The following is a 41,179-nucleotide window of genomic DNA, read 5'->3' on the forward strand; positions in this document are numbered from 1 at the left end:
TACGACTGCAGTTCCACGGTCTCTGACACCGACTCGATGTCGCGATTCTCCCGCAACGCCTCCCGGACATCGGGAATTTTCTGATGCTCAAGCAGCCGCAGCCCACGCGAGTTGGAAATCAGCGTAAAGCCCGAAATTCCGGTTTTCTTGTGATAGGCCTTGCAAAAACCACCATCGATGATAATCGCTTTGCCCCCGGCCTTCACAGGCGTTTCGCCTTTTCGCACCTTGACGGGTACATGGCCGTTGATGATATGGCCGCGCTTCGGTTCCAAGTGAAATTCGACGAGGATTTTCTCGCAGACCGATGCCTCATCAATGAAGTGGAAATAGGGGTCGGAGGGTTCTGCCCAGGTACTTTCGTCAGCAATCATCGCGCGCTCAAACGTCTTGAACTCGCGCCCGGACACCGGCGACAGGCGGCCGCACCACAGAAAATACATAAAATCCTTCGCCGTCTCCTCACCATGGAGCCAGGCCTTGCGCGCCATGTTCTCGCAAAAATCAAACCACTGGCGCCCTTTGTACTCCTGCCCGCCATAGCGGATGGTCCGCAAACTGCCATCTTCATTCATCGGCACGCAGCCATGAAACAGCAGATTGCCGTTGAACCGGGTGTAGAGACTCCCCTTCTGGTACAGGTAATCGACATGGCGTTTGAGCATCAGGCTTTCGACAAAATACGATTTAAGGTCCGCCACAACTTCCTGTTCTTTTTCCGTCAGCAGGTACGGGTCTTTGGCATTTTCATCAATCGTCGGGAAGTAGGCATTTTCGAGTTCATACCGCTTGCCATCACCCAGCGTAACCGCCGATACCCGGAAATCAATCTTATCGAGCAGCAGCCGGCTGTCCATCTGAAAATCCGGATTGCGGCGGATAAGCTGGCCTTCCAGTTTAAACATGATGATGGTCATGGCCCGCTCCGCTGCCTTGATGGGATTTTCATCCGGATAGAGGCGCGAGGCAAATGTCGACAGCGAGCGCAAGCTGATGCCATACCCCCGCTCAAGCACATCGGTATTGTTGTAGCGAAGTGAATTGCGTACTACGCCAGCAATACAAACTTCACTGCCCAGCGCCGCCCCCATCCACAGAACATCATGATTGCCCCATTGGATATCAACCGACGGATATTCCATCAACAGGTTCAAAATCGCATCCGGCCGATTGCCACGGTCATAAAAATCCCCGACAATGTGCAGCCGATCCACCGCCAAACGCTTGATAAGCACCGTAAAGGCCTCGATAAAATCCGCGCCGCTGTCAATCTGGACGATGGTGCTAAGCAGCCGGTTGTAATAGACGCGCTGGGCACTATCCACCGTCGGATGCGTATTCATGAGTTCAAAGATAACCGAAGCATAGCGGTCCGGAATAAAGCCATTGACCCGGGACGCAGGGTACTTATAACTCATAACCTGCGACAGTTCCAGCAATTGCGCCAGATTGCGCCGGTACCATTCCGGGGTATTTTGGTGTGACGCCGTCACCTGCTCGATTTTCTCCTTCGGATAATAAATCAGGGTGCAGAACTCTGCCTTCTCCTCCGCTGTCAGCCGATCCCCAAAGACATAATCCACTTTCTCGTGAATAATTCCCGAGCAATTGTTTAAAATGTGGAAGAAGGATTCGTATTCTCCATGCAAGTCACTCATAAAATGTTCACTGCCCTTGGGAAGCGAAAGCCGCGATTGGAGATAGACGAGTTTTTCATAGACGGCCTGCTTGTCGGGATACTTTTCCGCCAGCAGCCGCAGCAGTTTATTGGCCTTTCCCTTGTTGTACGTTTTGTCCGCTAGTTCCAGCATCTTAAAACTCCCCTCATACATTTTGGCGAAATTACCTATCGCCTAATTCGCCTAGGCCCTCCCAAATTCCTGCTTTTGTCTTTCACGCGCATACTTTTTCGCCTCAGCGAACCAAAATCTAACCGCCCCTGTCCCTTTTCAATTGACACCTTTTTCATTGTAGTATATACTCCTAAGAAAAACACCACATTTGTAAAGTATTTTCTTTATATTGCGGACAAATATTTAGGAGACGGTTTTATGAAAAAAATGAATTTGGCAACCCAAGTGCTGATTGCCTTTATTGCCGGCACAATTCTCGGCATTGTCTTTCAAAAGGATATCCTGTTCCTGCAGCCGGTCGGCGATATCTTCCTGCGGCTGATTCAGATGATTGTCGTGCCGCTGATTTTCCTGTCCATCATCGGCGGCATCGCCAATATTGGCGACGTCCGCAAGCTGCGCCGCATCGGCTCAAAAATTCTCGGCTTTTACGTCATTACGACAATTCTCTCCACGATTATCGGCCTCGTCGTTGCCAATCTGATGCAACCAGGCAAGGGCTTTGATACCAATATGATTGTCGCCACGGGCGAGCCCATCAAAGAAGCTGCTCCGATGACAGTTGGCGGTACGATTCTCAGCATGATTCCAGCCAATCCCCTGCATGCCCTGAGCGAAGGCAACCTGATTCAAGTCATCATCTTCGCCGCCTTCCTCGGCGTTGTCATGACGATGCTGGGCGATAAAGTCAGCACCGTAAAAAAATTCGTCGACGAAGGCACGCAAATCATGTTCACGCTTACGGATTTGGTCATGAAGACTACGCCAATCGGCGTCTTTGCCCTCGCAGCCTGCAGCATTGGCGAATACGGCACGGCCATCTTCAGCGTGCTGGCCATGTTTATTCTTACCCATTACGTCGGCGCTATTTCCGTCATCGTTCTGCTCTATCTGTTCATCATTAAAGTCATCGCCAAATACCCGCTGACCGATTTTTTCCGCAAAATCATCAGCATCTGGCTCGTTGCCTTCAGCACTACGAGCAGTTCGGGCACGCTGCCAGTCAGCCTGAAAGTCACCGAAGACGAATTCCATGTCAAGAACGAACTGGCCTCCTTCTCCCTGCCCCTCGGCGCTACTATCAACATGAACGGCATTGCCGTCTACTATGCCGTGACCATCATCTTCGTCGCGCAAATCTACGGCATCGATCTGACGCTGGGCCAGCAGGCCATGTTCATCTTCATCACTACGCTGATTTCCATCGGCACCCCGGGCATCCCGGCCAGCGGCATTGTCCTGGCGGTCATGCTCCTAAACACCATGGGCCTGCCCGCCACCATCATGGGTATGATTGTCGGCATCTTCCGTCCCATCGACATGATTCATACCGCCCTCAACGTAACGGGTGACGTCGTCAGCACCCTGGCCGTCGCCCGCTTAGAAAACATGTATGACACCCCGGCGGAAACAGCGGATATGGAAATACTTGCCCCGCATGTGGAATCCTGAACTAAAAAACGCTCTGCACATTATCTGTGCAGAGCGTTTTTTAGTTCAGCAGCACGCGGCTGATAGCTGCCACCGCCGCTTCGAGTTTTTCATCGCGGACACCGGAATAGTTCAAGACAAACGTATGCCGGCAGGAAAGTGGTGCCCCTTCATAATAATCAGCCAACGGCTTCATATTTATTTTTTCGGCCATAAATTTTTGCTGCAAGGCATCATCGGGAATTGACTTGTCAAACTGCAAGAGAAAATGGAGCCCCGAACCATGCTCAATGACCTTCATCCTCGCAGCGGCCGGTGAGGCTTTAAGAAGCGCTAACAGCCGTTCCCGCTTCCGGCGGTAATAGGCGCGCATGCGGTTGATATGCTTTTCAAAATACCCTTCGCCGATAAACTTGGCCAGGGTATATTGTTCAAAGTTCGATACCGTACAGCTGTAAAACCCCAGCTTTTCCTTGAATGGTTCCACGATTTCCTTGGGCAGGACCATATAACTGATGCGAATCGTCGGCGTAAGGCTTTTCGAAAAGGTATTCATGTAGATGACCCGGTCGCTGACATCAATCCCCATCACCGTAGGAATCGGCCGCCCGGTCAGCCGGAACTCGCTATCGTAATCGTCCTCGATGATATAGCGCTCCGGCCGCGCGGCCGCCCACCCCAACAACTCATAGCGCCGGCTCACGGGCATAATGATGCCCGTCGGGAAATGATGCGACGGACTGATATGAAGGACCTGGGCCTGCAATCGCTCCAGCTCCTCCAGCCGGACGCCCTTGGCATCCATAGCTGCCGAAACGAAATCAGCCCCGCAGGCACCGTATATTTTCCGGACGCGTTCATAGCCGGGATTTTCTACGCAGAAACGCTTGTCCCGTCCCAAAAACTGCACGAGCAAATTATAGAGGTACTCCGTGCCAGCACCGACGACAATCTGCTCTGCCGATACGCTCAGGCCGCGGAAACTTCGCAAATGCTCGGCGATAGCCTGCCGCAAAGGCAGCACGCCAAAACCTGGCGACCGCGCCAAAAGCGACTCGGCATCCTCTGCCACCACGCGCCGCAGCAGGCGGGTCCAGGTCGCAAACGGGAACAATTCAGGAGAAATACTGTTCGAGACAAAATCAGCCAGCCACTCCGGTTTTGCTTTTGGGGCCGGTTCCTTCGCCTTTGGCAAATATTGTTCCCGTTCCAATCCGGAATGCTGGACTTTTGAAACAAAAAAGCCACGCCGTGGAGCAGACTGGCAATATCCTTCGGCCATCAACTGGCCATAAGCTCCTTCGACCGTTATCGTGCTGATGCCCAAATGAGCAGCCAGCCCGCGCTTTGACGGGAGCTTTTCCCCTGCCTGCAAGCGGCCGGACAAGATATCCTTGCGGATGCAATCGTACAGATATTCATAGAGGGGCGTATCCCCTGCCTGCGCCAATGGATAGGTCAGCATGGGCCATCTTCCTTTCTTTCTGACCTTAAAAACTATCTGAATTTGAATATTTCGTTATGGTCAGTAAAAGTATACAATAAAGTTGTCATTTTTACAAGAAAGAAGGAATTATTGTGAACACAAATATCATCCATGCACCAAAAGACCTTTCCCACCAGACAAAATGGACGACACAGTCCATCTGCCTCACCGCGGTTATGACCGCACTGGTTTTCCTGACCACCTTCGTCCCACGCATTCCAATCCCCCTCGGCTATGCGCATCTCGGTGATGCTGCCATCTTTTTGCTGGTGCTGCTTTTGCCAAAGCGTCCGGCTTTTCTCGCCGTCTGCCTCGGCTCAGCCCTTTCCGATTTACTCGGCGGCTTTCCGCTTTGGATTCTCCCTACTATCCTGATCAAATTCGTCATGGCCTGGATTGCCTGGAAGCTAAACGGCGGCGCCGTAAATCTCTTGCGCACCGCCGCAGCCTTCCTGCTGGCCTCCCTTTGGATGACCGTTGGCTACACGGCCTTTGGTGCCCTGCTCTATAACAGTCTCAGCGCTGGTCTTGCCTCCGCCCCCGGGCTTTTCCTCGAGGGAATCGTCAATACCGCCGCCGCCCTGCTCCTGCTGCCAGTGATAAAGCGTGCCCGCCAAAATTGACTGCGTCAGCCATCGACTCCGAGATGCTGTGCTTTTATGTAATCCATGACGACGCCATACTGCAAGAAGCAGTCAATCGCCTGAATGATGATATTCATAATCGTATGCGCCGATAAGGCCAGATTGCTGATTTCGCAGATTTTTACGAGTTCATGGCGGGATACATGTTCGAACTCGACGCGGATTTCATATTTAGTGATATTCAGCAAATAACGATTGCCCGTGCTGGCTTCTGTGAGCACCATGTATTCCTGGGTATTGGAGTTGACCGGCACAAAACCAAATTCCTGAAACCGCTCGATAAGCAAAGGCTTTGTCTCGCGATGAAAGCGGCTGTTGATTTCATTTCGTTTAACCTCAAGTTCAGCAAAAGTCGGGAAACTGCGCATAATAAAACCTCCTAAATATAAAAAAACAGACACGCAATGGGCTTTAACGCTCCATTGCGTGTCTTTGCGTTACATTATAATATGCCGGCGAGGTGTTGTCAATTCCATGGTCACCGTGTGGTTGATTTTTCAATCGTGTATAAGCTCATGAAGATTATTTTTCATTAAAATTCGTTAATCCGAAAATTTTCCTGTGAGGGCAAAGGCATGATTCATCGGCCCTGAACCAGCGCCTAAGTCCAGCATAGCTGAAAGCGCCCCGGATAGATATTCTTTGGCGCGGCCAACGGAATCTTCGAGAGAATAGCCTTTCGCCAGGTTGGCAGCTATCGCACTGGACAGCGTGCACCCGGTCCCATGGGTATTGGGATTTTCAATCCGCTCGCCTTTGAACCAGCGGCCTTTGCCCTGCTCATACAGGAAATCGTTGGCATCGCTTACGCTATGGCCGCCCTTTAGCAGCACATGGCAGCCGTAGTGGGCGGCTATCGTTTCCGCCGCCCGCTCCATATCCTCTTTGCTTTTTATGCTTCCACCCGAAAGCACCTCAGCTTCGGGGATGTTCGGCGTCACGAGCTCCGCCAGCGGCAGTAGCACCTTGACCAGCACCGTCACCGCCTCCTCGGCCAAAAGCCGTGCTCCGCTGGTCGCAACCATCACAGGGTCAAGCACGATGTGCTTGGCGCCATACTGCTGCAATTTCTCCCCGCTGACGCGAATGAGTCCAGCGTCTGAGAGCATGCCGATTTTCACCGCATCAGGGCGAATATCGGAAAAGACCGCATCGAGTTCCTGCGCCAGAAATTCCGGCGTCACATTATAGATTCCCGTAACCCCCACCGTATTCTGTGCGGTCAATGAGGTAATCGCGCTCATGGCATAAACGCCGTTCATCGTCATCGTCTTGATATCGGCCTGTATCCCCGCGCCGCCGCTGGAATCACTGCCGGCAATTGTCAGTGCTGTATTCATAGCTATAGCCCCCTGTTTTGACTTGTCAAATCTTTTGCGACAATGCTTGCTTTATCGTCTGGAACATTTTATGGATATCGATAGGCTTGGCAATATGTCCATCCATACCGGCGTTGATGGCGTCCTGTTGGTCTTCTTTAAAGGCGTTGGCCGTCATGGCCAGGATCATGATTTTGGCCTTATCGGGGTCATCGAGCCGGCGAATCTTTTGCGTCGCCTTGTACCCGTTCATATTGGGCATCTGAATGTCCATGAGAATCAAATCATAGTAGCCTGCCCTGGCCTTGGTTACCATGTTCACACACTCCACGCCATCACAGGCGCGTTCCACCTTAACGCCGCAAGCCGCCAGCAGCTCCTCGGCGATTTCCGCATTGAGGTCATTATCCTCGACCAGCAGAATGCGCTTGCCCGCAAAATTAAATTCCGTTTCCGGATTTTCCGGAACCTCCTGCCCCTCTGGCTCTTCGCCAATATGGTGCGGCAGGCAGATGATGATTTCCGTTCCTTCGCCGAGTTTGCTCTTAATGGAAATCGTGCCGTTCATCATCTCGACAATCCGCTTGACAATCGCCATGCCAAGCCCCGTGCCCTGTATGCCGCTCTGGGACGAATTCCGTTCCCGTGAAAACTGCTCAAAAATCTGCGCCTGGAATTTCTCGGACATGCCGATTCCGTTATCCCGCACCGTAGTCTCGACGATACATTCTCCTGGTTTTGCCCCGGGCAGTTCACGGACACCGGCAAATATCTCCCCGTCATTGGCCGTGTATTTCACCGAGTTGCTGAGTATATTCATCAAGAGCTCCATCACATGGGTACGGTCAAAATACAAATACGGATGCTCAACTTCATAGCTGGTCTTGAAGGAAAGGTTCTTCTTCCTCATTTCGCCTTCAAACACCGAAACCCAGGAATCAAAGAACTCCCTGGCATTCGTAAGTTCTTCTTCAATGACAATCTGCTTGCTCTCTATCCTTGCCATTTCCAGAACATTATTCAGGATATCGAGCAGCTGATGACTGGCCAGTTTTACCTTCTTGCGATATTCGCGATTGACGTCCACCGCCTCGGGATGACGTTCCTCAAGCTCGGTGAAACCGATAATCGCATTGAGCGGCGTGCGGATATCATGACTCATATTGAATAGGAACGTCGTCTTGGCCTGATTGGCAGCCTCTGCTTTTTCCTTGGCCTTCTCTAGATGCTCCTGCTGTTCCTTTAGCAGTTTGTTGAGTTCCCGTATCTTTTGCAGCTGCAATTTTTGCCGAGTCAGCGATTCCTCGAGTTTGCGGTTCTCTTCTTCCAGCCCCGTAGTTACCGAAACAAAATGTGCCAGGCCGCTTACCAGCGTAATGCGGTCATCCTTGAAGATATGTTCACTTTGGTCCAGCCATTTATTGCCGGCCCCGACCGATTCCCGGCCGCCTTCCCGGAAAGCCACAATGAGCATGGCTCCGTTTAACAGCTGTGGTTCCTCACAATCGTCGAAACGCTGGATTTCTCCATACGAGGCAAAACCAACCGTCGGCGCAATATCGCCAAAAGGTGTCAACTCGAGCTGAAAATCGTCTTTTAAATACATCTGGCGCACACAGCAGGGAATCAGCAAAATCCCCTCGGGACCAAACTGCTGCACTTTCAGCTGCGCCTGATGCGATTGGTTCAGGATTTCCATTGGGTCGCCATAGGCCAGCCGCACCGCTTCGCCCGCATTGATGCTGCTCGTGAACAGCACCGACCCCGTTTCCCCATAGCCAATCGGTATCCGCGCGATATCATGCCCGCCGCGATTCAGCATAAGCGGAAACGGCATGATGGAGGTGAAAAAATTAGGTCCTGGGGCTACGCCGATGTATTTCTTATAAAAATCCGCCACCGTTACGTCATTGACTTTTAACACGCTGATATCCGACTCGAGTTCCGTCACTGTGACTTCATTTCCCAGCGCGCGCCAGCCAAGATAGGAATCAATATGAAGGTGCAAATCCTCGCCATAAAACAGCATCACAAAGAAACCGTAGTCGGTACAGCCTTGGTCAGTGAATACATGCGTCGGCGTCGTCTTCACATTGTCAATCTTATCCGCATAAGCATCTGCCGCCCCGCCAAACATCGGTACATCCGGCGGCAAATGGCGCAGGTTGCGGAAGATGTCCGCCGCACCATTGAGCGATTTCATCGTGATAATCATGCCCATCGCCGCCGGTTCAACGGCTTTGACCTTCGCCACGACCGCTGATGCCGCTGCCGCCAAATCTTCCTTATGACCGTCGTAGAAACAAAGCTCAACCGCCGAGGACTCAAACACATAAAAGCAAATCTCATGACTGTGGTGATGAACTCGTGCATTGTCAATTTCACAGGAAGTCGTGTTGCCACAGACCTGCACGTCCGGCAGCACTTCCTTGATGCGCGCCGTCATGGCCGCAATTTCCCTTGGCTCATTCAGGCTCGTAATCACCATGCAGAGAATCGCCGATACCTGTTCCGGGCACTCGAAACGAAACTGTTCCAAACAACTATCCAATTTTTTGAGGTCGTCGATATTATACGCTAAAAGTTTCATTGTCTCCGTTCCCCATCCACTAAAATCCGAACCTTGTATTATATAAATGTATTCGCTCTTGTTCCCCAAAAACCTGCCGATAAAAAAAGCCGTTGCCTCTTTTACGGGCAACGGCTTTTATCATTTCTGCCAAAGGCTGCGAAGCAGCGCAATCTCAGCGGCATATCCATCGTGGTCATTCGGTGTTTCAAGGATAAAGGGAAGCTCCCGCAATGCCGGATGATTGATAACGCGAGCCAATGCCTCAAGACCAATCTGACCTTCCCCGATGCGGGCATGACGGTCTTTATGCGAACCGCAGGCATTGAGGCTGTCATTTAGATGAACGGCCTTTAACTTCTCAAGGCCGATAATCCGGTCAAATTCGGCCAGTACGCCATCAAAATCATGGACAATGTCATAACCAGCATCCCAAACATGACAGGTATCGAGACAAACGCCCAGCTTCTCCCGAAGCGTTACCTTATCAAGAATTGCCCGGAGCTCGTCAAAGTTCCGGCCCACCTCGGTGCCCTTGCCCGCCATGGTCTCCAGCAAAACCGTAGTCGTCTGCCCGGGAACCAGCACCGCATTGAGCTGTGCTGCGATGAGGTCAATGCCCGTTTCAACGCCCTGCTTGACATGACTGCCCGGATGAAAATTGTAGTAATTGCCCGGCGTGAACTCCATGCGCTTCAAATCGTCAGCCATCGTCTCGCGGGCAAAAACCCGCAGTTCTTCTTTGGCCGCGCAGGGATTCATCGTATACGGTGCATGAGCCACGAGCTTTGCAAAACCATGCGCCGACGCTAGTTCCAAGAACGCCTCCACATCCGAAGCATCGATGGCCTTCGCCCTGCCGCCACGGGGATTGCGTGTAAAAAACGCAAAGGTATCCGCCTTTAACGCCAAGGCTTCCTTTCCCATCGCATAATAGCCTTTTGCAAACGACAAATGACTGCCAATATGAAGCATCCCACGCCCTCCTGTCAAAGCTGGTTTTCCAGGGCGACGACCGCATGACGTACGCAGTCGTCACAGGAGCACAGCATCTTTTTCGTCTTGATTCCCTTGAGGTCGCCGCAAATGGTAGCGCCAGCCTTCTCCTTGAATTCCTCAAGCATTGCCTTCGTCATCATTTTCGTCGGCGCAGCCGAGGCATTCAAAAAGCCAGCCGCCATCGCCGCACCGCAAAGAGCTCCGCAGGTAGCTTCCATGCCACCCATGCCGGAACCGAACCCGGAACCCAAGGCCAGCAGTTCTTCCTCAGATTTTCCCATCTCGTCTTTAAAAGCCAGCAATACCGCCTGGGCGCAATTGCATGTTTTCTTATACTCCACTGCTTTTTCTGCTCGAACGTTTGCCATCGTATAATCCTCCTAAAAAATAGAAACAACTATCCTTAGTTTACACTAGACGCCCCAAAAGTGCAAAAGCCGTCAAAAAAAACAGCCCCTGTCCCAAAAGACAAGGGCTGTTCCGCTTAGGCCTGGATATCCACCAACGCGCCAAGATTCGGATCAAGACTCTGCTCCATACCTTCGAGCAGTTCCATCGGTCCCGACTCAGCCGTCTCCATTGCCATCTTGAGTACGGCAATTCCCATATCCTGTCCGGCCTGTGCCTGATGCATGCTTACCGACATAGCGGCAATACTCATATCCATAGAAGCACCTCCTAATACACATCCTTGTGCTATCTATTCTATCGTCAAAAACGCCGTAAAACTTAAGTGCTCTCATGGAAAAGCCGCCTTCGAAATGAAGGCGGTCCTGTCTATTTATCGCCGTTATGCTTCCTTGAGTTTCCGGCGAATTTTATCCTGATTCAGTTTTGATAAGCTGCCGGCTGTCCCCAGCACGTACATGCCATCCTTGAGTCGCAGCAAAAGTCCCGTGCGGCCATTATCGGTCTCAATCACTCCCTTCATCTCGGAATTCTCAGGTAAAGGTCTGTCGCCCCAGAACAACGACTTTGACATGTTTCTAAGCTTGCTGATCCTCATACTGTAACCTCCCGTGATGTTATTGTCTGTCTATCTCATTACATAGTAACCCTTCGACAGCAGGATTTTTTCTCCTGCTGTAACTTGTAATAATTTTATGACAATCATCTGAATACTCGCTGAAATATCCGCCCCCGGAAAAATAAAAAAGTCCGGTCTTCGCGCATCACAGATACGCAAAGACCGGAGCCTGTTATTTTTTTTCGGGGACAGAATGGCACCCGCAACAGCTGCCACTGCACTCCGATGCACCACAGCAATCGGATTTTCCTTCATGGAAATTGCGATAGATATGCCTAAGGGCAAAGAACAGTGCCACAGCCAACACCGCAGCGACGATAAAGGTTGCCATAAAAATCCCTCCTATCAACGATTATTGGTAACCAAGTTTCATTCACCAATCAGAACCCCAGGAGACGTCCGATCTGATAAACCAGCAGCGAAACGACCCAGGCGATAACGAACATGTAAACCGCGGAAAAAGCCATCCACTTCCAGCCGCCAGCTTCTTTCTTGATAGTACCCAGCGCCGTTACACAAGGCGTGTAAAGCTGCGAGAACACCATGAAAGCCAGCGCCGACAGGGCCGTAAAGCTTGTAGCCATGCCCGTCTGCATCATCTGGCCGGCAGACTCGACAGCATCGGCAGCTTCCGTGGAGACGTCAGCGGCACCGTAAAGAACACCAATCGTCGCAACGACCGTCTCTTTTGCCATGATGCCCGAAAGCAGTGCAGCACCGGATTCCCAGGTAGCAAAGCCATGGAACACAAACAGATTGGACATCCAGCCACCAAGGACAGCCAGAATCGACTCATCAATTTCACAAGGACCATCGAAGTTATAATTAGACAGTACCCACAGCAGAACCGAAGCGGCAAAAATAATCGTACCAGCTTTAACCAGATAGCCTTTGCCTTTATCCCAGGTCTCTAAGAGTACCGACTTCATATCCGGCATGCGGTACGGCGGAAGTTCGAGCAGGAACGTCGAGCCCTTATCCTTAAAGATGGACGAGCCAAGACCTTTGGCCGCAATAATTGCCATGATAACACCGGAAATATACATGGCAAAGACAACATTGGCTGCATTATCCGGGAAGAACATGGCGGCAAACAAGGCCATGATCGGTAGCTTTGCCCCGCAGGTGAGGAACGGCGTTACGAGAATAGAAACCATGCGATCCTTCTCCGAATCCAGCGCACGAGCGCCCATGATTGCCGGAACACCGCAGCCAAAGCCCATCATCAGCGGCATGATGCCTTTACCCGTAAGGCCACAACGGCGCATAATCGGGTCCATGATGAAGGCGATACGGGCCATATAACCCGTACCATCCAGGAAGGACAGGCAGAAGAACAGTACGAAAATCAGCGGAACGAACGTCAGCACAGCGCCAACACCGCCAATGATACCATCGCAGACGAGGGAAACCAGCCACTCAGCAACACCGGCATCGGTGAGCGCATCGGTGGCAAAATCGAGGAAGTCCTCATTAATCAGCGAATCCAGTGCGTCGGCAATCGGCTGGCCAATCCACTCAAACGTAATCATGAAAACGCCGTACATAATAGCCAGGAAAATCGGCAGTGCCAAAACGCCATTGGCGAGGAATCTATCGATTTTTTCCGATTTCGTCTGTCCAACATTGGACATCGTAACTGCCTGCGCGATAACCGTATCAATCAGCGCATAACGGGCCTCGATGATTTCTTCCTGTTTCTCCGACTCCGTCTTGCCGCTGGCTTCAATCTCCTGGACCTTGATGATATGATCCTTCACCAACTGGCTCGGCTCGTAATTCGACATAACCGTAGACGTGAAGATGTCCAGCAGTTTTCTGGCACTCTTGCTGCTGCGGCCCACCGTCTGAACAACCGGCATGCCCAGCGCATCCTCAAGCTTGCGGCAATCAATCTTAATACCACGGCGCTCGGCATCATCGGCCATGTTGAGGTCAATCAAAAGGGGAATGCCCTTTTCAAGCAGCTGCACCGTCAGGAACAAGTTGCGCTCGATATTCGAGCTGTCCACTACGTCCATGACGAGGTCCAGTTTGTTATTCATGAGGTAATCGATGACGATTTTTTCTTCTGGAGAACGGGCGTTAATGCTATACGTACCTGGGAGGTCAACGATGGAAATTGCACGGTCCTGATGACGTGCATAACCGACTTTTTTATCAACGGTTACGCCCGGCCAGTTGCCGATTTTCTGGCGGGCGCCAGTGAGTTCATTAAATATCGTGGATTTACCGGTATTCGGATTACCGGTTAATGCTACTGCAATTGTTGCCATTTTACTAAATCGTCTCCTTTTAACCAACCTGCTCTACGGTAACATTCTCTGCATCCGCGCGGCGAAGAGCCAGATTATACGAACGGACGCTGATAGCGATTGGGTCGCCCAGCGGAGCTGCCCGCAGGACTTTTACCTTCGTCCCCGGCGTAAGGCCCATAGTCATGAGACGTTCTTTCAAGCTGCTATCGTCAATCTGCTTGATTTTCAACGTCATGCCTGTTTTACCCTCTTTAAGAGTCATAGAAAAACCTCCCAAATGAATTGAATAAGTGCACGCATCAAAGATGCGGGATAAATGATATTGTTTATCTTCAAACATGATAACGTATATCAATAGCAATTGTCAAGGATTATCAATTACATTTAAGAAATTTTCTCAAAAAAAAAAGCAAGCCACCGTTCTTCCCGGTGACTTGTCAAATTTGACCGGTCAAATTGACCGGTCAACCAATATGCACTTAGTAAAGGCTTAGAAGAAACATTCCACGCGGGCGAAATACTGCTTAATCCCCTGATGCGAATCGATTCGTTCCCCATCGCCATACTTGAGGATTACGCCGACGTTTTTAAGCGGCGCATATTTTGCACCGACTTCCCAGCCCTTCTGCCCATAGTGAAGCGCATCGTCAGTACCGGCAGCCGCTGCGCTTTCTCCGAGCTGGCGATAGGCGCTGTAAAGCTGCCACGACCCTTGCATTTCGGGCCGGTACGTTCCGTAATCGAGTTCCGTTTGCCAGGCAGTATCCTGACTCTTAGCCTTCGTATTTTCTGCATAGGCGCCGCTTAGGCGCAGGCGGTTAGTAAACCGGTAGGCGCCATGCAGCGACCAAATAGCGGCCGTATTTCCCGCCGAAAAGTAAGCCGAATCCCAGCTGTCATTTTTCAGCCGATAGGCACCTGCCCCCGCCAAGATTTTATTCTTCGTACCGTCAAAATTGATTCCATATAAATCGGCAGCTTCAGCGCTAACAATGCCAAAGTCTGGCGAAAGTTCCTCCGGACTCAGGCGGCCCCCCAGCAAAGTGAGCACGGCACCATCCTGCCGTTTCAAGCCGCCGCCAAACGAAGCCACCGCTCCCGAACACTGCCCATCCCAGAGCATGCCCTCCTCGTTGGTATAAAGCGGCAGTTTGCCAAACGTCAGCTGCAGCGCATCGTAATCCCCCTGCGCATAGATGCGCTCCAAGCGCACCGTCCCCGTCTCATCCTGCGAAAGTTCCTGCGCAGCTTCCAGGCGTGCCTTTACCTGCCAATGAGGCTCAATGGCCGCCGATGGTTCCAGACGCAGCAGCAGCGTATTGCTGCTGCGCCTGCCCGCAGCCGATGTCCTTGCCTGCTTATTCGTATACTCCACCTTGCCATTCCATTGGACAACATCTGCCTGCTGTTCCAAACAGGCCACACGAACGCCCAATGCATTTAAATCGTCGCTGAATTCCGCGGCGAGCTGAGCAATCATCTGTTTATCCCGAGTGCTCACTTCCACATCTTTTTCTGCCGCCATCGCCCGCGCTATCATCATAGCCATCTCATAGCGGGTAATTTCCCGCTGGCCCTTGAGCGTCATATCATCATACCCCGTGAGCACGCCATCGGACACCAGCTCCGTTACGGCTTCATACGCCCAATGATCCGCCGGAACATCCGCAAACGGATTGCCCGCCGCCAGGACGGAAGTTGTAAAAAACACGGTAAGTGCCACCGCTATCATACCGATTTTCTTAAACATCATCGAAAATTTCTCCTTTGTCTTTCCGAGCGATTCGATATTTTTCGTCGCCGTTCCTATTATAACGCGATTGTTCACATTTTGCCAAAGAGAAAATTTCGCTATTTCTTCAAAATAAAAAGCCTTCCCATATCGGTATCCACCAATACGGGAAGGTTCCCATTACAATAATATTCCAAACGCCTGCAGACAGAGAATCAACATAATCACCGGCGCAACATAGCGGATGATAAAACGGTAGAGCCATTTCCGCGGCATCACGCTGCCATCGCGTTCCATCTCCTCGATGATCCAATCCGGTTTGACAATCCAACCGATAAGGACAGCCGAGCAAAGGGAAATCACCGGCATCATACAGGAGTTGCTGATGTAGTCCATGATATCGAGCAACTGTCCCGTCGTCCCATTCGGCAGCCCGACTTCAAGGTAGAACACACTGTAACCCAAGGCAATCACAACGCTGATAACCGTATAGACGATGCCGAGCACACGGGTCACCGTCTCGCGGCGCGCACGGAAAATCTCCATGCAGTTGGCCGTTATCGCCTCCAAGACCGATATGCAGCTCGTAAGGGCAGCAAACCCTGCCATGATAAAAAAGGCCATGCCAATAAATGGACCAACAGCCCCCATGGAGGCAAAGACCTTCGGCAGTGAGACAAACATAAGCTTCGGACCAGCTGCCATCCCCTCCATGCCGGAGAAAACAAAAATCGACGGAATAATCATCATGCCAGCCAGCAGTCCCACAAAGGTATCAAACAGGCATATCTGTGAAACCGACTGATTGAGATTCACATCTTTGCGCACATAACAACCGTAGGTAATCATAATCCCCATCGAAACGCTGAGCGAGAAGAAAATCTGGCTCATGGCATCGAGCAGAATCTGCAAAAACTTGCCAAGCGTAAGCTGGGCAAAATCCGGCATCATATAAACGCCAAGCCCCTGAAGGCCCGTGCGGGTCACACCATCGGCATCGGTGTAGCTGAGACTCAGCGAATAACCGGCAATCAGGATGATGGCCACAAGCAGAACCGGCATCATCAGCCGCGAACATTTTTCAATGCCTTTCTCGACGCCACGATAGACAATCACCGCCGTCAAGAGCATAAAGAGCACCGCATAAAGCCCGGCCTCCCAAGGATTCGTAATGAAGGACACAAAGTAGGCATCCGCCGCAGCTGCCCCGGCTTGACCGGTCACAAAGGCCACGGCGTACTTTAATATCCAGCCGCCGATAACGGCATAATAGGTCATAATCAGCACGGGCACCAGAAAGGTCAGAACCCCCAAAAACCATGCACGCGGATCCATCGACTGATACGCCCGGATGGAGTTCTTCTGCGTCCGGCGGCCAATGGCCAAATCCGACGATAACAACACATAACCAAAGGTCATGACCAAAATCAAATAAATCAGCAAAAACAGTCCGCCGCCATCTTTCGCGGTCAAATACGGAAAGCGCCAGAGATTCCCGACACCAACGGCAGAACCTGCAGCAGCCAAAACAAATCCCATCTGTCCGGAAAAGCTGCTCGAATTCTCATGCATAGAAGTCACCTCAAATTTTTCTTTGTTGCTCCATCATAACAGTTTACACCAATAATGTAAAGAAAAATCTCGTGCAAATAGATAAATATGTACTTTAATCCGCTACCAATGCACTTTTAAGGTTTTTCCTGCACTTTATTCACCGTAGTAAACCATTTCGATTTTAATGTATACCGAGGATGCCACTTTCCCATAAGCCGGATAATTTACCCTTATCTATTAGAGAGACTCGTTTTGAGCCAATTCGCCGGCAGCAAGGGACACAGTACCAACGCTCCGCCGGTGACAACCCGCTACAAGAAATTTTTGCCTTTTAATTAAAAGTTGGAAAAAATTAAACGCGCTTCGCTTGAACGAAATTCTTTTCCAACGGGAACGCAGGCAAAAATTTCTTGCTTAACGCGGAACGTCAAGGCTGCGCTTATGGTACTGTGTCCCTTACTGCCTGGGGATGAGTCGCAAAAGTTCATTCCTGTTATAATCCTCAGCCGCCGCTAGGGGCAGTGCCATAAACGAAGCGTTTGATGGTTTCCGTTAAGAACGAAATTTTTATCCTCCCCTTCGTCGGAAAATTGCTACCGTCCAAGCGAAGCGCGTTTTGCAACTTTTCCGATGCTTAATTAAGGATAAAAATTTCGTTTAGGAAAACATCTCCCGCGTAGTGTTGGCACAGCCCCTAGCGGCGGCGAAGAGCAGACTCGCCCCCTATGAACCTGAAAAATCCGTTGACTCATTCCTAAGCCAACGGATTATCCTATCTTACCAACTCCACCGGCGAGAGCACTGCCGCCCCCTGGCTGTTGGTGAATATATCTGCTTTTACATGAAATACTTTTGCCAGCATATCGACCGTCAAAATATCCCGCGGCGCGCCCTGCGCAATCACCTTATGATCAGTCAAAACGGCAATCTCATCGGCGTATTGCAACGCATGATTGATATCGTGGAGCACCATGACAACCGTCATGCCGTATTGCTCCTTGATATGGGTCACAATCTCCATGACCTCTAACTGATGAGCAATATCAAGATACGTAGTCGGCTCATCGAGCAGCAAAAATTCCGGCTGTTGGGCTAACGCCATGGCCAAAAATGCCCGCTGCCGTTCTCCTCCCGAAAGCGTCTGCACCTGCCGGTTGGCAAACTGCTCCACCTTAGTTACGCCCATCGCCCACTCCACCGCCTCGCGATCCTTTTGGGCATTTCCCGGACGAAACCAGCTGCGATACGGAAACCGCCCATAATCGACAAGCTGCCGCACCGTAGTATCAGCCGGTACCGTCGCCCCTTGCGGAAGAATCGCCAATTTCTTTGCCATCGCCCGGCGAGAAATCGTCCGGATATCCGTTCCCCCTAGGCGGACCGTGCCACAGTAATTGCTATTGAGCCCCGCCGCTGTCCGGAGCAGGGTCGACTTGCCAGCACCATTCGGGCCAATAACCGCCGTTCGCTTGCCGCTGGGAAATTTCACCGACAGGTCATGCAATATCACCTTATGGGCAATGGATACCCCTAGCTTCTCAACTGTCAGCGCCATAATCACAGCTCCTTTCTGAGCAGGAACAAGAAAAACGGCGCGCCGAGCACCGCCATGATAATTCCGACAGGCAGCTCCACCGGGGCAAAGGCCGTCCGGGCAAACGTGTCGCTAAACGTCACCACGGCTGCTCCCAATAACGCCGACGCTGGCAGCAGATAGCGATAGTCGGAACCAATCAAAAGGCGGGCCGCATGCGGCACAATGAGACCGACAAAGCCCAAAAGCCCCACCACCGATACGGCGCTGGCAGCCAATAGTGCCGCAACAGCGGTCAGCAAAAGCCGTGTTTTTTCTACGGATAGACCCAACCCGCGGGCCAGTTCATCTCCCAACTGGAGAATGTTAAGATGCCTGGCCGCCAGAATTGCCAAAAAACCGCCAGCCAGCGTATAAGGCCAAAGCAATTCGACATGAGGCCAGCTCCGGGCCGACAGCCCGCCGACCATCCACATCAAAGCACTGTGCACGCGGTCACTGTAAAAAATCATCATGGCAGAAATCCCCGCACCGAAAAAGGCGGAGACGGCTACGCCGGCCAGAATGATGCGAATGGGCCGGATGCCATTCTTCCAGGCCAGAATATAAATCAACATGGCAGCCCCCATCGCCCCCACAAACGCCACGGGCGTAATGAGCCAGGAATATTCCGGCAGCAGCAGCATGACGACAATTCCCGCGAGTCCTGCCCCCGACGAAATGCCAATAATATGCGGGTCAGCCAGCGGATTCTTCATAATGGCCTGCAGGATTGCACCCGAAAGCGCCAGATTGATTCCCACCAACGCCGCTACCAGCGTCCTAGGCAGCCGGATATTCATCAAAATCTGCTGATGGGTACCGATGCTCTCCCCACGAAAAACCGCCAGGATTTCCTCCAGCGGAATCGCCACCGACCCTTTCATAACACTTATTATCCCTCCCAGACACGCCAAAACGGCAAATATCACCAAAAGGGATATCCGCCGCTTGGATGAGCAGTCCGTTTCCGGCCTGCGGCCCGGAAGTTTTTGTTCCGTTGTTTTCTTCATTATTGGAATACCTCAGGGTAAACACACTTGGCCATAACCTCTACTGCCTCAGGATAATGGATTCCTGGGCTCAAAAGGAAAAGGTCCTGTGGCAGATAGTAGACCTTGCCCTCGCGCACAGCCTGCACCGACTGCCAGGCAGGATTGCCCTTCATCTCCTCATCCATCTCACTCTTGATGGCATCCATTTTGCCCATGCTGGTGACAAAAATCAGTTCCGGATTCTGCGCCACTAAGGTTTCGAGGCTGTACGGCGCCGCATCAGGATTCTTCTCCAGTGGCGTTGTGCCGGCTGCCACATTCTCCCAGCCCAGCATTTTTGCCACCGAACCGGCAATACTGCCCTCGAGCTGAACCGTCAGGCCCTGATTCGTGCTATGGATGACCGATACGCGGCGCTTATCCTGCGGAATTTTGTCGCGAACGGCCTGGATTTTCGCATCCATATCGGCCACAAGCTGCTCGCCTTTCTCCTTGGCACCCGTTACCTGTGCCAGGATGCCGACTTCGCGCTTGACATCTTCATAGCTTTTCATGTCGAGCACGAGCGTCTTGACGCCGTTGCTCTCCAAGGCATCGACCAGCTTTTCATTCATGCCCTTGTTGATGATGACGAGATCCGGATTGCAGGCCAAAACCTTTTCGGCATCAATCTGGTAAACTTTGCCAACACTCGGCAGTTCCTTGGCAAAAGCGGGCATTTTCGTCTTTGAATCCGGACGGCCTACGACCAGCTTTGCTCCATCCACAGCTTCGAGCGGCTCCAAAAAAGAGGCCGACGTTACCACAATGCGCTCGGGTTTCTTCGCCAGCACTACCTCACGGCCCAAATCATCCGTAATCACCGCATAAGACGACGAAGAAACCGGGCCACCTGCACTAGGGGAAGAACCGCAGCCGGAAATAACGGCTGCCATCATAACCATCAGCATTAAGAACAGTATCTTTTTCATGCCCAGACCTACCCTTCCTCAGTTTTTCCGCGTCAAAATCGTCGACAGATAGTTGAGTTTTTCGCCTTTGTGTTCCTCGATATCCCGGATGATTTTTTCATTGGGGAGGCCTGCCCGGCTGACGAGAACCGCCTGCTTAGCCATGTCATTCCGCGCCAGCATATCCGTTACTTCATCGAAGTTCTTGTAGACCTTCATCAGGACAACATTATCGGCCGCCTGTACGGCTTTTTCCACCTTTTCCGGCGGTGCCGTTGCCGGCACAATGCTGAGCACATCGTCGCCCTCGACAATCGGATAGCCCATGAGGCTGCCGATTGCTGCAAACGCCGGAATGCCCGGAATCGTCTGGATTTCAATATCCTCATGTTCGAGCAGCCGGTAGACATAAATATAAGTGCTATAAAACATCGGGTCGCCGAGCGTCAGGAACGCTACATTCTTGCCGGCTTCCAAGAGTTCAAGAATTTCTTTCTTATTCTGCTCCCAGGCCTCCGTGCTGTTTTCCGCAAATCCCTTAACCATCGGAAATACCTGATAAACAATCTCCACATCATCTTTCAGATATGGTTTCGCAATGGAAAGCGCTACACTGCCATCTTTTTTCTCCGTCTTCGGCGCAATCAGGACATCTACCTTTTCAATGGCCCGAATCGCCTTTACCGTCAACAGTTCCGGGTCGCCAGGGCCCACGCCAATTCCATAAAAAATACCACGCATATCGATTGGTACCTCCATATTTTCGTAAAATAATGCTATGTCTATTACCTTTCAAAATTTTACACCTGTCGATAATCTATGTCAAACCTCAGCCACGGCAATCCCTGCATAACAAAAAAAGCTGACCGTCAATTGACCAGTCAGCTTTTCAGCATAACTTACTTGAGCATTGCGAGCATCGTACCAGCAGCAACTGCCGTACCGATAACGCCAGCGACGTTCGGTCCCATGGCATGCATGAGCAGGTAGTTGCCCGGTTTGGATTTCATACCGACCACCTGGCTGACACGAGCAGCCATCGGAACAGCCGAAACACCAGCCGAACCAATCAGCGGATTGATTTTCCAGCCGGAAACACGGCACATGATTTTGCCGAAGATAACACCACCGGCAGTACCGGCAATGAAAGCTACCAGACCGAGGCCAATAATCAACAGCGTCTGCGGAACCAGGAAATCATGGGCATTCATCGTCATACCAGTACCCGTTGCCAGGAATATCGTGACGATATTGCACAAGGAGTTCTGGGCGGTATCCGACAAGCGGTCCATAACACCGGACTCACGGAACAGGTTGCCAAGCATCAGGCAGCCGAGCAGCGATGCAATCGGCGGCAGCAACAGGCTGATGATGATTGCCGCTACAATCGGGAAGCAGACGCGCTCGAACTTCGTTACCGGACGCAGCTGCTCCATCGTGACCTCGCGTTCCTTCTGCGTAGTCAGCAGTTTCATAACCGGCGGCTGAATCAGCGGAACCAGCGACATGTAGGAATATGCGGCAACGGCAATTGCACCTAAGAGATGCGGTGCCATCTGAATCGAAAGGTAAATAGCCGTCGGGCCATCTGCACCACCGATGATGCCGATTGCACCGGCTTCCTGGACATTAAAGCCCAAAAGCATTGCTCCGACGAGGGCAACAAAGACACCAATCTGGGCAGCAGCTCCAAGGAGCAGCGTAACCGGACGGGCAAGCAGCGGACCGAAATCCGTCATTGCACCGATGCCCAAAAAGATAAGCGGCGGGAAAATCTCATTGGCAATGCCGTAATGGATTGCCTGCATGAGGCCCGGCTCCTCGAGAAAGCCCGTACGCGGGAAATTGGCCAGGATACAGCCAAAAGCAATCGGGCCTAAAAGCAGCGGCTCAAATTCCTTGACGATTGCCATATAAAGAAGTACCAGACCGACCAGAATCATAATTCCGTTGCCGGCCTCAAAAGCCGAAAAACCACTATCAGCCCAAACGGCCTGCAGGGATACAACGAATGCATTAAACAGTTCCATGGTGTTTCCTCCTTCCCTGCTTTACGAACGGCGATGCGACAAGCGCATACGGCCCGAATTCTTCCAACCATCGCGCTCGATGGGACGAATGGCGCGAATCTGCTCGACACCATAACCATAGCTGGCAATTGCCGCAGCGATAACGGCCACAATCTCCGGAGAAATCCCCTTCTCGTCAGCTGCCGGTTCCACTGCTGGTGCTGGTTCTGCTGCTGCCACAGCTGCTGGCGCAGCTTCTTCCTGCTTCTTTTCCTTTGGTCTCGTCGGGTCAATCATATGAATCAGATTAATCACAAGTCCCAATGCAATCAAAACTAGGAATACGACTGTCATGTTAATCAACATGATGATTAATGGATTAGTAGTTACTGGTTGTGACATAAACTCACCTCATTTAGATTTGGGCTATAATGCCGAATATTAGGTAACCATAGTTTTATTATAAAGGAATTTTCGCAAAATAAAAATATTTTTATTGAATTTATATAATAGCCTAAAGTTATCCGAAAATTCCTCTTATTTTAACCATCCACTATTTTCCAAGGCCTTCTTTGCCTTAGCTGCATAAAGCTCCCGAAACGGAAGATATTCGCCAAGTCCCTGCAGCTTCATGCGAACCGTAAAACCGGCCGCTGTCAGCTGGCTTTTCCAGGAAGACTCGTCATCACCAGCCATATCCCGGGTCACATGGCTGCCGCCCGCCAGCAACAGCGGTGCAAGCAAAACTTGCTGTGCACCGCTCTGCTTAAGGCGGCTTATAACCATCGGAAGATTCGGTGTATCCGATGGTTCCAGTACGCCAACATGAACCGGCAGGTGGCGTTCATCCACCACTTGCTGGAGACGTTCATAAACAGGATTGTGATGATGCGGCGACCCATGGCCAAATAGCACCAGCTGTTCGCCCGCCGCCAGAGAAAGTTCCGGCAGGATTGCCGCCAGCACCGCCTGGTAATCATCGGCGGAATCAAAGACCGGCCGCCCAACCAGGATTCCCTCGGGAAAGAGCGTCCTGGCCTCCTCTACGGCTTTTAGCACTTTGCCGTCAAATTCTTCGCCCGGCGTCAAATGCGACGGCTGAACCAGTACGCGGGAATACCCCTGCTCCGCCAGGCTGGCAAGCAAATCCGGCAGCGAGGGAATATTTATTCCCTGCCCGGCCAGCCGCTTGCGGATAAAATTTGACGTATAACACGAAAAGACAGCAAACGCAGGAAAGCGTTCTGCCAACAGTGCTTCGGCTGCGTCAAGGCTGGCCTCCCGAGCCCTTCTATCACTGACACCGAAACTGGCAAAGACCAGCGCCTGTTTTTGAACGCTCAACTTCAGCCCTGCTCTTTCTTGACGACATCGGCAATGCGATGGCAGATAACATCGAGCTGCGACTGGTCCGGACCTTCTGCCATAACGCGAATCAGCGGCTCCGTACCGGACGGACGAACCAGGATGCGGCCGTCACTGCCAAGCTCTTTGTTGCCTTCATCAATAGCAGCCTTGATGGCCTCGTTTTCTTCCCAGCCTTCCTTCGTGGCCACGCGGACATTGACCAAAAGCTGCGGATACGTCGTCATCAGTGCCGTGAGTTCCGATGCCTTGCGGCCGCTGCGTTTCAGGGAGCAAAGCACCTGCAAAGCCGTAATCGGGCCGTCACCCGTCGTCGCATAATCCGAGAAGATGATATGGCCGGACTGCTCGCCGCCAATCTTATACCCATTCTTGAGCATGTTCTCCAAGACATAACGGTCACCGACCTGCGTGATTTCTACGCGGCCGCCGGCCTCTTTGATTGCCTTGTGGAAGCCGATATTGGCCATAACCGTAGATACAACCGTATTATACGGCAGCGTACCCTTCTTCATCATATCCTGCGCGCACATGACGAGGATATGGTCACCATCGATAATCTGGCCCTTTTCATCGACGCAGAGCGTGCGGTCCGCATCACCATCATGGGCGATACCAAAGTCGGCACCATTTTCAATAACAGCTTTCTGCAGCGACTCCATGTGCGTAGAACCGCAGTTATCGTTGATGTTCACACCGTTCGGCAGTGCATGGATGACTTTGACCTTTGCCCCAAGCTCGCGCAGGATGCGCGGCATAACCTGATAGGAAGCGCCGTTTGCGCAGTCCAAAACGATTTTCATGCCATCGAAACGCTCCGAGCAGGTGCTCAAAACATACTCGATATACTGATTCAGCAAGTCCGTACGATACTCGATATGACCGATTTTATCACCAGTCGGACGAGCAAGATTATCATCATTTTCCAGCTGATGAACAATTGCCTCGAGTTCATCCTCAACAGCATCCGGCAGTTTATAGCCGTCACCGCCGAAGAACTTGATGCCATTATCATGGAACGGATTGTGCGATGCCGAAATAACGATACCAGCTTTGGCCTTATGACGGCGAGCCAGGTAGGCAATGGCCGGCGTCGGGATGACACCAGCCAGCATTGCCCGTCCACCAGCCGAGCAGATACCGGCCGTCAGGGCAGCCTCAAACATCTCACCGGACAGACGGGTGTCACGGCCGATAATGACGAGAGGCTGTTCTTCCGATTCCTTGCCGAAATAAATCGTAGCAGCACGCCCCAGGCGATATGCCATCTCCGGCATCAAAACCGCATTTGCCTCTCCACGGACACCATCCGTACCAAATAATCTTGCCATTACTATATCCTCCTATTTCTCAATAAGAATTTTCTAAATTCGTATCAACTCTTAATAGTATGCACATTTTTGCTTAAAAATGCAAGTGCGGCTTTCATTCCATCCACGGCCGCACTCATGATGCCGCCGGCATAGCCAGCGCCCTCTCCCATCGGATACAGCCCCGGCGCAGCTTCTGCCATAAACGAATCGCGATCACGGCGAATACGGCATGGTGCTGAAGAACGTGCTTCAATGCCTGTCATCACTGCTCCCTCGTTGGCAAATCCCGGAATCTTTCGGTCAAACCAAGGCAGAGCTCCCGCTAATGTCTTTGTCATAAATTCCGGCAAAACGTCATGAAGATCCACCGCCTTGACCCCAGGCTGATAAGTCGGTGTTGTCAAAAACTGCGTCGAACCTGAAGTGCCACCTAAAAAATCACCAACCGTCTGAACTGGCGCAAAGTAATTGCGCCCCCCCAAATCAAAAGCCATCGCTTCTAGTTTATCCTGCAGCATCATACCGGCTAAGACTTCTTGGCCAAAATCATCGGGCCCCACTTGCACCAAAAGCGCCGAATTAGCAATCCCTGAGTCGCGATGATAATTGCTCATGCCATTAGTACAGACATGACCACGCTCTGACGTCGCCGCTACGACTTGCCCTCCCGGACACATGCAGAAAGAATACGCACCACGGCCTGTCACTGGATCCTTATAAGTCAATGCGTAATCCGCCACTGGCAGGCGCGGATGGCCAGCATCTTCGCCATACTGCGCCCGATCGATAAATTCCTGTGGATGCTCAATGCGCACGCCCATTGCAAACGGCTTGGCCTCCATAGGAATCCCCTTGCTAAGCAACATGCGATACGTATCACGGGCCGAATGGCCGATTCCCAGGAATACCGAATTTGCTTCGAACCGCTCCTCACTATTAACAATTACTGCTTCCATAGCACCAGCGGCATTTCGTTCCAAATCGGTAACCTGACAACCGAAACGTACCTCACCCCCCAGGCGGATAATCTCTAACCGTATATTTTTAACAATGCCTCGCAATAGATCTGTCCCAATATGCGGTTTGTGCAGATAGCGGATTTCCTCTGGCGCTCCTGCCTGAATAAATGCCTCGATAACATCTGCCATATGACTATCATTAATGCGTGTGGTCAATTTGCCATCCGAAAAGGTACCGGCACCGCCCTCACCAAATTGGACATTGGACTGGACGTCAAGTGCGCCGCCCTGCCAGAATTTCTGGATATCCGCATGGCGCGCATCCACATCCTTGCCGCGCTCCAGCACCAGCGGTTTCCAGCCAGCCTTTGCCAGCGTCAGCGCCGCAAACATGCCTGCAGGACCAAAGCCCACCACCACCGGCCGCTTCTCATTGCCCGAAAACTGCCGAAGCGCAGGAGCTGCCATGCACGCTGGCTTCACGAGCTCCACATTCTTGTCCCGCTTCAACCGCTGCAAAACCTTTTTCTCCGGTTCTGTCGCCGTTACATCGAGAATATAAACAAATTGCACCGGCGCACCGCGATAGCGTCTTGCATCAACAGCCTTACGCACAATTACCACCCCAAGCACGGCCTGAGGTGGTAATTTCAAGCGTCGGGCTGCAAGTTCTTTCAAGCTGGATTCATCGTCAAATGCCACCTGAAAATTTCGTATACGAATCACTTGTAACCTTCACTCCATTATATTATCTTTTTTTAATCCTTCTTCTTTTCCTTTACCAGGAGATGTACCACAACCTCCTGATTGGTAACGGCAATTCCTTCCGGCAAAACGAGTTTGACCGTGCGGTCGGTATTGCCGGTTACCCCCGCCAAAGAAATCTTTTCCGTCATCAGCGTATCCACGGCAGAAATCGCCTTTTCGTTACCGGCAATCTCAATTTTGAGCGGATCGACTTTCGAACCGACGAATTCATACCCTTTGCCCAAATCGTCGGCAATCGATGCCTGAACCGTGACAATTTTCTTCATAAGGCCGCGGGCCATCTGAATCGTAACATACATCTTCGACGGTTTTACCACAACCTCTTGGACTTCACGTCCCTCGGCATTGATTGCGGTCAACGGAACCTGAATGTCAAAGTCGCTGTCATTCTTGCCCGTAAGTCCGATATAACCGATGACCCGGTCAACTTCGTTGACCGCCGATTCCGGTCCCTCGACTACGACTTCCGAACTTGCCTGGCTTACCTTGGCCACGGCCACGCCCGGAGCCGGTGCGCCATTGACATTGACAATTGCCCGCACCTTGCGCTCGACAATTCGATCAAGTGTCACTTCCACCGTCGACGGTTTTTCGTCGACCACCTCAAAGCCCTGTGGGGTCTCCACCTGAACCTTATAGGCCTTCTTGCCGTTTTCGGCATCCTTCAGATCGACATACGCCTTGAAGTCCTCTGAATTTGTCGAGACAAACAGCGACCTTGCGCCACGGACTTTAACCTTGACCGTTCCATTTTCCTGGGAAATCTTATACCCTTCCGGCACATTCTTGAGTTTTATCTGAACATTATATGTTCCCTCGATAGCCGGATTCTGGTCATTCATGACATAGCCCCAAAGGACAACAGCCACGATAAGCGCCACGATTTTCGCAGCTAAATTGTGTTGTAGCATATGGCGAAGGCTTGAAATCATCTTTTCTTCCTCCAATTCCGGACCATATCCTTGATTCCTGCATCCGGCGAGGCAAAGACCGGCATCAGAACGGCCTTGAGCGTCTCCACATCAAGATGACGGATGATATGACCATTTTCTGCCACCGAAATCGTACCGGTTTCCTCACTGACGACAACCACCAGCGCATCACACTGCTCCGAAATGCCGATTGCCGCGCGGTGGCGCGTGCCAAGTTCAGTCGAAAGCGTGCGGTTTTCCGTCAGCGGCAGCAGGCAGCCAGCAGCAATCAAACGATTGCCGCGGATTACGGCCGCGCCATCGTGCAGCGGCGTATTGACGATAAAGACATTCAAGAGAAAATCTGCCGTTATGAGACCATCAATCTGAATTCCCGTCGCACTGATGTCGTTAAGGCCCATATCGCGCTCAATAACCAGCAGCGCGCCGGTTTTCGTAGCCGAAAGCTGCTTTACTGCCTTCGTCAGCTCATTGACCACCGAACGAGCCTGCTCGTCATTGAGCAAGGCGGCCGTTCCGAAGAACGTGCCCTGACCAAGGTGTTCGAGGGCGCGGCGAAGTTCCGGCTGGAAGACGATTGGCAAAGCCACAAACAGCAGCGTCACCGCTTTTTGCAGCAGCCAGGAAATAACGTGCAGTTCAAACCAGCTGCAAACCATCGTAAGGGCCAACAAAACAAGAACACCCTTAACCAATGTAATGGCCCGGGTATCCTTCAGCATGACATAAATTTTATATAAAATCGCTGCCACAATCAAGATGTCAATCAAATCGAACCAGCCAATCGTCGATAAGATTCCATGAAATTGTATCGGCATTGTAATATCAAACGGCATACATAAAACTCCCCATTGTCGTATATCTCTATCTAAAAAACTATTCGAGTTCCTTCCATAGAAATCCTTGTTACCGTCAAAAAATTTTAATCCTAAATTCTCAAAATTAGCTGAAAAAAGGTCTGCTGTTCAAACAGCAGACCTGCACTAGCCAAAGTACATTTATTTGATTTCACGAATCCAGCCTTCCGGCGCTTCAATCGTGCCAATCTGGATACCACGAAGCTCATCATAAAGTTTCGTAAGAACAGGACCCATTTTTTCCATACCGCTCGGGAAGCAGATTTCCTCGCCATGATTGACGACTTTGCCAACCGGGCAGATAACTGCTGCCGTGCCGCAAAGACCAGCTTCCGCAAAGTCCTTGAGCTCGGTAAACTTGACCGGACGATGCTCAACCGTGTATCCGAGTTTCTCAGCCAGCGTAACCAGCGAACGGCGCGTGATGGACGGCAGAATCGAATCGGATTTCGGCGTGACAATCTTGTTGTCTTTCGTGACGAACAGGAAGTTTGCGCCGCCGGTTTCCTCAACATACGTACGCGTTGCTGCATCAAGATACATATTTTCATCATAACCGTTTTCATGAGCCAGAATGTACGGATACAAGCTCATGGCATAGTTAAGGCCGGCTTTGATGTTACCAGTACCATGCGGGGCAGCACGGTCGTAATCACTGACGCAAATCGTAATCGGTTTTACGCCATTCTTGAAATAAGAACCAACCGGCGTACCAAAGAGGCGGAACTGGTATTCATCCGACGGCTTTACGCCAATGACCGGGCCCGTGGCAAAAAGATACGGACGGAGGTACAGGGCACCACCAGTCTCATAGGGGGGGATCCAATCCTTATTGGCAGCAACGACCTGATCCACTGCCTCCATAAACATTTCTTCCGATACCGGCGGCATCTCCAAACGTTTTGCCGAATCAATCATGCGCTTAGCATTCATATCCGGACGGAAGGTAACCACTCTGCCATCTTTCGTCTTGTATGCCTTGAGGCCTTCAAAGACCTCCTGGCAGTACTGCAGAATGCCGGCACACTCATTGAGAACTACCGTGGCATCTTCCGTGAGTTCACCTTTGCCCCACTTGCCATCTTTGTAGTTCGCTACATAACGTTTGGTGATTGGCTGATAACCGAATCCGAGATTCTCCCAGTCAACGTTTACATTTGCCATAGTAAAGCCCCTTTTCTTTCATAAAAGTAACTCTATTTTAGCCCCGCCCTATACAGTTGTCAAGTTGTAAACCAACTTTTTTCTTTCCCCTGCAATATTTTTTAAACATAATCCTCTCCAAAGAGATATTTGTTTCATTAAATCTGCTGATTTTTGCGCAGCAGCTGGCGTGCCTCGGGCAGTTTTTCGCGGATGTCCGAAGCAATCAGCCCTTCGCCTTTTTCCGCATAGGCAAGGTCCCCCGCCAGGCCGTGGAGATAGACGCCAAGCATCGGCGCTAGTGCACTTTCGGTCTGCATCATTAAGCCGGCGACCGTTCCGGCCAAAACATCGCCACAGCCAGCCGTAGCCATGCCGGAATTGCCCTTGGTCGTAAAGAATACATCTCCATCCGGATAAGCAATCATCGTGCACTCGCTCTTCACCACGAACACGCACTGATATTCCGCAGCCGCCTCGCGAACAATAGGAACGAGTGACTCGCGAAGCTCCGGAACCGTAACGCCCAAAAGTCCAGCCATTTCACCCAGATGCGGCGTCAGAACAGGTACCTGCTGCATCTTGCACAAATCATCCGGCTGGCGCTGGAACGCAAAAATTGCATCAGCATCCATAATCAGCGGTTTATTGACTTTTGCCGCAAAAATCCGGACCAATTCCTGCGTACGGTCCGCGCGGCCAAGCCCCGGTCCAATCAGCACAGCATCATAGGCTTCCGCCAGCGACAGCAGACACGAAAGCGCCGCCTCACCGCCAAGTATCCCGTCTTCCGTTTCGGGCACGGGTGTCGTCATAACCTCCGTCAGTTTTGATTCGACAATCGCGTGAACGCTCTGCGGAACAGCCAGCGTAACAAGTCCCGCACCAGCCCGCAGGGCTGCACTTGCTGCCAGTACCGCAGCCCCTGTCATACCCCGCGAACCAGCCACCACGAGAATCCGCCCACAGGTTCCCTTATGAACCGAACGGCTGCGAGCGGGCAGCAGCTCCATTGCTACGCCATCATCGAGCAAATTCTGCTTGATTTGGCTTCCTTCCAGCAATTCACGAGGAATGCCGATATCATCCACCAGCAATTCACCTGTCATATCCGCACCTGGGCTAAGCAAGTGGCCGATTTTGGGCAGTCCCAGCGCCAACGTCATATCGGCCTTGACGGCCACCGTCGAAATTTTTCCCGTGTCTGCCTCTACACCGCTCGGGATATCGATGGCAAGCACCGGACAGCTGGCATTATTGACTTCTTCGATAATCCGCAAGTTTTTCTTGCGCAGCTCTCCCTCAAAGCCCGTGCCAAGCATGCCGTCTAAAGCACCATCGGCAAACTTCAGCGCAAAGTGCAGACGGTCCCAATCGCGGTCACTATCGAGCGAATTGGTCTCAATCTGCATGGCCGTAAGCGCGCGATACATGACTTTAGCCGCTTCGGAAAAATGGGTGCTGTCCCCCGCTAAGAACAGTTTTACCTTTGCCCCCATGTTTTGTATATGACGGGCAGCGCAAAGGGCATCCCCACCGTTATTGCCGCTGCCAGCCAATACGCATATCGTTTTCCCGGCCACACCTTTTACAAGTGAATCCATAGCTTCTGCCACCCGATGTCCGGCGTTCTCCATCAACAGCACAGCCGGCAGGCCATACTGCTCGAACGAAACCTTGTCGATTTCCTGCATTTCTTTCCTTAACGATACCTTCATTTGTTCCCCTCCATCACGCATTGTGCCGTAGCATATTCCTTGGTATGACTCAGCGATATCCATACCTGCTCAACCCTTTTTTCCGAGGCGAGTTTTGCGAATTGCCCCGTCAGCCGGACTTGCGGACAGCCGAGCTCATCCGGCAGGATTTCAATATCCTGCAACGTTCCTTCGCGAAGACCTGTACCAAAGGCCTTAAGTACGGCTTCCTTCCCCGAGAAACGGGCTGCATAGCTCTCTGCCCGCTGCGCCCCACGGCTGTTACAATACTGCCGTTCCGCCTCCGTATATACCCGCTCGCAAAACCGCGGATTGTTTATCGCCTTTTTTACCCGGCCCACTTCCACTATATCGGTTCCTACGCCTAAAATCAAGCTTGCTTCCTCCTATCGTTTTCACACACAAAAAAGCCGACCCCAAGGCCGGCTTATGTAATCAATATGTTGTCCCAGACATCGAGCTGCCCGCCGCGCCATTTGTAGCTGGGATATTATTGGTCGTGCCACTGGTTGGCATACCATCTGCACCAGTGTCCGGCGAACTCGTCTGCTTGCTGGGGTCTTTTTCATCCGGATTGAACCGGTAGTTGCGAGCGATAAAAACCTCAACCCGGCGATTCTTCGTACGGCCCTCATCCGTTGCATTGTCGGCAATCGGACGATATTCACTATAACCAATAGCACTAAACCGCTTCGGATTCAACCCGGAATTGCTGGCCAGCAAAGCCTTCATAAAATTCAACGCACGCGCAGAGCTCAATTCCCAGTTGGAAGGGAACTGGCTGTTGCTGATTGGCACGTTATCCGTGTGACCAGACACAACAACCCGTTCGGATACCGAGGAAAGAATCCCTGCTACCACCGGTACAATGGACTGTGCCTGACCTGCCAGCGTCGCCGACCCGGAAGGGAACAAAGCACGCTCTTTAATACGAATCATAAGTCCCTGCTCATTGAGTTCCGTACTCAACTGGTCATCGAGTTTATTCTGCTCGATGTATTCCTGCATCTTTTTCTGGATTTCCTCCAATTGCTGATTCTCAGCCAGATAAGCATGATTACCTTTATCCTCATCAGACGGCATCTCTGCCCGGCGTCCCATGTTCGGACCCATCTGGTTAAAGAACGAAGGCCCCCCCATGTTAAAAGCCGAACTGAAGGCCTGTGACAGCTCCGACATCTTCTTCTGGTCCGTCTGCGAAATAGCGAACAGAGCGATAAAGAGTGCCAGCAATAGCGTCATGAGGTCAGAGTACGGCAGGAGCCAAGGCTCGCCTTCATGTTCTTCATGAGGCGCTGCATGTTTCTTTCTAGCCATCAAATCACTCCTTCTTCAGCCCTTCACGCTCGGACTGCGGGATGAATACCATGAGTTTTGCCTCAATCTGCGTCGGCGAATCACCAGCCTGCAGAGAAAGGATGCCCTCAATAATCATACGTTTTTCGCTGACCTCTGCCTTGGACAAAAGTTTCAGCTTGTTGGCCATCGGCAGATAAACAACATACGCGGTAAAAATACCGAGGATCGTAGCAACGAATGCTGCAGCAATAGCATGACCCAGTTTGTTAACGTCGTTCAAGTTACCGAGTGCTGCGATAAGGCCGATAACGGCGCCCAATACACCAAGGGTAGGAGCGTACAGACCAGCCTGCTCCAACATAGCGCGGCCTTCTGCATGACGTTCCTGCATAACAGCCAGTTCCGCATCGAGTACATCACCAACGAAATCCGGATCCATACCATCGATGACCATGCTCAAGCCCGTGCGAAAGAACGGGTCATCGATATCCTGGACCTTGCTTTCCAACGCCAGAATACCTTCACGGCGGGCAATCTGCGAAAGCTCAATGAAGAGGCTCAAAAGCTCTGCCTTCTCGTGAAGTGCCGGTTTGAAGAAAACCATCTTAATCAATCCCGGCAATTTCTTCAGCTGATTCATATTGAATGCCGTAAACAAGCAGGAGAAAGTACCGCAAATGATAATAAGAAATGCTGCTGGGTTATTCAATGAGCTGATCGGTGCGCCCTTGATAATCATACCCACAAATACGGAGATAAGACCACCCACCGCACCTATGACCGTTGAAATTTCCAAAATAATAGCCCCCCTAATTTTTCCATAAATAAACAGGAAACGATTCCCGAATCACATTACATCCTTATGTCACATACTTATATATTCCATATTCAGCGGAAAAATCCTACTGAACGGCTTTAAAAATATTTTTTTATTTTCCATAATAAATTTTTGTTATCTTATCATATATTCGTAAAAAGTATGATATAATAAAAGTCAGATAAGACTAGTTTATAGAGAAAGAAGCGATACTATGGAATTACGACAACTTGAATATTTCCAGATGGCCAGCCGTCTGCGTAATATCACCAGAGCTGCCGAGCGACTGCGAGTCTCGCAGCCTAACATCACCGTAGCAATAAAGAAATTAGAAGCCGAACTCGGCATTCAGCTCTTCGACCGCAGCCAAAAACAGCTGTCGCTCACGCCTGAGGGAGCTGTCTTCCTCAACCGGGTTGAACTCGCCCTCCGCAACATTCAGGATGCGGTACTCGAAGTAAACGACTACAAGCAGCTTCAGAAAGGCACCATCAAAATCGGCATCCCGCCAATGATGGGCGCTTATCTCTTCCCGAGAATCTTCTCGAGCTTCCAGCGCCAGTATTCCCATCTGGACATTTTCATGCACGAAGAAGGTTCGATGTCCATTCGTGAACAGCTGGAACAAGATGACCTTGATTTCGGTATCATTATCATTTCGGGCGCCTCGAATCATCTGCAGCTGCTCCCCATGTCCAAAAATCAGGTCGTATGCTGCGTACCGGAAAACAGCCCGCTGGCTAAGAAAAAGAGCATTTCCCTGCAGGACATCGCTGAAACCAACGTCATCATGCTCAAGGAAGGTTCCTTCCTCCGCCAGACCATTCTTTCCAAGATGAAAACTGAAAACATAACGCCGAACATCGTCCTGGAATCCAACCAGGTCATCACGCTCAAAGGCCTCGTCGCCAATGGCGTCGGCGTCGCTTTCCTCTTAGATATGGTAGTCGAAGATACACCAGGTGTCAAGGCAATCCCTCTTTCCGACCCAATTTTTGTCGACGTTGGCCTTGCTTGGAAAAAAGATCGTTATATTTCCAAAGCAGCCCAATCTTTCATCGACTTCTGCAAAGACCTGCTCAAGCAGAAACACGAAGTATAACAATTACAAAAAGACGGTGGACAAAATGCAAACGCATCTTATCCACCGTCTTTTCTTTCGCCGTTAAGCCTTCAGCAGCGGAACCGTCAAGCTGCCAGTTGGCATGAGAATATAGCTGGGGTCTTTGCCCACATACTGCTCGGCCAGCTTCAACGCTTCTTCCACACTGTCAACGGCACCAGCAAACAGCATGTCTTTGGCCAGCTGTTTATCAAGCCCCGTGACCAGGATAAAGTGTGCTTTCTTGGAAAGGCGGGTAATCGCATACGCCTTATTGGCGCCAATGACAAAGCGTTCTTTGAGCTTTACCTCAATCGCATCAGCTGTCTTCAGCTCGCGGCAAGTGTCTTCGAGCACCTTGCTGCCACTGCCTTCCTCACATTCAGCCAGCAAAATGACCACCCCGTCCTGACGGGTTGCCAGCACGGCATTATCCATGGTTTTCTGCATCTGATAGACGTTGATGTCCTTCGGATAGCCGCCACAGCTGACAATCGTGACATCGGCCTGCTTCGAAATCGGCACACCATATACCTCATCGACAAATTTGCAGGCCTCTTGATGTGCCTTGATATAATCGCCCGCAAAAATTTTGAGGAAGCGATGTTCGGCATCGAGAATGGCATTGAACAAAATCACACTGCGCCCCTTCGCCCAGAGGGCCACCCCTTCCATCTGGTCCTCATAAACCGGATTGCCAATCGTCCGCCCCAGACCAGCATTGGGATCCATCATAAAGCTGTGATTATTCCTTACGGTTTCCATGGCAGCACATCCCGGCAAAACCGCCTTGCGCCCACCACCATAGCCACTGAAATAGTGATGGACAATCGTTCCCGTTAAAATAACGTGATCACTATGGCAAATGTGCTTATTGATGAGCACTGGTGTGAAGCGGCTCGTAGTACCAAAATATTCAAAATCAGATGGCACGTTGCAATCGCTGTTGAACATTTTGATGCGTTTTGCTACTTCTTCGCCAACGCCCTCTGCCATCTCCTCTTCCGTCATCAGCCGATGCGTTCCGAGGGAAAAGACAATCTGCATATTTTCATCGGGGATTCCTAATTTATTGAACTCATTCACCAGCACCGGCATGAAATCGAAGCTGTTTGCTACGCGTGTCGGATCATTGCAGATAAATGTAACCGTATCCCCTGGCTTGATGACCTCGTTAATCGGTGCCTGGCCAATCGGATGATAAATGGCATCGAGTACTGCCTGCTTAATATCCGTCAAGGGCTCTACCGCCGGCATCTCAATCTCTTTAATCACCTTTGACTCATCAATTGAAAAGGATTTGGTCCCATGACCATAGTGGAACGTATACTCTTTCATCAAGAAATCACCCCCATATAAGCGAAAAAGATGACATCAGCAAATGTCATCTTTTTCTTTAACCTCTGCTAATGATTAGTAGAGAATATGTGCAATTACGAAACCAACGCAGCAGCCCGTGAATACACCGAGAAGTCCCGGGATCATGAAGCTGTGGTTCAGAATGTACTTACCAATCTTCGTCGTACCAGAACGGTCAAAACCGATGCAGGCCAGGTCAGACGGGTAGGTCGGCAGGAAGAAGTAACCATAGATAGCCGAGATGAAGGAAATGATGATTACCGGATCGGTACCAATTCCCAGAGCCATCGGTACGACAATGGATACAGCAGCTGCCTGCGAGTTAACGAGTTTCGAAGTGAAGAATGCAATCAGAGCATAAGCCCATGGATAATTCTGTACAGCCGAGCCGAGAACTTCCTTGAGGAATGCCATGTGATTGGAGAAATACGTGTCTGCCATCCAAGCAACACCATAAACGGAGATAACTGCTACAAGACCAGAACGGAATACCTGGCTGTTACCAACATCTTTTGCTCTAACCTTGCAGGTGAACAGCATGATTGCACCCATGAGGAGCATGATCATCTGGATAACCGTCGTCATCGAAATCGGCTTCAGAACGCCTTTAGCATTCGGGAATGCCGGCAGCAGCTGCGGGCAGTTGCCCAGTACTGCGATAACAACGATACCGATGAGGAAAATGTACATGGAATGATAGTACGAAGACGGCATCTCTTTGCCGATAAGGCTTTCCGAATCACCATAGACATATTCTTTAGCCTCTGGGTCTTTGATGAGCTCCTGGAACTCTGGATCATCAGCCAGTTCCTTACCACGACGATAGCTCCAAAGTGCTGCCACAACAACACCGCAGAACGTAGCCGGGATAGAAACCATGAGCAGATTCAAAACCGTATACGGCAGACCTGCAGCCGTAAAGAAACCAATGAAACCAACGAGCGCAACAGATACCGGGGAAGCACTGATACCCATCTGCGAAGAAACCGAAGCAACAGCCATCGGACGCTCCGGACGAATGCCCTCTTTGATTGCGATATCATAGATGATCGGGAACATCGTATAAACGACGTGGCCAGTACCGCAGAGAATCGTCAGGAACCAGGTAGTAATCGGCGCATACAGTGTGATGCGTTTCGGGTTGCTGCGCAGGAACTGCTCAGCGTACTTCAGCATAACCGTAAGACCACCAGCAGTCTGCAGGAAGCCTGCGCAGGTTACAACTGCCATAATCGTAAGCATAACGCTTACTGGCGGCGTACCCGGTTTATAACCAAAGCCAAACGTGAAAACAATAAGACCAATTGCACTGACAACAGCCAGGCCGATGCCGCCATGACGCACGCCCACCACTAAGCATGCCAGCAGCACCAGGAAACCAAGAAGCATTTCCATAGTGAAATCTCCCTTCCTAAAAAATAAAAACATAAACTCTTCTGTGCCCATCTCCTTATCTAAGCTGCAAATATAAATAAAGATTATTATGTGCATAGATAAGAGTGACACACAACCCAGATGGATTGTATTGGATTCCCCTTGGCATATAGATTCGTCATACCAGTTAAAATTCCTGCTAAAGCAAAAAAATATTATTAATATATTCTGAATCGTGCCAATTACAATACAATCTCCCTGAACCCACGGTATATTATACTAGAGACCATTTTATAAGTAAACACTATTTATTATAGAAATATTTAATAATTATTTATGTTTATCGTATGCTAATTGCTATTAATCATCAACCATAAAACTACGGCAAAGTCGTTCAGATGGAAAAAATAATTTTTTGTTTACTGTTGAGAATGCATATTAATATGATATAATATGCTAAAAAGTTATATTAGTAATCACTCTATCCAGGAGGTATTGTTTATGGCAACCATTAACGATAACTATTTAAAATTAGCTGGCAGCTATCTCTTCGCTGAGATTGGCCGCCGTGTCGCTGCTTTTAAGGAGGCAAACCCGCAGGCAGATATCATCCGCCTGGGCATCGGCGATGTTACCCAGCCGCTGCCAGCTGCCTGCATTGAAGCAATGCATAAAGCCGTTGACGAACTTTCCCACGCTGAAACCTTCCGCGGCTATGGTCCGGAACAGGGCTATTCCTTCCTGACGGACGCAATTATTGAAAACAATTATACCAAACGCGGCATCTCCATTGATTCCGATGAAATTTTCGTCAGCGATGGTTCCAAGAGCGATTGCGGCAACATCCAGGAAATCTTTGGTCTTGACAATAAAGTTGCCATCACGGACCCGGTATACCCGGTATATCTCGATACCAATGTCATGGCCGGCCGTACCGGCACCCTGCAGGCAGACGGACACTTTGAAGGGGTAACCTACCTGCCGTGCGATGCCAGCAACAACTTTGCGCCGGAACTTCCGAAAGAGCATGTAGATATGATTTATCTCTGTTGCCCGAACAATCCAACGGGAACCACGCTCTCCCGTGCCGAGCTGAAAAAATGGGTTGACTATGCTCGCGAGAATCAGTCGGTTATCCTCTTTGATGCAGCCTATGCGGCTTATATCACCGAAGAGGACGTACCGCGCTCCATCTACGAAATCGAAGGTGCTAAAGACGTCGCTATTGAGTTCCGCTCCTTCTCCAAAACCGCTGGCTTCACCGGTACCCGCTGCGGTTACACGATTATCCCGAAAACCGTCAAAGGACGCGCAGCCGATGGAACCCTGGTGGAATTCAACAAGCTTTGGAATCGCCGTCACACGACGAAATTCAATGGCACGGCGTATATTGTTCAGCGTGGTGCCGCTGCTATCTATACGCCGGAAGGCCAGCAGCAGGTCAAAGAACTCGTGGGCTACTATATGGAAAATGCCCGCATCATCCGCGAAGGTCTCGAAGCAGCCGGCATAACTGCCTACGGCGGCGTCAACGCTCCTTACATCTGGCTTAAGACACCAAATGGCATGTCTTCCTGGGACTTCTTCGACAAGCTGCTCACCGAAGTCAACATCGTTGGTACGCCAGGCGCTGGCTTTGGCCCCTGCGGCGAAGGTTACTTCCGTCTTACGGCCTTTGGCGACCGTGAAAACACGCTGCGCGCTGTTGAACGCATCAAAAACAAACTGCGCTTCTAATCACTGATACAAAACAAACAACGCCCCGTTGACCAAAGCGTCAACGGGGCGTTGTTTGTTTTGTATCTTTTAGTGAAAGAACAAATTGATAATCAGCCATACGACAATGCCTACGCCAGCCAATACCAGCATAAGCGGTCCAAGCACGAAGATGACAAAAGCGGCGATTGCCAAAAGCGTGATGGCAATTGCTATGCGGTTGATCCAGCTAATCCGTCCAAACAATAAATCTTTCCAACTCAAAGTCTGAAAGACGATGCGGTCGGTATGCCTTACCTTTTCTTCCTCACGGCCGGTACTCTCGTCAATGGTAACACCATCATAATCGTCACATTCCGAATCAGACATAACTCTTACTTCCGGCTCTCTGTTCTCCATATACCACACCTCCAGCTGTCCCGATACTTATTCAAAATACATTGAGCGAATAAATCCTTCTTCCGACAAATAGCGCGGGTCAAATAGTGAGCAGCCAAGTTTCTCCCGCATATCCACCATACAGTTCAATACATCATCCATAGCAGCTCCGAGAAAACTTACAATCTCAGGCAGGCTTGATAAATCCGTACCGTTTATCTCAGCGAATTTCAACAACGAAGCCGTAATCAGTATCGATGGGTTCATATCCCGATACGCACATCCGGATACGGCACAATAATCTTCAAACAAACGGAGAGCCAATTTCGACGAATACTGGCTCATGCCGAATTTGATAGCGAAATGCCGAAGGGCCTCACGATCATGATCAGGAATTGCTAAATCCGTTGTAACTTCCTCAGCAATTGTTTCTACCGGAGCCGCATGAACAACCTTAAGCTGGGCAAAACGAGCCAAAATATTCAGCGCATGGCGCACAGCACCTGCCTCACGGCCCAAAAATTCCTCAATCGTCGCCTCAGGTGCCTGGCATTTAAAAAGGTCATACTGCTTCAAAACTTCCGATTTCATGCGCTTCTGCAATTTTTTGCTGGCGGGAAGCACCGTAACGTAATTGAGCATCATAACGCCTTTGCGATGGATATGCCCATACAAAAGGCATTCATCGGCCTTATCATCCAGCATAACCGGCATCGGCAAATCCAGAATTTCATCGGTCAGCAGATTCCGGCAGGAAACGAAGTCGACATCAAAATATTCGATGGAAAAAACCGAAAACTTCGCCTGCATCAAATCCAGCAGAATGTCGCGTTCAGACGGCGAAAGGTTGTCCTGCTCCTTCTGAAAAAAGAGATGTACCGGCGTCTCATCCGAACTAAGCATATGATAATCGAACAGGAAAAAATCCCAAAAGCTCAACCAAAAAGCCCGAGCTTCCTCATCGGAAAGATTGTCTCCTAAATCCGTCATATCTGGCCCGACATACATCATAACCGCCCGGTCCAGGTCCATTTTATACTTTGGTTTACGGAAAAACGCATCCATTCGGTGAAGGAGTCCATCCATCAAAGCATTGAGCCGCAGTATCTCTTCATCCGATACATCTTCACGGTGCTCAAGCGAACTGTAAAACTCATCAGCCGAACGCCGCGGAGGCATATGAAACTGTTTTCCCCTGCGAAACGATGCCTTCACTTCTTTTAGAAACGCAGTCAAATCGTCAAAGTCACCATAACGGGGCAAATACGCATAAAAGTCTTCCAAAATAGCCAGGAGATGCATTACGGACGTCTCATCCAAACAAAATTCATTGTCTTCCTGTTGATAACGATACACAAGCTCCTGGTAATCATTCACGGTAAGCGAACTCAGCGAATATAAATCCAGCTGCTCAACATAAAGGATGATAAGCGAAATAATCGTCCATATTTTCTTTAATTCATCATCGTTTACCCCGTGCCAGGCTTTGCGGCGAAGGTATTTTTCTACAACATCCTGTGGCAGAATCATATCATACGCGGACTTTCCTTCATAGAAATGTTCTACCAAAGAATAAACATTTTTCATAAGTCTGAAACCCCAAAATTAAATATAGTCACAAATGCTATTATAACATATGCAATACAAAAAAGACACCCACAAACGCAGGTGTCTTATCGT

Annotated in this window: 38 protein-coding genes (1 of these 38 running past the window's edge); 4 read left to right on the forward strand and 34 right to left on the reverse strand. The window is 50.6% G+C overall.

Annotation, left to right across the window (positions count from 1 at the left end; all coding sequences use genetic code 11):
• A protein-coding gene (locus FZ040_RS10295; protein WP_149171905.1) for a fructose-1,6-bisphosphatase crosses the window boundary here: on the reverse strand, nucleotides 1-1,811 show its 5' portion. It extends 103 nt beyond the left edge of the window; only the first 1,811 of its 1,914 coding nucleotides appear in the window; it begins with the start codon at nucleotides 1,809-1,811; the stop codon falls past the left edge of the window.
• A gap of 240 nt (nucleotides 1,812-2,051) precedes the next feature.
• Here FZ040_RS10295 and FZ040_RS10300 point away from each other — a divergent pair, with 240 nt between their 5' ends.
• Nucleotides 2,052-3,305, forward strand: coding sequence for a dicarboxylate/amino acid:cation symporter (locus FZ040_RS10300; protein ID WP_149171906.1), 1,254 nt, complete (start codon nucleotides 2,052-2,054; stop codon nucleotides 3,303-3,305).
• Between the two features lie 40 nt (nucleotides 3,306-3,345).
• Here FZ040_RS10300 and pdxR read toward each other — a convergent pair whose 3' ends face one another.
• Nucleotides 3,346-4,749 carry a MocR-like pyridoxine biosynthesis transcription factor PdxR gene (pdxR, locus tag FZ040_RS10305; protein ID WP_149171907.1) on the reverse strand — a complete coding sequence of 468 codons (1,404 nt, stop codon included), beginning with the start codon at nucleotides 4,747-4,749 and terminating at the stop codon, nucleotides 3,346-3,348.
• A 110-nt stretch (nucleotides 4,750-4,859) separates the two neighbouring features.
• On the opposite strand from pdxR, the gene FZ040_RS10310 reads away from it, so the two are divergent.
• Nucleotides 4,860-5,393 carry an ECF transporter S component gene (locus FZ040_RS10310; RefSeq protein WP_149171908.1) on the forward strand — a complete coding sequence of 178 codons (534 nt, stop codon included), beginning with the start codon at nucleotides 4,860-4,862 and terminating at the stop codon, nucleotides 5,391-5,393.
• 5 nt (nucleotides 5,394-5,398) lie between these two features.
• Here the strand turns inward: FZ040_RS10310 and FZ040_RS10315 are convergent, their stop codons facing one another.
• The 28 genes from FZ040_RS10315 to motA all read right to left on the reverse strand — a co-directional run bounded on the left by FZ040_RS10315 (nucleotide 5,399) and on the right by motA (nucleotide 33,549).
• Nucleotides 5,399-5,782 (reverse strand): addiction module toxin RelE, encoded by a 384-nt coding sequence (locus tag FZ040_RS10315; RefSeq protein WP_149171909.1) that lies wholly within the window; start codon nucleotides 5,780-5,782, stop codon nucleotides 5,399-5,401.
• 174 nt (nucleotides 5,783-5,956) lie between these two features.
• Nucleotides 5,957-6,754 (reverse strand): bifunctional hydroxymethylpyrimidine kinase/phosphomethylpyrimidine kinase, encoded by a 798-nt coding sequence (gene thiD, locus FZ040_RS10320; protein ID WP_149171910.1) that lies wholly within the window; start codon nucleotides 6,752-6,754, stop codon nucleotides 5,957-5,959.
• Between the two features lie 25 nt (nucleotides 6,755-6,779).
• The gene (locus FZ040_RS10325; protein WP_149171911.1) at nucleotides 6,780-9,323 is read right to left on the reverse strand and encodes an ATP-binding protein; all 2,544 of its coding nucleotides are present in this window, start codon (nucleotides 9,321-9,323) and stop codon (nucleotides 6,780-6,782) included.
• A gap of 120 nt (nucleotides 9,324-9,443) precedes the next feature.
• Nucleotides 9,444-10,277, reverse strand: coding sequence for a deoxyribonuclease IV (locus tag FZ040_RS10330; RefSeq protein WP_149171912.1), 834 nt, complete (start codon nucleotides 10,275-10,277; stop codon nucleotides 9,444-9,446).
• Nucleotides 10,278-10,291: 14 nt separating this feature from the next.
• Complete coding sequence (locus FZ040_RS10335) at nucleotides 10,292-10,669, reverse strand: C-GCAxxG-C-C family protein (RefSeq protein ID WP_149171913.1); 378 nt, start codon at nucleotides 10,667-10,669, stop codon at nucleotides 10,292-10,294.
• Between the two features lie 116 nt (nucleotides 10,670-10,785).
• Nucleotides 10,786-10,968 carry a YjfB family protein gene (locus FZ040_RS10340; protein WP_033169017.1) on the reverse strand — a complete coding sequence of 61 codons (183 nt, stop codon included), beginning with the start codon at nucleotides 10,966-10,968 and terminating at the stop codon, nucleotides 10,786-10,788.
• Between the two features lie 123 nt (nucleotides 10,969-11,091).
• Complete coding sequence (locus FZ040_RS10345) at nucleotides 11,092-11,307, reverse strand: hypothetical protein (RefSeq protein WP_033169016.1); 216 nt, start codon at nucleotides 11,305-11,307, stop codon at nucleotides 11,092-11,094.
• 193 nt (nucleotides 11,308-11,500) lie between these two features.
• Nucleotides 11,501-11,659, reverse strand: a complete 159-nt coding sequence (locus tag FZ040_RS10350) for a FeoB-associated Cys-rich membrane protein (protein ID WP_149171914.1) — start codon at nucleotides 11,657-11,659, stop codon at nucleotides 11,501-11,503.
• Between the two features lie 49 nt (nucleotides 11,660-11,708).
• Nucleotides 11,709-13,604, reverse strand: coding sequence for a ferrous iron transport protein B (gene feoB, locus FZ040_RS10355; protein WP_149171915.1), 1,896 nt, complete (start codon nucleotides 13,602-13,604; stop codon nucleotides 11,709-11,711).
• A gap of 19 nt (nucleotides 13,605-13,623) precedes the next feature.
• Entirely contained in the window at nucleotides 13,624-13,848 is a 225-nt protein-coding gene (locus tag FZ040_RS10360) for a FeoA family protein (RefSeq protein ID WP_149171916.1), read from the reverse strand.
• Nucleotides 13,849-14,076: 228 nt separating this feature from the next.
• Nucleotides 14,077-15,339: an S-layer homology domain-containing protein gene (locus FZ040_RS10365; RefSeq protein ID WP_149171917.1), complete on the reverse strand. Its 1,263-nt coding sequence runs from the start codon at nucleotides 15,337-15,339 to the stop codon at nucleotides 14,077-14,079.
• A gap of 159 nt (nucleotides 15,340-15,498) precedes the next feature.
• On the reverse strand, nucleotides 15,499-16,890 hold the full coding sequence (locus FZ040_RS10370; RefSeq protein ID WP_149171918.1) for a sodium-dependent transporter: 1,392 nt from the start codon (nucleotides 16,888-16,890) through the stop codon (nucleotides 15,499-15,501).
• A gap of 754 nt (nucleotides 16,891-17,644) precedes the next feature.
• Nucleotides 17,645-18,427 carry an ABC transporter ATP-binding protein gene (locus FZ040_RS10375; RefSeq protein ID WP_149171919.1) on the reverse strand — a complete coding sequence of 261 codons (783 nt, stop codon included), beginning with the start codon at nucleotides 18,425-18,427 and terminating at the stop codon, nucleotides 17,645-17,647.
• A 2-nt stretch (nucleotides 18,428-18,429) separates the two neighbouring features.
• Complete coding sequence (locus tag FZ040_RS10380; protein ID WP_149171920.1) at nucleotides 18,430-19,458, reverse strand: FecCD family ABC transporter permease; 1,029 nt, start codon at nucleotides 19,456-19,458, stop codon at nucleotides 18,430-18,432.
• A complete protein-coding gene (locus FZ040_RS10385; RefSeq protein ID WP_149171921.1) occupies nucleotides 19,458-20,411 on the reverse strand; it encodes an ABC transporter substrate-binding protein in 954 nt (317 codons plus the stop codon). Before FZ040_RS10385 ends, FZ040_RS10380 begins: the two co-directional genes overlap by 1 nt.
• An 18-nt stretch (nucleotides 20,412-20,429) precedes the next feature.
• A complete protein-coding gene (gene cobI / locus FZ040_RS10390; protein WP_149171922.1) occupies nucleotides 20,430-21,131 on the reverse strand; it encodes a precorrin-2 C(20)-methyltransferase in 702 nt (233 codons plus the stop codon).
• Between the two features lie 158 nt (nucleotides 21,132-21,289).
• Nucleotides 21,290-22,420: a sodium ion-translocating decarboxylase subunit beta gene (locus FZ040_RS10395; RefSeq protein WP_149171923.1), complete on the reverse strand. Its 1,131-nt coding sequence runs from the start codon at nucleotides 22,418-22,420 to the stop codon at nucleotides 21,290-21,292.
• Nucleotides 22,421-22,441: 21 nt separating this feature from the next.
• Nucleotides 22,442-22,801: an OadG family protein gene (locus FZ040_RS10400; protein ID WP_149171924.1), complete on the reverse strand. Its 360-nt coding sequence runs from the start codon at nucleotides 22,799-22,801 to the stop codon at nucleotides 22,442-22,444.
• 135 nt (nucleotides 22,802-22,936) lie between these two features.
• Nucleotides 22,937-23,743, reverse strand: coding sequence for a sirohydrochlorin cobaltochelatase (locus tag FZ040_RS10405; RefSeq protein ID WP_149171925.1), 807 nt, complete (start codon nucleotides 23,741-23,743; stop codon nucleotides 22,937-22,939).
• Between the two features lie 2 nt (nucleotides 23,744-23,745).
• A complete protein-coding gene (gene glmM / locus FZ040_RS10410; RefSeq protein ID WP_149171926.1) occupies nucleotides 23,746-25,095 on the reverse strand; it encodes a phosphoglucosamine mutase in 1,350 nt (449 codons plus the stop codon).
• Nucleotides 25,096-25,139: 44 nt separating this feature from the next.
• Nucleotides 25,140-26,762 (reverse strand): NAD(P)/FAD-dependent oxidoreductase, encoded by a 1,623-nt coding sequence (locus tag FZ040_RS10415; RefSeq protein ID WP_149171927.1) that lies wholly within the window; start codon nucleotides 26,760-26,762, stop codon nucleotides 25,140-25,142.
• A gap of 32 nt (nucleotides 26,763-26,794) precedes the next feature.
• Nucleotides 26,795-27,736 carry a CdaR family protein gene (locus tag FZ040_RS10420; protein WP_149171928.1) on the reverse strand — a complete coding sequence of 314 codons (942 nt, stop codon included), beginning with the start codon at nucleotides 27,734-27,736 and terminating at the stop codon, nucleotides 26,795-26,797.
• On the reverse strand, nucleotides 27,733-28,572 hold the full coding sequence (gene cdaA, locus FZ040_RS10425; protein WP_149171929.1) for a diadenylate cyclase CdaA: 840 nt from the start codon (nucleotides 28,570-28,572) through the stop codon (nucleotides 27,733-27,735). The genes FZ040_RS10420 and cdaA overlap by 4 nt, the downstream gene beginning before the upstream one ends.
• Nucleotides 28,573-28,734: 162 nt before the next feature.
• Complete coding sequence (locus FZ040_RS10430) at nucleotides 28,735-29,757, reverse strand: branched-chain amino acid aminotransferase (RefSeq protein ID WP_149171930.1); 1,023 nt, start codon at nucleotides 29,755-29,757, stop codon at nucleotides 28,735-28,737.
• Between the two features lie 137 nt (nucleotides 29,758-29,894).
• Complete coding sequence (locus FZ040_RS10435) at nucleotides 29,895-31,454, reverse strand: NAD(P)H-hydrate dehydratase (protein WP_149171931.1); 1,560 nt, start codon at nucleotides 31,452-31,454, stop codon at nucleotides 29,895-29,897.
• Entirely contained in the window at nucleotides 31,451-31,828 is a 378-nt protein-coding gene (gene acpS / locus FZ040_RS10440; protein WP_149171932.1) for a holo-ACP synthase, read from the reverse strand. Before acpS ends, FZ040_RS10435 begins: the two co-directional genes overlap by 4 nt.
• A 61-nt stretch (nucleotides 31,829-31,889) precedes the next feature.
• Nucleotides 31,890-32,771: a flagellar motor protein MotB gene (locus FZ040_RS10445; protein ID WP_149171933.1), complete on the reverse strand. Its 882-nt coding sequence runs from the start codon at nucleotides 32,769-32,771 to the stop codon at nucleotides 31,890-31,892.
• Nucleotides 32,772-32,775: 4 nt separating this feature from the next.
• Nucleotides 32,776-33,549, reverse strand: a complete 774-nt coding sequence (gene motA / locus FZ040_RS10450) for a flagellar motor stator protein MotA (protein ID WP_074514802.1) — start codon at nucleotides 33,547-33,549, stop codon at nucleotides 32,776-32,778.
• 235 nt (nucleotides 33,550-33,784) lie between these two features.
• Between motA and FZ040_RS10455 the strand changes: the two genes are divergently transcribed.
• The gene (locus FZ040_RS10455; RefSeq protein ID WP_149171934.1) at nucleotides 33,785-34,672 is read left to right on the forward strand and encodes a LysR family transcriptional regulator; all 888 of its coding nucleotides are present in this window, start codon (nucleotides 33,785-33,787) and stop codon (nucleotides 34,670-34,672) included.
• Nucleotides 34,673-34,735: 63 nt separating this feature from the next.
• Here FZ040_RS10455 and FZ040_RS10460 read toward each other — a convergent pair whose 3' ends face one another.
• On the reverse strand, nucleotides 34,736-36,010 hold the full coding sequence (locus FZ040_RS10460) for a nickel-dependent lactate racemase family protein (protein WP_149171935.1): 1,275 nt from the start codon (nucleotides 36,008-36,010) through the stop codon (nucleotides 34,736-34,738).
• Nucleotides 36,011-36,085: 75 nt separating this feature from the next.
• Entirely contained in the window at nucleotides 36,086-37,426 is a 1,341-nt protein-coding gene (locus FZ040_RS10465; protein WP_149171936.1) for an anaerobic C4-dicarboxylate transporter, read from the reverse strand.
• Between the two features lie 480 nt (nucleotides 37,427-37,906).
• Here FZ040_RS10465 and FZ040_RS10470 point away from each other — a divergent pair, with 480 nt between their 5' ends.
• Complete coding sequence (locus tag FZ040_RS10470) at nucleotides 37,907-39,142, forward strand: LL-diaminopimelate aminotransferase (RefSeq protein ID WP_149171937.1); 1,236 nt, start codon at nucleotides 37,907-37,909, stop codon at nucleotides 39,140-39,142.
• 69 nt (nucleotides 39,143-39,211) lie between these two features.
• Here FZ040_RS10470 and FZ040_RS10475 read toward each other — a convergent pair whose 3' ends face one another.
• Together FZ040_RS10475 and FZ040_RS10480 are read right to left on the reverse strand one after the other, a co-directional pair.
• The gene (locus FZ040_RS10475; protein WP_149171938.1) at nucleotides 39,212-39,520 is read right to left on the reverse strand and encodes a hypothetical protein; all 309 of its coding nucleotides are present in this window, start codon (nucleotides 39,518-39,520) and stop codon (nucleotides 39,212-39,214) included.
• Between the two features lie 27 nt (nucleotides 39,521-39,547).
• Nucleotides 39,548-41,086 carry a hypothetical protein gene (locus FZ040_RS10480; RefSeq protein ID WP_149171939.1) on the reverse strand — a complete coding sequence of 513 codons (1,539 nt, stop codon included), beginning with the start codon at nucleotides 41,084-41,086 and terminating at the stop codon, nucleotides 39,548-39,550.
• Nucleotides 41,087-41,179 lie beyond the last annotated feature (93 nt).

Origin of the sequence: Pseudoselenomonas ruminis (assembly GCF_008271295.1) — a bacterium.
Classification (GTDB): domain Bacteria; phylum Bacillota; class Negativicutes; order Selenomonadales; family Selenomonadaceae; genus Selenomonas_A; species Selenomonas_A ruminis.

What these genes read in the sequence shown, in the direction of transcription:
- FZ040_RS10315 (WP_149171909.1), bottom strand. Translation starts at nt 5,782, where the DNA reads ATGCGCAGTTTCCCGACTTTTGCTGAACTTGAGGTTAAACGAAATGAA.
- FZ040_RS10365 (WP_149171917.1), bottom strand. Translation starts at nt 15,339, where the DNA reads ATGATGTTTAAGAAAATCGGTATGATAGCGGTGGCACTTACCGTGTTT.
- FZ040_RS10325 (WP_149171911.1), bottom strand. Translation starts at nt 9,323, where the DNA reads ATGAAACTTTTAGCGTATAATATCGACGACCTCAAAAAATTGGATAGT.
- FZ040_RS10395 (WP_149171923.1), bottom strand. Translation starts at nt 22,420, where the DNA reads ATGGAACTGTTTAATGCATTCGTTGTATCCCTGCAGGCCGTTTGGGCT.
- FZ040_RS10360 (WP_149171916.1), bottom strand. Translation starts at nt 13,848, where the DNA reads ATGACTCTTAAAGAGGGTAAAACAGGCATGACGTTGAAAATCAAGCAG.
- FZ040_RS10465 (WP_149171936.1), bottom strand. Translation starts at nt 37,426, where the DNA reads ATGGAAATGCTTCTTGGTTTCCTGGTGCTGCTGGCATGCTTAGTGGTG.
- FZ040_RS10375 (WP_149171919.1), bottom strand. Translation starts at nt 18,427, where the DNA reads ATGGCGCTGACAGTTGAGAAGCTAGGGGTATCCATTGCCCATAAGGTG.
- FZ040_RS10445 (WP_149171933.1), bottom strand. Translation starts at nt 32,771, where the DNA reads ATGGCTAGAAAGAAACATGCAGCGCCTCATGAAGAACATGAAGGCGAG.
- thiD (WP_149171910.1), bottom strand. Translation starts at nt 6,754, where the DNA reads ATGAATACAGCACTGACAATTGCCGGCAGTGATTCCAGCGGCGGCGCG.
- FZ040_RS10350 (WP_149171914.1), bottom strand. Translation starts at nt 11,659, where the DNA reads ATGGCAACCTTTATCGTCGCTGCGGTGTTGGCTGTGGCACTGTTCTTT.
- FZ040_RS10470 (WP_149171937.1), top strand. Translation starts at nt 37,907, where the DNA reads ATGGCAACCATTAACGATAACTATTTAAAATTAGCTGGCAGCTATCTC.
- FZ040_RS10435 (WP_149171931.1), bottom strand. Translation starts at nt 31,454, where the DNA reads ATGAAGGTATCGTTAAGGAAAGAAATGCAGGAAATCGACAAGGTTTCG.
- cobI (WP_149171922.1), bottom strand. Translation starts at nt 21,131, where the DNA reads ATGCGTGGTATTTTTTATGGAATTGGCGTGGGCCCTGGCGACCCGGAA.
- FZ040_RS10430 (WP_149171930.1), bottom strand. Translation starts at nt 29,757, where the DNA reads ATGGCAAATGTAAACGTTGACTGGGAGAATCTCGGATTCGGTTATCAG.
- FZ040_RS10300 (WP_149171906.1), top strand. Translation starts at nt 2,052, where the DNA reads ATGAAAAAAATGAATTTGGCAACCCAAGTGCTGATTGCCTTTATTGCC.
- FZ040_RS10455 (WP_149171934.1), top strand. Translation starts at nt 33,785, where the DNA reads ATGGAATTACGACAACTTGAATATTTCCAGATGGCCAGCCGTCTGCGT.
- FZ040_RS10330 (WP_149171912.1), bottom strand. Translation starts at nt 10,277, where the DNA reads ATGCTTCATATTGGCAGTCATTTGTCGTTTGCAAAAGGCTATTATGCG.
- FZ040_RS10335 (WP_149171913.1), bottom strand. Translation starts at nt 10,669, where the DNA reads ATGGCAAACGTTCGAGCAGAAAAAGCAGTGGAGTATAAGAAAACATGC.
- FZ040_RS10480 (WP_149171939.1), bottom strand. Translation starts at nt 41,086, where the DNA reads ATGAAAAATGTTTATTCTTTGGTAGAACATTTCTATGAAGGAAAGTCC.
- FZ040_RS10420 (WP_149171928.1), bottom strand. Translation starts at nt 27,736, where the DNA reads ATGATTTCAAGCCTTCGCCATATGCTACAACACAATTTAGCTGCGAAA.
- feoB (WP_149171915.1), bottom strand. Translation starts at nt 13,604, where the DNA reads ATGGCAACAATTGCAGTAGCATTAACCGGTAATCCGAATACCGGTAAA.
- FZ040_RS10400 (WP_149171924.1), bottom strand. Translation starts at nt 22,801, where the DNA reads ATGTCACAACCAGTAACTACTAATCCATTAATCATCATGTTGATTAAC.
- FZ040_RS10340 (WP_033169017.1), bottom strand. Translation starts at nt 10,968, where the DNA reads ATGGATATGAGTATTGCCGCTATGTCGGTAAGCATGCATCAGGCACAG.
- glmM (WP_149171926.1), bottom strand. Translation starts at nt 25,095, where the DNA reads ATGGCAAGATTATTTGGTACGGATGGTGTCCGTGGAGAGGCAAATGCG.
- FZ040_RS10345 (WP_033169016.1), bottom strand. Translation starts at nt 11,307, where the DNA reads ATGAGGATCAGCAAGCTTAGAAACATGTCAAAGTCGTTGTTCTGGGGC.
- FZ040_RS10385 (WP_149171921.1), bottom strand. Translation starts at nt 20,411, where the DNA reads ATGAAAAAGATACTGTTCTTAATGCTGATGGTTATGATGGCAGCCGTT.
- FZ040_RS10475 (WP_149171938.1), bottom strand. Translation starts at nt 39,520, where the DNA reads ATGGAGAACAGAGAGCCGGAAGTAAGAGTTATGTCTGATTCGGAATGT.
- FZ040_RS10370 (WP_149171918.1), bottom strand. Translation starts at nt 16,890, where the DNA reads ATGCATGAGAATTCGAGCAGCTTTTCCGGACAGATGGGATTTGTTTTG.
- cdaA (WP_149171929.1), bottom strand. Translation starts at nt 28,572, where the DNA reads ATGCCGTTTGATATTACAATGCCGATACAATTTCATGGAATCTTATCG.
- FZ040_RS10380 (WP_149171920.1), bottom strand. Translation starts at nt 19,458, where the DNA reads ATGAAGAAAACAACGGAACAAAAACTTCCGGGCCGCAGGCCGGAAACG.
- FZ040_RS10460 (WP_149171935.1), bottom strand. Translation starts at nt 36,010, where the DNA reads ATGAAAGAGTATACGTTCCACTATGGTCATGGGACCAAATCCTTTTCA.
- pdxR (WP_149171907.1), bottom strand. Translation starts at nt 4,749, where the DNA reads ATGCTGACCTATCCATTGGCGCAGGCAGGGGATACGCCCCTCTATGAA.